This is a genomic window from Blattabacterium cuenoti BPAA (assembly GCF_000348805.1).
Lineage (GTDB): Bacteria > Bacteroidota > Bacteroidia > Flavobacteriales > Blattabacteriaceae > Blattabacterium > Blattabacterium cuenoti_B.
The window spans coordinates 576,716-632,490 of sequence record NC_020510.1 but is presented as its reverse complement, the minus strand read 5'-3'; the positions used below and the strand labels follow the sequence as shown (position 1 = coordinate 632,490).

53 protein-coding genes and 4 tRNA genes (1 of these 57 cut by a window edge) are annotated in these 55,775 nt (G+C 25.5%); 38 read left to right on the top strand and 19 right to left on the bottom strand.

The features are described 5' to 3' along the window. Nucleotides 1-192: 192 nt before the first annotated feature. From BPAA_RS03080 to BPAA_RS03015, 15 genes are all read left to right on the top strand, one after another. Nucleotides 193-1,443 (top strand): mechanosensitive ion channel family protein, encoded by a 1,251-nt coding sequence (locus tag BPAA_RS03080; protein WP_231840108.1) that lies wholly within the window; start codon nucleotides 193-195, stop codon nucleotides 1,441-1,443. Continuing rightward, nucleotides 1,437-2,174: a pyridoxine 5'-phosphate synthase gene (locus BPAA_RS03075; RefSeq protein WP_015430200.1), complete on the top strand. Its 738-nt coding sequence runs from the start codon at nucleotides 1,437-1,439 to the stop codon at nucleotides 2,172-2,174. The genes BPAA_RS03080 and BPAA_RS03075 overlap by 7 nt, the downstream gene beginning before the upstream one ends. Continuing rightward, nucleotides 2,171-2,941, top strand: coding sequence for an alpha/beta fold hydrolase (locus tag BPAA_RS03070; protein ID WP_015430199.1), 771 nt, complete (start codon nucleotides 2,171-2,173; stop codon nucleotides 2,939-2,941). Before BPAA_RS03075 ends, BPAA_RS03070 begins: the two co-directional genes overlap by 4 nt. 34 nt (nucleotides 2,942-2,975) lie before the next feature. Beyond that, entirely contained in the window at nucleotides 2,976-5,267 is a 2,292-nt protein-coding gene (locus BPAA_RS03065) for an aconitate hydratase (RefSeq protein ID WP_015430198.1), read from the top strand. A gap of 5 nt (nucleotides 5,268-5,272) precedes the next feature. After that, nucleotides 5,273-5,497 (top strand): membrane protein insertion efficiency factor YidD, encoded by a 225-nt coding sequence (yidD, locus tag BPAA_RS03060; protein ID WP_015430197.1) that lies wholly within the window; start codon nucleotides 5,273-5,275, stop codon nucleotides 5,495-5,497. Nucleotides 5,498-5,512: 15 nt separating this feature from the next. Next, nucleotides 5,513-6,394 (top strand): prolipoprotein diacylglyceryl transferase, encoded by an 882-nt coding sequence (lgt, locus tag BPAA_RS03055; RefSeq protein WP_015430196.1) that lies wholly within the window; start codon nucleotides 5,513-5,515, stop codon nucleotides 6,392-6,394. Then, nucleotides 6,391-6,906, top strand: a complete 516-nt coding sequence (locus BPAA_RS03050; RefSeq protein ID WP_015430195.1) for a DUF192 domain-containing protein — start codon at nucleotides 6,391-6,393, stop codon at nucleotides 6,904-6,906. Before lgt ends, BPAA_RS03050 begins: the two co-directional genes overlap by 4 nt. 60 nt (nucleotides 6,907-6,966) lie before the next feature. Beyond that, nucleotides 6,967-7,299 (top strand): HesB/IscA family protein, encoded by a 333-nt coding sequence (locus tag BPAA_RS03045; RefSeq protein ID WP_015430194.1) that lies wholly within the window; start codon nucleotides 6,967-6,969, stop codon nucleotides 7,297-7,299. Continuing rightward, entirely contained in the window at nucleotides 7,296-8,738 is a 1,443-nt protein-coding gene (gene sufB, locus BPAA_RS03040) for a Fe-S cluster assembly protein SufB (protein WP_015430193.1), read from the top strand. Before BPAA_RS03045 ends, sufB begins: the two co-directional genes overlap by 4 nt. Before the next feature lie 11 nt (nucleotides 8,739-8,749). After that, nucleotides 8,750-9,502, top strand: a complete 753-nt coding sequence (gene sufC, locus BPAA_RS03035; protein ID WP_015430192.1) for a Fe-S cluster assembly ATPase SufC — start codon at nucleotides 8,750-8,752, stop codon at nucleotides 9,500-9,502. A gap of 45 nt (nucleotides 9,503-9,547) precedes the next feature. Next, nucleotides 9,548-10,849, top strand: coding sequence for a Fe-S cluster assembly protein SufD (sufD, locus tag BPAA_RS03030; RefSeq protein WP_015430191.1), 1,302 nt, complete (start codon nucleotides 9,548-9,550; stop codon nucleotides 10,847-10,849). A 7-nt stretch (nucleotides 10,850-10,856) separates the two neighbouring features. Next, complete coding sequence (locus BPAA_RS03025) at nucleotides 10,857-12,092, top strand: aminotransferase class V-fold PLP-dependent enzyme (RefSeq protein WP_015430190.1); 1,236 nt, start codon at nucleotides 10,857-10,859, stop codon at nucleotides 12,090-12,092. Nucleotides 12,093-12,113: 21 nt separating this feature from the next. Beyond that, nucleotides 12,114-12,437 carry a 50S ribosomal protein L21 gene (rplU, locus tag BPAA_RS03020; RefSeq protein WP_015430189.1) on the top strand — a complete coding sequence of 108 codons (324 nt, stop codon included), beginning with the start codon at nucleotides 12,114-12,116 and terminating at the stop codon, nucleotides 12,435-12,437. Nucleotide 12,438: 1 nt separating this feature from the next. Next, nucleotides 12,439-12,702, top strand: a complete 264-nt coding sequence (gene rpmA, locus BPAA_RS03125) for a 50S ribosomal protein L27 (protein WP_015430188.1) — start codon at nucleotides 12,439-12,441, stop codon at nucleotides 12,700-12,702. Continuing rightward, nucleotides 12,693-12,767, top strand: a tRNA-Arg gene (locus BPAA_RS03015). The genes rpmA and BPAA_RS03015 overlap by 10 nt, the downstream gene beginning before the upstream one ends. 11 nt (nucleotides 12,768-12,778) lie before the next feature. Here BPAA_RS03015 and BPAA_RS03010 read toward each other — a convergent pair. Next, nucleotides 12,779-12,852: transfer RNA gene (locus BPAA_RS03010), tRNA-Ile, on the bottom strand. Nucleotides 12,853-12,987: 135 nt separating this feature from the next. Here BPAA_RS03010 and BPAA_RS03005 point away from each other — a divergent pair. Together BPAA_RS03005 and BPAA_RS03000 are read left to right on the top strand one after the other, a co-directional pair. Next, a complete protein-coding gene (locus BPAA_RS03005; protein WP_015430187.1) occupies nucleotides 12,988-13,296 on the top strand; it encodes a ribosome-binding factor A in 309 nt (102 codons plus the stop codon). Nucleotides 13,297-13,316: 20 nt separating this feature from the next. Then, nucleotides 13,317-14,522 (top strand): ABC transporter permease, encoded by a 1,206-nt coding sequence (locus tag BPAA_RS03000; RefSeq protein WP_015430186.1) that lies wholly within the window; start codon nucleotides 13,317-13,319, stop codon nucleotides 14,520-14,522. Here the strand turns inward: BPAA_RS03000 and BPAA_RS02995 are convergent. Both BPAA_RS02995 and BPAA_RS02990 read right to left on the bottom strand, forming a co-directional pair. After that, nucleotides 14,510-15,433 (bottom strand): ribonuclease Z, encoded by a 924-nt coding sequence (locus tag BPAA_RS02995; protein WP_015430185.1) that lies wholly within the window; start codon nucleotides 15,431-15,433, stop codon nucleotides 14,510-14,512. The genes BPAA_RS03000 and BPAA_RS02995 overlap by 13 nt on opposite strands. A gap of 73 nt (nucleotides 15,434-15,506) precedes the next feature. Continuing rightward, complete coding sequence (locus BPAA_RS02990; RefSeq protein ID WP_015430184.1) at nucleotides 15,507-16,316, bottom strand: CPBP family intramembrane glutamic endopeptidase; 810 nt, start codon at nucleotides 16,314-16,316, stop codon at nucleotides 15,507-15,509. Nucleotides 16,317-16,500: 184 nt separating this feature from the next. Between BPAA_RS02990 and BPAA_RS02985 the strand changes: the two genes are divergently transcribed. Beyond that, a complete protein-coding gene (locus BPAA_RS02985) occupies nucleotides 16,501-17,676 on the top strand; it encodes a M14 family zinc carboxypeptidase (RefSeq protein ID WP_015430183.1) in 1,176 nt (391 codons plus the stop codon). A gap of 6 nt (nucleotides 17,677-17,682) precedes the next feature. On the opposite strand, the gene rpmH is transcribed toward BPAA_RS02985, so the two are convergent. Further along, nucleotides 17,683-17,832, bottom strand: a complete 150-nt coding sequence (rpmH, locus tag BPAA_RS02980; RefSeq protein WP_015430182.1) for a 50S ribosomal protein L34 — start codon at nucleotides 17,830-17,832, stop codon at nucleotides 17,683-17,685. A gap of 546 nt (nucleotides 17,833-18,378) precedes the next feature. Here rpmH and BPAA_RS03155 point away from each other — a divergent pair. From BPAA_RS03155 to gap, 8 genes are all read left to right on the top strand, one after another. Beyond that, on the top strand, nucleotides 18,379-18,585 hold the full coding sequence (locus BPAA_RS03155; RefSeq protein ID WP_015430181.1) for a hypothetical protein: 207 nt from the start codon (nucleotides 18,379-18,381) through the stop codon (nucleotides 18,583-18,585). Nucleotides 18,586-18,771: 186 nt separating this feature from the next. Next, nucleotides 18,772-19,278 carry a 3-hydroxyacyl-ACP dehydratase FabZ gene (fabZ, locus tag BPAA_RS02970; protein ID WP_231840107.1) on the top strand — a complete coding sequence of 169 codons (507 nt, stop codon included), beginning with the start codon at nucleotides 18,772-18,774 and terminating at the stop codon, nucleotides 19,276-19,278. 20 nt (nucleotides 19,279-19,298) lie between these two features. Continuing rightward, nucleotides 19,299-19,868 carry an elongation factor P gene (locus BPAA_RS02965; protein ID WP_015430179.1) on the top strand — a complete coding sequence of 190 codons (570 nt, stop codon included), beginning with the start codon at nucleotides 19,299-19,301 and terminating at the stop codon, nucleotides 19,866-19,868. A gap of 38 nt (nucleotides 19,869-19,906) precedes the next feature. Continuing rightward, a complete protein-coding gene (gene sucD / locus BPAA_RS02960) occupies nucleotides 19,907-20,788 on the top strand; it encodes a succinate--CoA ligase subunit alpha (RefSeq protein ID WP_015430178.1) in 882 nt (293 codons plus the stop codon). Further along, nucleotides 20,785-21,363 (top strand): aminoacyl-tRNA hydrolase, encoded by a 579-nt coding sequence (gene pth, locus BPAA_RS02955; RefSeq protein WP_015430177.1) that lies wholly within the window; start codon nucleotides 20,785-20,787, stop codon nucleotides 21,361-21,363. Before sucD ends, pth begins: the two co-directional genes overlap by 4 nt. Before the next feature lie 64 nt (nucleotides 21,364-21,427). Then, nucleotides 21,428-21,500: transfer RNA gene (locus BPAA_RS02950), tRNA-Arg, on the top strand. Between the two features lie 30 nt (nucleotides 21,501-21,530). Beyond that, a complete protein-coding gene (gene lepA / locus BPAA_RS02945; RefSeq protein ID WP_041178729.1) occupies nucleotides 21,531-23,324 on the top strand; it encodes a translation elongation factor 4 in 1,794 nt (597 codons plus the stop codon). A 26-nt stretch (nucleotides 23,325-23,350) separates the two neighbouring features. Continuing rightward, nucleotides 23,351-24,367, top strand: coding sequence for a type I glyceraldehyde-3-phosphate dehydrogenase (gene gap / locus BPAA_RS02940; protein ID WP_015430175.1), 1,017 nt, complete (start codon nucleotides 23,351-23,353; stop codon nucleotides 24,365-24,367). 18 nt (nucleotides 24,368-24,385) lie between these two features. Here gap and BPAA_RS02935 read toward each other — a convergent pair whose 3' ends face one another. Next, nucleotides 24,386-24,772 (bottom strand): type I restriction enzyme HsdR N-terminal domain-containing protein, encoded by a 387-nt coding sequence (locus tag BPAA_RS02935; protein ID WP_432762340.1) that lies wholly within the window; start codon nucleotides 24,770-24,772, stop codon nucleotides 24,386-24,388. Between the two features lie 106 nt (nucleotides 24,773-24,878). On the opposite strand from BPAA_RS02935, the gene trxB reads away from it, so the two are divergent. Both trxB and BPAA_RS02925 read left to right on the top strand, forming a co-directional pair. Continuing rightward, complete coding sequence (trxB, locus tag BPAA_RS02930; protein WP_015430173.1) at nucleotides 24,879-25,829, top strand: thioredoxin-disulfide reductase; 951 nt, start codon at nucleotides 24,879-24,881, stop codon at nucleotides 25,827-25,829. A 5-nt stretch (nucleotides 25,830-25,834) separates the two neighbouring features. Beyond that, nucleotides 25,835-27,277 carry a glycine--tRNA ligase gene (locus tag BPAA_RS02925; RefSeq protein ID WP_015430172.1) on the top strand — a complete coding sequence of 481 codons (1,443 nt, stop codon included), beginning with the start codon at nucleotides 25,835-25,837 and terminating at the stop codon, nucleotides 27,275-27,277. 2 nt (nucleotides 27,278-27,279) lie between these two features. Here BPAA_RS02925 and pheT read toward each other — a convergent pair whose 3' ends face one another. The 3 genes from pheT to BPAA_RS02910 form a co-directional block, all read right to left on the bottom strand. Continuing rightward, on the bottom strand, nucleotides 27,280-29,349 hold the full coding sequence (gene pheT, locus BPAA_RS02920; protein ID WP_015430171.1) for a phenylalanine--tRNA ligase subunit beta: 2,070 nt from the start codon (nucleotides 29,347-29,349) through the stop codon (nucleotides 27,280-27,282). Continuing rightward, nucleotides 29,346-30,500 carry a DNA polymerase III subunit beta gene (locus tag BPAA_RS02915; RefSeq protein WP_015430170.1) on the bottom strand — a complete coding sequence of 385 codons (1,155 nt, stop codon included), beginning with the start codon at nucleotides 30,498-30,500 and terminating at the stop codon, nucleotides 29,346-29,348. Before BPAA_RS02915 ends, pheT begins: the two co-directional genes overlap by 4 nt. A gap of 50 nt (nucleotides 30,501-30,550) precedes the next feature. Next, nucleotides 30,551-30,624: transfer RNA gene (locus tag BPAA_RS02910), tRNA-Met, on the bottom strand. Nucleotides 30,625-30,699: 75 nt separating this feature from the next. Between BPAA_RS02910 and pdxH the strand changes: the two genes are divergently transcribed. Then, entirely contained in the window at nucleotides 30,700-31,359 is a 660-nt protein-coding gene (pdxH, locus tag BPAA_RS02905; protein WP_015430169.1) for a pyridoxamine 5'-phosphate oxidase, read from the top strand. A gap of 73 nt (nucleotides 31,360-31,432) precedes the next feature. Here pdxH and BPAA_RS02900 read toward each other — a convergent pair whose 3' ends face one another. After that, nucleotides 31,433-31,699, bottom strand: a complete 267-nt coding sequence (locus BPAA_RS02900; protein WP_015430168.1) for an HU family DNA-binding protein — start codon at nucleotides 31,697-31,699, stop codon at nucleotides 31,433-31,435. An 82-nt stretch (nucleotides 31,700-31,781) separates the two neighbouring features. Continuing rightward, on the bottom strand, nucleotides 31,782-32,741 hold the full coding sequence (gene fmt, locus BPAA_RS02895) for a methionyl-tRNA formyltransferase (RefSeq protein ID WP_015430167.1): 960 nt from the start codon (nucleotides 32,739-32,741) through the stop codon (nucleotides 31,782-31,784). Between the two features lie 127 nt (nucleotides 32,742-32,868). Here fmt and BPAA_RS02890 point away from each other — a divergent pair, with 127 nt between their 5' ends. From BPAA_RS02890 to BPAA_RS02880, 3 genes are all read left to right on the top strand, one after another. Next, nucleotides 32,869-33,102, top strand: a complete 234-nt coding sequence (locus tag BPAA_RS02890; RefSeq protein ID WP_015430166.1) for a DUF2795 domain-containing protein — start codon at nucleotides 32,869-32,871, stop codon at nucleotides 33,100-33,102. 52 nt (nucleotides 33,103-33,154) lie between these two features. Beyond that, entirely contained in the window at nucleotides 33,155-36,451 is a 3,297-nt protein-coding gene (secA, locus tag BPAA_RS02885) for a preprotein translocase subunit SecA (protein WP_015430165.1), read from the top strand. A gap of 168 nt (nucleotides 36,452-36,619) precedes the next feature. Further along, the gene (locus BPAA_RS02880) at nucleotides 36,620-37,048 is read left to right on the top strand and encodes a SanA/YdcF family protein (protein WP_023469971.1); all 429 of its coding nucleotides are present in this window, start codon (nucleotides 36,620-36,622) and stop codon (nucleotides 37,046-37,048) included. 2 nt (nucleotides 37,049-37,050) lie between these two features. Here the strand turns inward: BPAA_RS02880 and menD are convergent, their stop codons facing one another. Genes menD through prfB form a run of 6 tightly spaced genes read right to left on the bottom strand, consistent with a single transcriptional unit; the run spans nucleotide 37,051 to nucleotide 43,575 of the window. Further along, nucleotides 37,051-38,739 carry a 2-succinyl-5-enolpyruvyl-6-hydroxy-3-cyclohexene-1-carboxylic-acid synthase gene (gene menD / locus BPAA_RS02875; RefSeq protein WP_015430163.1) on the bottom strand — a complete coding sequence of 563 codons (1,689 nt, stop codon included), beginning with the start codon at nucleotides 38,737-38,739 and terminating at the stop codon, nucleotides 37,051-37,053. A gap of 16 nt (nucleotides 38,740-38,755) precedes the next feature. Continuing rightward, nucleotides 38,756-39,490, bottom strand: a complete 735-nt coding sequence (fabG, locus tag BPAA_RS02870; RefSeq protein WP_015430162.1) for a 3-oxoacyl-[acyl-carrier-protein] reductase — start codon at nucleotides 39,488-39,490, stop codon at nucleotides 38,756-38,758. Further along, entirely contained in the window at nucleotides 39,474-40,184 is a 711-nt protein-coding gene (gene cmk, locus BPAA_RS02865; protein ID WP_015430161.1) for a (d)CMP kinase, read from the bottom strand. The genes fabG and cmk overlap by 17 nt, the downstream gene beginning before the upstream one ends. A 6-nt stretch (nucleotides 40,185-40,190) precedes the next feature. Then, the gene (speB, locus tag BPAA_RS02860; RefSeq protein WP_015430160.1) at nucleotides 40,191-41,069 is read right to left on the bottom strand and encodes an agmatinase; all 879 of its coding nucleotides are present in this window, start codon (nucleotides 41,067-41,069) and stop codon (nucleotides 40,191-40,193) included. Beyond that, on the bottom strand, nucleotides 41,066-42,457 hold the full coding sequence (locus tag BPAA_RS02855) for a type III PLP-dependent enzyme domain-containing protein (RefSeq protein ID WP_015430159.1): 1,392 nt from the start codon (nucleotides 42,455-42,457) through the stop codon (nucleotides 41,066-41,068). Before BPAA_RS02855 ends, speB begins: the two co-directional genes overlap by 4 nt. A 32-nt stretch (nucleotides 42,458-42,489) precedes the next feature. Next, nucleotides 42,490-43,575 (bottom strand): peptide chain release factor 2, encoded by a 1,086-nt coding sequence (prfB, locus tag BPAA_RS02850; protein WP_015430158.1) that lies wholly within the window; start codon nucleotides 43,573-43,575, stop codon nucleotides 42,490-42,492. 87 nt (nucleotides 43,576-43,662) lie between these two features. Between prfB and clpB the strand changes: the two genes are divergently transcribed. Both clpB and era read left to right on the top strand, forming a co-directional pair. Further along, nucleotides 43,663-46,290: an ATP-dependent chaperone ClpB gene (clpB, locus tag BPAA_RS02845; protein WP_015430157.1), complete on the top strand. Its 2,628-nt coding sequence runs from the start codon at nucleotides 43,663-43,665 to the stop codon at nucleotides 46,288-46,290. Nucleotides 46,291-46,311: 21 nt separating this feature from the next. After that, complete coding sequence (gene era, locus BPAA_RS02840; RefSeq protein ID WP_051048863.1) at nucleotides 46,312-47,199, top strand: GTPase Era; 888 nt, start codon at nucleotides 46,312-46,314, stop codon at nucleotides 47,197-47,199. Between the two features lie 2 nt (nucleotides 47,200-47,201). Here era and tyrS read toward each other — a convergent pair whose 3' ends face one another. Continuing rightward, nucleotides 47,202-48,476 (bottom strand): tyrosine--tRNA ligase, encoded by a 1,275-nt coding sequence (gene tyrS, locus BPAA_RS02835; protein WP_015430155.1) that lies wholly within the window; start codon nucleotides 48,474-48,476, stop codon nucleotides 47,202-47,204. 418 nt (nucleotides 48,477-48,894) lie between these two features. Continuing rightward, nucleotides 48,895-50,448, bottom strand: a complete 1,554-nt coding sequence (locus tag BPAA_RS02825) for a hypothetical protein (protein WP_015430153.1) — start codon at nucleotides 50,446-50,448, stop codon at nucleotides 48,895-48,897. Between the two features lie 139 nt (nucleotides 50,449-50,587). Between BPAA_RS02825 and BPAA_RS02820 the strand changes: the two genes are divergently transcribed. The 4 genes from BPAA_RS02820 to leuB are packed head-to-tail and all read left to right on the top strand — an operon-like array spanning nucleotide 50,588 to nucleotide 54,844. Next, nucleotides 50,588-51,808: a 2-isopropylmalate synthase gene (locus tag BPAA_RS02820; protein ID WP_015430152.1), complete on the top strand. Its 1,221-nt coding sequence runs from the start codon at nucleotides 50,588-50,590 to the stop codon at nucleotides 51,806-51,808. Then, nucleotides 51,783-53,216 (top strand): 3-isopropylmalate dehydratase large subunit, encoded by a 1,434-nt coding sequence (leuC, locus tag BPAA_RS02815; RefSeq protein ID WP_015430151.1) that lies wholly within the window; start codon nucleotides 51,783-51,785, stop codon nucleotides 53,214-53,216. Before BPAA_RS02820 ends, leuC begins: the two co-directional genes overlap by 26 nt. Beyond that, on the top strand, nucleotides 53,191-53,784 hold the full coding sequence (leuD, locus tag BPAA_RS02810; RefSeq protein WP_015430150.1) for a 3-isopropylmalate dehydratase small subunit: 594 nt from the start codon (nucleotides 53,191-53,193) through the stop codon (nucleotides 53,782-53,784). The genes leuC and leuD overlap by 26 nt, the downstream gene beginning before the upstream one ends. A gap of 1 nt (nucleotide 53,785) precedes the next feature. Continuing rightward, complete coding sequence (leuB, locus tag BPAA_RS02805) at nucleotides 53,786-54,844, top strand: 3-isopropylmalate dehydrogenase (RefSeq protein ID WP_015430149.1); 1,059 nt, start codon at nucleotides 53,786-53,788, stop codon at nucleotides 54,842-54,844. Here the strand turns inward: leuB and BPAA_RS02800 are convergent. Further along, nucleotides 54,838-55,775 carry the end of a PD-(D/E)XK nuclease family protein gene (locus BPAA_RS02800; RefSeq protein WP_015430148.1) on the bottom strand. 1,720 nt of this gene lie beyond the right edge of the window, so 938 of the gene's 2,658 nt are visible here — the last part of the coding sequence; its start codon lies off the right edge, out of view — the gene reads right to left on this strand; its stop codon occupies nucleotides 54,838-54,840. The genes leuB and BPAA_RS02800 overlap by 7 nt on opposite strands.

Sequence of the window (55,775 nt, the reverse complement as noted above, 5' to 3'; positions counted from 1 at the left end):
AAATTTAAAATTTTAAAAAATTGAGTCAAAATTTTATCTTTCTTCTCAATATCTATTATATTATTTAATCTACAAAACATAAATAATTTATTGAAAATAAATCAAAATACAGTTAATTATTCAATTTTTTATATAGTTAATAAGGAATTTTGTCTTATGTGTTATCAAATTTTTATCGAAAAAATAGGAATAATGATTTTTAAAATTCAAGGGATCTATGATATTGTAAATTTAGATTTAAAAAAATGGGGGGCTATAACTCTTATTATAATCGGTAAAATTTTATTTTTTACTATTATTCTAATAATTTTGGAATTTATTTTTAATAGAGGGGTTCGTTTTTTAGTTAGAAGAATAGTAAATTCTACTCATTTTGTTTGGGACAACATTTTATATGAAAATAAAGTTTTTGATAGTTTATCTCATTTTTTTCCACTATCTATTGGTTTAATATTAATTAAACCATTTTTTAATGACTATCATACGATTATCATTTATTTAGAAAAAATATTTGATATATTATTCGTTCTAATTGTTTTACAGTTTTTAATTCGAGTAGTGAATTCTATTATGAGAATAGCTACAAGTGAAAATAATCATCAAACCATAGCAGTTCGTTCTTTTTCACAATTACTGAAAATTATATCCATAATATTTTGTATTTTGATTATTATTGCTATTCTTACAAAGAATGATCTGATTACTGTTTTGACTAGTTTAGGAGCTATAACGGCTTTTGTGATATTGGTATTTAGAGATACTATACTTGGATTTGTTTCAGGAGTACAAATGGCTTCTACAAAAATGATAAAAGTGGGAGACTGGATTCGAATTCCTAAATACAATATAGAAGGAACGGTGATTGAAATTAATTTAACTTCCGCAAAAATAGAAAATTTTGATAAAACTATTACTAGTGTCCCTACTTATGATTTAATTTCCACAGCTGTTACTAATTTTGAATTTATGCGTCAAAAAAATATACGTAGAATTAAAAGATCTATTTTATTCAATATTCAATCTTTTTATTTTTGTAATTCATGTAAATTAAAAAAATTTCAACATATTTATTTAATAAAAAGTTATATACAAAAAAAACAAGAAAAGATAGATCTTTTCAATAAAGAAAGAAATATTGATGTAAGTATCAATAATATTAATGGAAGAAGATTAACAAATATTGGTATTTTTCGTCAATATGCATTGGAATATTTATCACAACATCCAAAAATATCACAATCAGAAACTTTGATGGTTAGACATTTAGAACCTACTCCTTATGGGTTACCCGTAGAATTATATTGTTTCACGAATACTTCTGAATCTATTAAATATGAACAGATACAAGCTAGCGTTTTCGATCATTTATTAACAGCGGCTAAAGAATTTGATTTAGAAGTAACAACACAAGTTCCCAAAAAAGAATTTCTAAAACAATGGTAAGATTAAGTGTTAATTTAAACAAGATAGCTATATTAAGAAATGCAAGAGGAGGGAATATCCCCAATGTTGTTCAAGTTGCAATAGATGTTCAGAAATTTGGATGCCATGGGATTACTATACATCCACGTCCTGATGAAAGACATATTACATATAAGGATGTATATGACATAAGTTCTGTAATTTCAACAGAATTGAACGTAGAAGGAAATCCTACTGAAAAATTTATGAAACTAGTATTAGATGTGAAACCAACACAAGTTACTTTAGTTCCTGATTCTGAGTACGCAATAACGTCAAATTCTGGGTGGAATACTTTTTTATATCAGGATTTTTTGACTGGTAAAATTAAAACACTAAAAGATTATGGAATTCGGACTTCTATTTTTTTAGATCCGAAACCAGAACTGGTTTCATATGCCTCTAAAACGGGAGCGGATAGGGTAGAATTATATACTGGACCTTTTTCCATAGGATATGCGAATAAAAAATGGAATTGCATTGATCCATATGTTAATACAGCGAAAATGGTTGTGTTTCATCATATGTCAATTAATGCTGGACATGATTTAAATTTAGATAATATTTCTTTTTTAATTGAAAAAATACCAAATTTATCAGAGGTGTCAATTGGACATGCTTTAATTATCGAATCTATATATATGGGACTAGAAAATACAATACAGAGTTATTTGAAAAGACTTTGTAAAGTAAAAAAAAATATAAAAAAATGATACTGCATTCTAGAATTTACGGTTCTGGTTCTCCCATTTTAGTTTTTCATGGATTGTTTGGAAATGGAGATAATTGGATTTCTTTTGCTAGGAAATTTGAAAACAATTATCAAATTCATCTATTGGATATGAGAAATCATGGAAAAAGTTTCATTTCCGAAAAAATGAATTACGATATTATATCAAAAGATATATTAGAATATGTCTATTATTATGGATTAAATCATCCTATATTATTGGGACATTCTATGGGAGGAAGGGCCGTAATGAAGTTCTCTATAAAGTATCCTACGATTCCAAAAAAAATTATAATTGTGGATATTAGTCCTAAGGCTTACATAGATTCCAATCAAAAAAAATTAATTCACATTTTAAAAAAAGTGGATTTCAATATTATTCACACTAGAAAAGATCTTGATCTATTTTTAAAAAAATGGATTTCTGATCTAAAGATCAGGTCATTTTTTTCTAAATGTACTCAAAAACAAAAAAATGGAAAACTATGTTTCCATTTTTCTTTATTGAATATTGAAAAAAATTATGATTTTTTAATTCGTCAAGAAATAAAAAATGGTTTATATTATGGTTCTACACTATTTTTGCGAGGAGAGTATTCTAATTATATTCTTGATAAAGATCATAATAATATACGGAAGCTATTTCCAAAATCTAAAATTTGGACTGTGAGAAAATCTGATCATTGGATACATATAGACAACCCCATAGATTTTTACGAAAAAATCAATGTTTTTTTAAACGAAACATAATTTATGTATATTCTTTTCAAAATAGAAAAATTTTATGGTCTTCGATCTTGATAGAATTCGAAATTTTTATACAAATTTTTCGTATAAAATTGGAAAAATTAGGAAAGTGATAGATCACCCTATGACTTATTCGGAAAAAATTCTATATTCTCACTTAGTTGATGAAATAAAAAAGCTAGAACCTTTTTTTAAAGATAATAAGAATTTAAGAAATAAATATTACATGGATTTATTACCTGATCGTATTGTAATGCAAGATGCAACAGCGCAAATGACTTTGCTTCAATTTATGCAAACTAAAAAATGCAAAACGTGTATTCCGACATCTATTCATTGTGATCATCTCATATCGGCTCAATATGGTTCAGATTTAGATTTAAGAAATGCTATAGAAAAAAATGAAGAAATCTATAATTTCTTGAGATCTGCATCTCATAAATATAAAATAGATTTTTGGAAACCTGGATCAGGAATTATTCATCAGATTATTCTAGAAAATTATGCATTTCCTGGAGGTTTGATTATAGGAACAGATTCTCATACTCCTAATGCTGGAGGATTAGGGATGCTAGCAATAGGAGTTGGAGGAGCTGATGCAGCTGAAGTGATGTCTGGATCGTATTTAGAATTAAAATTACCTCAAATACTTGGAGTAAATTTAATCGGAAAGATTAATGGGTGGACTTCTCCTAAAGATGTGATCTTAAAATTGTCTGGAATGATTGGAGTTTCAGGAGCTAAAAATCATATTATTGAATATTTTGGAGAAGGAATTGATAGTATTTCTTGTGTTGGAAAAGCAACAATCTGTAATATGGGAGCAGAAATAGGTGCGACCTCATCTTTATTTCCTTATGATGATAATAAAATGAAAGATTTCTTGAATAAAAATGGGAGAAATCAGGTCTCTCTAATGATAGAAAACATCAAAGATTTTTTAAAAGCAGATTCAGAAGTTTATCAAAAACCATGTAATTACTATGATAAAGTAGTAAAAATAGATTTAAATATTTTAGAGCCCCATATCAATGGTCCTTTTACTCCAGATAAAGCGACTCCTATTTCTAAAATGAAAGAGGAAGCTTCTAAAAATAACTGGAAAACAAAAATTGAGGTAGGATTAGTTGGTTCATGCACAAATTCTTCTTATGAAGATTTTTCAAAGGCAATATCCATTATTCAACAGGCCAAAAAGAAAAAATTGAAAATTCATTCAGAATATATGGTATCACCAGGATCCAATAAAATTTATTCTCTCATGAAAGAGAAAGGTTTTTTATCTATTTTTAAAGAAATCGGAGCTAAAATTTTTTCTAATGCTTGTGGCCCTTGTATTGGACAATGGGTAAGAAAGGGAAATAAAAAAAACGTAAAAAATACAATTATTCATTCTTTTAATAGAAATTTTTCATCTCGTAATGATGGAAACCCAAAAACACATGCTTTTATAGCTTCTCCAGAAATTGTCACTGCCTTAGCTTTTTCTGGAGATTTGACTTTTGATCCTAGAAAAGATATGTTAAAAAATGAAATGAATGAGTATGTAAAATTTGAAGAACCTAAATCAATGGAAACTCCTACAAGGAATTTTAATTTGGAAGAATTAGGGTATGAAAGTTTTTCAAAAGAAGAAAATATAAAAAAAAGATCTGTAATTATAAATAAAAATTCTAAAAGATTACAAGTTTTATCCCCATTTTTACCATGGAATGGGAATGATTTTCTCAATGTCAGGCTTTTAATCAAAATTAAAGGAAAATGTACTACAGATCATATTTCAATGGCGGGGCCCTGGTTAAAATACAGAGGTCATCTTGAGATGATTTCTAAAAATTTATTAATGGGAGCTGTAAATGCTTTTAATCAAGAAAAAAATAAAATCAAAAATATTATAACGGGTAATTATGGAACCGTTTATGAAATTTCTAAATTTTATCAGTCAAAAAATATCCTAACCTTGATTGTGGGAGAGGAAAATTATGGAGAAGGATCTTCAAGAGAACATGCAGCGATGGAACCTCGTTTTTTAGGAGTTCGTATAGTTCTTGTTAAATCTTTTTCTAGAATACACGAAACTAATTTGAAAAAACAAGGAATTTTAGCTTTAACTTTTTTAAATTCTGATGATTATTACAAAATTCAAGAAGGAGACATATTTCATTTTTACATCAAAAAAATATGTCCTAATAAAAATATAGAAATAGAATTAATTCATAAAAGTGGATATAAAGAAAAAATCATAGCTCATCATTCTTATAATGAAAAGCAAATTCAATGGTTTAAAGCTGGTTCTTCCTTAAATTTTATTAAAAACCAACAAACGTAAATGAAATGAAAATTATAAAAATTTTATTCATAAAAATTGTAAAATTATATCAAATAGGGATATCTCCATGGATAGGGAATAATTGTAGATATATTCCAACTTGTTCAAACTACATGATTTTGTCATTAAAAAAATGGAATCTGTTTAAAGCTATTTTCATAAGTATAATAAGGATCATTAAATGTAATCCTTGGGGCCCATCTGATTTTGATCCTAAAAAATTCATTTAATGACGCCCATCAAACATGAAAACATTAGAATATATTAATTGGGATCCTATTCAAAAATTTCCTTTGTGGAAAGGTTTTTTTATTCATATTTATAGTCTAATGTTTGTGATTTCTTTTTCATTAGGATGGTATATCATGAAATATATTTATCAAAACGATAATATACATAAAAAATATTTGGAACCTTTATTTATTTGTACTTTTTTTGGAACTCTTATAGGAGCAAGATTAGGTCAGGTTTTATTTTATGATTTTTCGTATTTTTCAGATCATTGGATTGAAGCCTTTTTACCTATAAGAGAAAATAATCAAACCTTTTTGTTAGGATTTATAAAAGGATATGAATTCGTTGGTTATAGAGGTTTATCTAGTCATGGAGCTACCATAGGTATTATTTTATCTAATCTATTTTATTGTACAACAATTTTGAAAAAAAAATCTTTTATTTGGTTATGTGATAGATTGTGTATTCCCGTATCACTATCTGCTGTTTTTATTAGAATAGGAAATTTTTTTAATTCTGAAATAGTAGGAAAACCATGTAGTGAAACATTGCCTTGGGCAGTAAAATTTATGAAAATGGATACGGAATATGGAGGAATAGTTCCTAGACATCCTGCTCAAATTTATGAATCAATTGGGTATCTTTCAATTTTCTTATTACTTTGGTATTTCTACAAAATAAAAATAAAAAATTATGATGGATTTTTATCCGGATTGTTTTTTATTTTGCTTTGGTCTATACGTTTTTTACTCGAATTTTTGAAAGAACCTCAAGGAGGAGAATTTATTAGTTTTTTATTTATGAATACCGGACAATGGCTTAGTATTCCTTTTATTATATTTGGATTATTTCTTATTAATTTTTCAAAAATTAATAAGTATTTTTTTTCATGATGAAAAAAATCAATATTCTTTTTCCTTTAATCATTATTATGTTTATGTGTCTTTTGATAAATTCTTCTGAAAGAATTTATGAGAATTCTGATATGTTTTTGGATATCGGAAGTCTACTAGAAATAGAATTTCTTAAAGATGGAGAACTGTATTTAAAAAATAAGAATAATGTCATAAAAAAAATAGATATAGAATTAGCAGATCTAGATACAGAAAAAAAAAATGGATTGAAATATAGGTCCTTTCTAAAAGAAGATAGAGGAATGTTGTTTCTTTTGAAAAATCAAGAAGAGTATAAGAAGATAGACATGAAAGATATGCGAATTCCTTTAGATATTGTATATATTAATCAATTTGATACTGTCATTTTTGTGAATAAATACGTAAATCCTATGAAAAATATAGAAAATCTAAGTCTCTCTTCAACTATAAAATATATTTTAGAAATTAATGCTGGTATGTCAAACAAATGGGGGATAAAAGAAGGAATAACAAAAATTGCTTGGATTTAATTTAATCATGCAAAACAATTATATTTATCCTGTGTAATTAATTAAAATTATATAAGTATTATGGTTTTTATATCAGAAGAAGCGAAAAATAAATTGATTTCTATTATGAAAAAAGAAGGACTTTCTCATCATGTTTCATTTATTAGATTTGGAATTAAAACTGGAGGGTGTTCAGGTATGTCTTATGAACTTACTTTTGATCAAAAAAAACAAAAAGGAGATAGGCTTTTTCAACACAAAGAAATGAAAATATTGATAGATCAAAATAGTATTCCTTATTTAGAAGGAATAACATTAGAATATTCGGATGGACTAGACGGAAAAGGATTTTATTTTAATAATCCTAAAGCAAAACATACTTGTAGTTGCGGAAAAAGTTTTTCATCATCATGAAAAAAAATAATAAGATTCTGGAAAATTTTTCTGAATCCGAATACAAATATGGATTTTATACTCCAATAGAATCCGATAAAATCCCAGTGGGATTAAATGAAGAAGTCATTCGTAAAATAACAGAAAAAAAAAAGGAACCCACATGGATGTTGGACTGGAGGTTAGAATCTTATCATATATGGAAAAAAATGAATCCCCCAATATGGGCGAATATAAAATACCGAGTTCCAGATTTTCAACAAATAAGTTATTATTCTGCTCCAAAAAAAAAAGTAGACTTCAATCATGTTGAAAAAATAGATCCAGAATTAATAGATACGTTTAATAAATTAGGGGTTCCTATAGAAGAGCAAAAAAAGCTTTCAAGCGTAGCAACAGATATAGTATTAGACTCCGTTTCTTTAACGACTACATTTCAGAAAAAATTAAAAGATAAAGGTATTATATTTTGTTCTATCAACGATGCTTTGAAAAAATATCCAAATATTATAAAACAATATTTAGGTTCAGTTGTTTCAAAAAAAGATAATTTTTATGCCGCTTTAAATTCAGCTGTATTTTCAGATGGTTCTTTTTGTTATATCCCAAAAGGAGTTCGTTGTCCTATGGAATTATCTACATATTTTCGTATTAACGAAAATAAAACTGGTCAATTTGAAAGAACCTTAATTATTGCAGATAAAGATTCCTATGTGAGTTATTTAGAAGGATGTACGGCCCCACAAAGAAAAGAGAATCAATTACATGCAGCTGTAGTAGAAATTATAGCCTTGGAAAATGCTGAAATTAAATATTCTACCGTTCAAAATTGGTTTCCTGGAAATAAAAAAGGGGAAGGAGGAGTTTTTAATTTTGTTACGAAACGTGGTTTATGTGAAAAAGGAGCAAAAATATCTTGGATACAAGTGGAGACAGGCTCTTCAATTACCTGGAAATATCCATCTTGTATTCTAAAAGGAGATTTTTCCATAGGACAATTTTATTCCTTAGCTTTAACTAAAGATTTTCAACAAGCAGATACAGGAACTAAAATGATTCACATAGGAAAACATACCAAAAGTGTCATTATATCAAAAGGAATATCCGCAGGAAAAGCTCAAAATAATTATAGAGGATTAGTGAAAATCACTTCTCAAGCGATTCATTCTCGTAATTTTTCTCAATGTGATTCTCTATTAATTGGAAACCAATGTGGAGCTCATACGTTTCCATATATTCATGTATATAATTCGAACTCTCAAGTAGAACATGAAGCGACAACTTCAAAAATTGGAGAGAACCAAATTTTTTACTGTAATCAAAGAGGAATCAATACAGAAAAAGCAATTTCTTTAATTGTTCATGGTTTTAGTAATGAGGTTTTGAAAAAACTTCCCATGGAATTTGCAGTAGAAGCCAAAAAACTTTTGGAAATTTCTTTGGAAGGATCTGTTGGATAACAATCAAAATTATGTTAAATATAGAAAATTTACATGCTTCTATAGAAAACAAAAAAGTTCTTAGAGGAATTAACTTAAAAATCAATGCAGGAGAAAGTCATGTTATTATGGGACCTAATGGTTCTGGAAAAAGTACTCTTGCTTCTATAATAGCAGGAAAGAAAGAATATAAAATCAATGAAGGAAACATTTATTTTTTGAATCAAAATTTAAAAAATTTTTCACCAGAAGAAAGGGCCCATTTAGGAATCTTCCTATCTTTTCAACATCCAATAGAAATACCAGGAGTATCCATTTTTAATTTTATTAAAACAGCGGTTGATTCTATTCGTGAAGCACGAAATATAAAAAAAATATCTTCTAAAGATCTTTTATCAAAAATAAAAGAAAAGTCTTCTTTATTAAATATTGAAAAAAGTTTTTTTTATCGTTCTTTAAATGAAGGTTTTTCTGGAGGAGAAAAAAAACGTAATGAAATATTTCAAATGATGATGTTAGATCCTTTATTATCTGTTTTAGATGAAGTTGATTCAGGTTTAGATATAGATGCATTGCGTGTAGTTGCTCAAGGTATTAACGATTTTAGAAATAAAAACAATTCTATTTTAATTATTACTCATTACAAAAGGTTATTAGACTACATTTTTTCAGACTATATTATACATATTCTATATAATGGAAAAATTATACAGTCAGGAGATCAAAAATTAGCTGAAAAATTAGAAAAAGAAGGATATGATTGGATAGTGAAAAATAAAGTATAAAAGAATTAATTGTTTTGTTTAACTTTATTGATAATTAATTAAATAATGCAGTTAAAAGAAAAAATAGCTTTATTAATTAATCAATTTTATTCTGAAGAAAAAAAAGACTCTTATATGTCTTTTTTAAAACGAAAACATTTTGATTTTTTCCATAAAAAAGGGTTTCCTTCTTCTACAAATGAGGAATGGAAAAATACAAATATTGACTCAATTATTAATCAGGATTATAATGTTGTTTCTGAAAATGTAAAAATAGAAAATATAGAACATCAAAAAATAAAAAAATTAACTTTTCTAAAAAAAGAAAAATCTTTAATTTTGATTTTTATAGATGGAAAATATCATCCTCATCTTTCTTATACACAACATGTAAAAAATATTTTTTTGTCAAATATCTTATCGCTCAAAGAAAATGAAATTAAAGATTATTATGGAAAACTATCATATCAATATGATGCATTTTATACTTTAAATACTCTCTTGTTAAAAGATGGAGCATATGTTTATATTCCTAATAATGTTATTTTAGAATCTCCCATAGAAATATTGCATATTTCTACAGGAATGGAATCCAATATTCTGTTGAATAACAGAAATTTGATTGTAGTGGGAAAACATTCCTATGTTAGAATTATAGAACATTACAAATGTTTAAGAAAACACTTCGTTCTTATAAATTCTGTAAGCGAAATTTATGCCATGAATCATAGTACAATTGACTACTACAAAGTGCAAGATGATTTAGTAGAAACTACTGTAATAGATAATACATCTTTTCAACAAAAGAAAAATAGCAAATGTACTATTTATACTTTTTCTTTTCAAGGAAATTTTATAAGAAATAATTTAAAATTTTATTCCATCGGAGAAAAAACATATTCCTATTTGTATGGAATCTCTCTATTATCAGGAAGACAGTTTGTAGATCATCATACTTTGATAGATCATTTATGTTCAAATGCTTATAGTTTTCAATTATATAAAAATATTTTATGTGAAAAATCTAAAGGAATTTTTAATGGAAAAATCATTATTAATGAATTAATAAAAGAAATAAATGCTTTCCAAAAAAATCATAATATTCTTCTTTCTAATGAAGCGTGTATATATGCCAAACCTCAATTAGAAATTTATTCTGAGTCTGTAAAGTGTTCGCATGGTTGTACCGTAGGTAACATACAAGAATCTGAGTTATTTTATCTTCAATCAAGAGGAATTTCTGAAAAAAAAGCTAAAATGTTATTATTATTCTCTTTTCTAGAGGATATGTTGATTTCTATTCATATTTTTGAATTGAAAAAATTGATACATAAAAAAATGAAGAAAAAATTAGATAAACATTTATAAAAAATATATGTTTTCAGAAACAGAAATACAAAAAATAAGAAATCAATTTCCTATTTTAAAAGAAAAAATATATTCGAATCCTTTAATTTATATGGATAATGCGGCAACAACCCAAAAACCCTTGAATGTAATTCAAGCCTCCCAAGATTATTACTCTACTATGAATTCTAATGTTCATAGAGGGTTGCATTATCTTAGTCATAAAGCAACTCTATATGTTGAGAATGTTAGAAAAAAAATTCAAAAATTTATTCACGCCAAACATTCATCGGAAATTATATTTACAAAAGGAACTACAGAATCTATTAACTTGGTTGCTTCTAGTATAGATACTTTTATAAAAGAAGGAGATGAAATTATTATTTCTTGTATTGAACATCACTCAAATATTGTTCCATGGCAGGTTCTTTGTAAAAAGAAAGGTGCTATTTTAAAAATAATATCCATTTATGAAAATGGTTTTTTAAAATTAACAGATTTTGAATTTTTAATTTCAGAAAAAACAAAAATAGTATCTATTAGTCATATATCTAATGTTTTAGGAATAATTAATCCTGTTCAAGATATTATTAAAAAAGCTCATGAATATGGAGCTTTAGTTTTGATTGATGGAGCTCAAGTTCCTTCTAATTTAGACTTAGATGTACAAAATTTAAATGTTGATTTTTATGTTTTTTCTGCTCATAAAATGTATGGACCTACTGGAATTGGTATATTATATGGAAAAAAGAAAATATTAGAAAAATTATATCCTTATCAATTTGGAGGAGAAATGATTAAAAATGTGAGTTTTGATAAAACAACTTACTCAGATTTACCGTTTAAATTTGAGGCAGGAACTCCGAATATAGAAGGAATTATTGTGTGGGGATATGCCATAGATTTTGTAAAAAAAATAGGAATATCAAAGATTCAAGATTACAAGAAGAAACTTTTGATGTATGCTGTAAAACGTTTAAGTTCAATAGATGGGATCCAATTGTATGGAGATGATAGGGATTTTTCTAAAAAATCTGGTATTATTTCCTTTAATTTATATGAGTTACATTGTTTTGATGTTGGTAGCATTTTAGATCGTTTGGGGATTGCGGTTAGAACAGGACATTTATGTGCACAACCTCTTATGAATTTTTTTAAAGTTTCAGGTATGATTCGTATCAGTTTTTCTGTATATAATACTTTTAAAGAAATAGATTATTTGATTGAAAGTCTTTTAAAAACAAAAAAAATATTATTAAAGTAAGGTATTAAAATTATTTGATTTATGACATATGCTATTGCTAATATAAAAGATAAACAATTTAAACTTGTTGAAAATAAGTATATTTATGTTCCTTATATTTCTGAAAATGTAGGAAAAAAAATATTATTAAATCAAATTTTTTTGTTTTATAAAGAAGGAAAACTTTTTTTAGGAAATCCTTTTTTAGAAGAAATTAGCGTTAAAATAGAAATTTTAAAACATGTAAAAGGGAACAAAATTTTTATTTTTAAGAAAAAAAGAAGAAAAGGATATAAAGTTAAAAATGGATTTAGACCTTTATTTTCAAAAATAAAAATAATTTCTTTTTTAGAAAAAAAACAATAATATGGCTCATAAAAAAGGTTCTGGAAGTTCTAGAAATGGAAGAGATTCAATAGGAAGAAGATTGGGAATTAAAATATATGGAAACCAATACGTGAATTCTGGTAATATCATAGTTCGTCAACGAGGAACAAAATATCATCCTGGAAGAAATGTAGGAATAGGAAGAGATTATACTTTATATGCTCTAAAAAATGGTTATGTTTCCTTTAAAAAAGGAAAAAAAAATAAATCAATTGTTTCTATTATAGATACTAAGACTGGGTAGTTCAAATAGGATAGAACAACAGTTTCCTAAACTGTAAGTTGTGGGTTCGAATCCCTCCCCGGTTACAAAAATAAAATGGTCCCAGCTGGATTTGAACCAGCGACTCCCTGATTATGAGTCAGGTGCTCTAACCTACTGAGCTATGGGACCGGAAAAAAATGGAAACTTTGCAAGTTTACAACATTATTTTCCCTATTACAAATTTTTTGTTAATTTTTTTTCATGTACTACTTTTATTTGATTTGTAAAAAAATAAAATCGGTTTTTAATTCAACTGACTAAATTATGAAAGAAATAAGCTTGATTAGAAACAAAAAATTATATTCAATATTTTTTGTAGAAATAGCAGAAATTCTTAATAAGGAAATTTTTTATAGTCAAAAAAAAAATAAATTTTTAGTGACTTTGATTAAAATATATATTACTCCTGACATGAATTTAATAAAAGTATATATTAGCATTTATCCTTTTTTGGATAAAAATATATTAAAATCTATCCGTTTTAAATCTAGATTTTATAGAAAAATTCTTTCTTATAGACTTAGGTATCGTGTGAAAAAAATTCCAAAATTGGATTTTTTTTCAGCTGTATAATAATAAAATTTAATAGTTTTTTGAATCCTTCTTTTTATATATCTATACGTTATTTTTTTTATAAAAAAAAAACGAATCTTGTTAATATTATTGTTTTTTTATCCATTTTATCTATTGGAGTCTCTACATTTTCTTTATCTACTATTTTATTTGTTTTTTCTGGATTAGAAAATTTAAATAAAAAATTTTATCAAATTCATTATCCTGATATTACGATTTCCTACTCCAATGAAAAAGATTTTTTTATTGATGATAATGTAATAAAAATAATAAAATCTATACGAGGAATTATAGCGGTTTCTAAGACTATGGAAAAAAAAGTTTTTTTTCACTATAATAACCATGAATATTTCATTCCTTTAAAAGGAGTGGATATAGAATATGAAAAAGTAATGAAAAAATTTAAAAAAATAAATTTAAAAAACAATAGATTTGATTCTTTAAATATATATGTAGGATGGTATTCTTTGGGTTCATATTTTCCAATGTTATCTCATGTAATAAATATGAATATGCCTTTACAAATGTTCATTATTGATCCCAATCAAAATAAAACAAACACTTTGGGTTCATTTTTTATGAAAAAAAAAGTTTCTGTAAGAGGATTTTTTCATTTTAGTCCTAAAATGGATAGAAAATATTTGTTTTGTGATTTGTATGATCTTCAAAACACTATGAAAAAAAAAGTTTTTCATACATTAGAAATAAAAATTCATGAAAATGTGAATATGTATAAGATGAAACATCTTTTGGTAAAAAAATTGGGTTCAAAATTTAATATAATAACACGTGTAGAAAAAGAAGGAGTTTTCTATAAAGTTTTGAATACAGAGAAAATATTTATATATTTTTTATTCATATTAATGACTTTGATTACTGGATTTAATTTATTTAGTGCTATTTTTATTTTACAATTAGATAAAATTAAAGAACTTTTTGTATTATGGAGTATGGGTTTTTCTTTGTACAGAATTAAGATGATATTTTTCTATATGGGATTAATGATTACTACTTTTGGTTGTTTAATTGGTTTCTTTTTTTCTTATATTTTATCTTTTATACAAGAAAAATATAAAATATTTAAAATAGCAAAAAAAATACCTTTTCCTGTTAAAATTACACTAAAAGATTCTTGTATGGTTATATGTATGATTTTAATAATAGGATCTATTATCTCTTTTTTTTCTTTAAGAAGAATTAGGAATATGATTTTTTATTCTAAATAATATGTTTTGAGAGGTTCAGATGCTTCTACATTCAAGAATATTTTTTTTGCTTCTTTTTCAAATTCTTTAAGATTAGGAAATCTGTTTGAATAGTGCCCTAACAATAATTTTTTTACTTGAGCTTTTTTAGCTATATATGCAGCCTGATTGGCTGTAGAATGTCCTGTGTTTATTGCTCTATTTTCTTCTTTTTTTAGAAAGGTAGATTCGTGATATAATAAATCTACATATTTTATATGTTCAATGATAGGCAAGTAAAAGGAAGTATCTGAACAAAAAGCGTAAGATAATATTTTGGGTGGATCAAATGTTAATTTCCAATTAGGAATGATTATTCCATCATGAGTTTTAAAATCTTTTCCTAATTTTAAATTTTGATAATCTACTATTTTAATATCAGGTATTTTTTGAATTTCTTCCATGTTTAATTTTCTTTTATTATTAGGTTTTTCTCTAAAAAGAAACCCATTTGTATAAATCCTATGTTTCAATGGAATGGAAAAAACTTCTATTTTTTCATTTTTCATGATTCTTTCCAATTTTTTAGATGATAATTCTATATAATCGATGCAATATTTAAGTTTAGTATAAGACCATTTAAAATGAACATCTATGATTTCTTTTAATCCTTTTGGAGCATAAATACTTATTGATTTTTCTCTACCTAATAAATGAAAGGTAGATAACAATCCAATCAATCCAAAAAAATGATCTCCATGCAAATGAGATATGAATATGTGCATGATTTTATTAAATTTTATTTTTGCTTTTTTTAATTGAACTTGTGTACCCTCACCACAATCAATAAGAAAGGAAAAACCTTTCATTTCTAATATTTGAGCTGTAGGATGAAACTTATTTGTAGGTATGGAAGAATGACATCCCAAAATAGTTAATGAAGGTTTTTTCATTATGAAAAGTTGTTTTAAGAAATTTTATGATTTATTGTTGTATATAGTCAGTATTTTTTTTAAAAATTGAATTTTATTTTTGGATCTTTTCCTTCTTTTTTTTTAAAAGAAAAATACTTCCACTAATTATTATAATAAAAGCTATTATTAAGATGAATCCTATATTCATATTTACCTCTTTTTTTGATAAAAAAGGATCCTCATTTTTTATAAAGAAAAACATGGTGAATATAGCGAAAGCATTATTAAAAACATGTAATAATATACAGTCTATAATAGAAGAAGTTATAAAATAAATGAAACCGATAAAACTTCCAATAATCATTCCTCCTACTAATTGCCATGGATTCATATGAGTTAATCCGAATAAAAATGAAGAAAATAAAATAGCTTTAATAGGATGTATTTTATTTTTTAACATTCCATTTAAAATGATTCCTCTAAAAAGAACTTCCTCACATATAGGTGCTAATAATATTGTAGTAGAAAAAAAAGGAATTGGATTTTTAACTTCTTCTTGTAGAAATTCTTCAATTTCTTTATACATATTTCCTAGTATTGGGCCTTCTCTTGGAACTAATGAAGAAATATATTCATTGATAATGATCATACAAAACATCATGCAAAAAATAACAAAATAAATATACCATGGAGAGAATTTTGTGGATAAATCTATGGTTAAATTTTTTTTTTGGGCTTGAAGAGATATGAAAAAAAATAAAAAAATAAAAGGAAGAGTATATGATATTGAAAATATCATGCTTTCAGGTAAATTAATAAAAATCAATAATTTTCTAAGAACTATATTGAAAAAATTTAAAACAAGAAATCCCACTATTAATAAAATTGATTCGATATAATTTATTTTAAAATAATTTTTCATAATAAATATTAAAAATTCGTTTTATTTTTTTATATGATTCATTCTGTTATTTTTTTTACAGTATTTTTCATTTCAGATGTATGAATTTTTTTTAATTTTATATTTTTGAAAGATAACAACAATTTTTTTATTCATCATATATAAATAGTAGAATTTTTTTAAAAAAAATAAAATTAAAGTTTTTATGTTGCTTTTCGATATTCTATCTATATCTCAGAGTTATGAATCTTTTTTTAAAGATAGTAGGATTGGAGATTCAAAAATTTTCAAATATTCTGACTTATTAAAAATTATGAATAAATATAAAGATATATGCTCTATTATTCCTATAGGATTGTCCATAGAAAAAAGAATCATTTTCAAAATAAAATGGGGGATAGGAAAAAAGAAAATATTGATATGGTCTCAAATGCATGGAAATGAAACAACTGGCACTAAATCTATGTTTGACCTTTTTCATTTTTTTTTAATAAAAAAAAATTGTGATTTAGTTCAATTTTTAAAAAAAAATTTAACTATTTTATTTATTCCTATGCTAAATCCTGACGGGGCTGAAATTTTTCAAAGAAGAAACGCCATAAATATAGACTTAAATAGAGATGCTATTCGTTTACAATCTCCAGAAATGCAAATTTTATTTCAGGAAATAGAAAAAAATAATCCTAATATTTTATTTAATTTACATGATCAAAGAAGCATTTATAATGTTGGACATAAAAGTTTTAACCCCGCTATTTTGTCTTTTTTATCTCCTTCTATATCCATAGAAAAAAATATCTATTCTATAAGTAGAAAAAAATCTATGGGAATTATAAATTTTATTGCAAATGAAATTTATAAAATTTTACCTGATATTGGATCAATAGGAAGATTTTCTGATGAATTGTACCCTACAGCAACTGGAGATCGATTACAAAAATTAGGTTATCCTTGTGTTCTAATTGAATCAGGAAATTATCCTAAAGACTTTCAAAAAAAAATCATTAGAAAATATAGTGTATTATCTATTCTTTCGGCTTTTTATTTTATTTCTTTTTCTACAGGAGTAGATCTTGAAAAAGATTATAAATCTTATTTTAATATTCCAGAAAACAAAAACATTTTATTAGATAAAATATATAGAAAGGTTCAAATACAGAAAAATAAAAATGAATTTTTTGTAGACATAGGATTAATAAATTTTGAAAAATTGGATTTAATGAAAAAAAATATTTCTATTTTTACTAAAATAGTAGATATAGGAGACTTATCCTATTTTTTTGCCTATGAAGAATTTATTGTCAAAGGCAAGAAATTTTATGGAAAAAAAGGGGAAAGTTTTCCTAAAATTGGGGATATAGAAAATTTTAAAATTTTGTAATTAATTTTATTTCTTGAAATTGGAGACAGCGAGTCTTTTTCTTCCTTTTTTTCTTCTTCTAGATATAATGATTCTACCTGTTTTTGTCTTCATTCGTTTCATGAATCCATGAACATTAACTTTTTTTCTATTCGAAGGCTGATAAGTTCTTTTCATATTTTACAAAATATTTGTTTTTTGAATATTATAAAAATATTTCTCGTCTTTTTTTTTTCCTATTTTTTTCTTCTTTAGATTCAGGAATCTTTTTTGATAGGAAAAAAAAAGTAAGATCAAAATTCCAATAGTAAAACCTGTGAAAAATAAAATTATACGTTTTGAAAAACTCATGATATAATAATAAAAAACATATTCTGAAATAGAAATTACATAAAGTTTTTATTTTTATAGTATTTTTTTATGATTTCTAATTTAAAAGAAATTTTGTTCTAATATTAATTAGATATGCTTGAAAAGCAAAAGCCTAACGAAAAAAAATTCCTTTTATAAGGATTTGATTTTCTCTCTTAACAAGAGAGTTCCTATCTATTACTTTATCCCTAGTTCCAATTAGAACAGATTGATTGGATAGAAGATATAATAAAAAAGAAAAACTTTGTATAAAAGCATATTATTCCTTTTTTTAAAAAAGGAAAGCATATTTTAGCTGTTCTATCATCTAATAGGTATGGATTTATATAATAATTCGTAAAATTAGATAATATGGAAATTTCTATTTTATTATTTATGGATGATTCTTCTAAATTTTTTGTAAGACTAAGCGATTCAAAGAATAGGTTAGAAGATATAGAAATGATAGAACATAGCGAAAAAAGAAAATATTCTTATGCAGAAATATGCTATTTTGAAACATATAAATTCGTTTTACAAAAAAATTTAAAATTCAAAAATTTTTTGTATTCTTTGTGAAAAAAAGAAATTTTTAAAGATTCCATGTTTTCTTTTTGGTATAAAAATATTTTGTTGGGAAACAATCAAGTTTTGAATGAAATTTAGAAACATTTTCTTTTAGATGGGGTTCTAATTTGAATGGAATCTCAATTCATTTTTTATAATCCAGATAATTATATTATTATGCAATTTTTAAAGGAGTTAATGAATAAAATTCAAACATTTAAAAAAAATGATATTCCTGAATTTGATTTAAAAAAGAAACCTATTTTGGACATAAAAAGCATTATGAAAATTTTGCCTCATAAACCTCCATTTCTATTAGTAGATAAAATTATAGATTTAACAGAAAATAGTATTGTAGGAGTTAAAAATGTAACCATGAATGAATTTTTTTTCATAGGACATTTTCCAAGAGAACCAATTATGCCGGGGGTATTACAAATAGAAGCTCTAGCACAAGTTGGAGGAATTCTTGTATTAAACAAACTAAGTCATCCTGAATTATATTCTACCTATTTTTTAAAGATAGACAAAGTAAAATTTAAACAAAAAATAGTTCCTGGAGATATAATTATTTTTCAAGTTGATTTATTGGAATCTATGAAAAGAGGAATTGTTCACATGAAAGGAAAAGGTTATGTGAATAACAAACTTGTAGTAGAAGCAGAAGTTGTAGCAAAAATAGTAAAAAATTACGAAAAATTCTGAAATTTTTAATTTAAAATCAAATGAAAATCAGAAAAGGTTTATATATACAATGGAACAAAGAAATATTCAAAATTATTGATTTTCTTCATGTAAAACCAGGAAAGGGATATGCCTTTGTTAGGACAAAATTGAAAAATATACTAACAGGTCATGTTTTAGAAAATAAATTCTCATCAAAATGTAAATTAAAAAAGGTTAAGATAGAATTTTATTCATATAGATATTTATATAAAGAAAAAGATATATTTCATTTCATGAATGATAGTACTTATGATCAAATACAAATAGAGGAAAGATTAATAAAAAACATAAATATAGAATTTTTAAAAGAAGGAATGAAAATACCTATTTTTTTTCATGTAAAAAGTGAAAAAGAAAAAATTTTTTTATTTTTAAAAATGCCTTCCACAGTTATTTTAAAAGTGGTTCAGACAGAATCTGTAAAAAAAGGCGACACGATTAATAATACCAATAAAATTGTTGTTTTAGAAACAGGAACAAGACTATCGGTTCCTTCTTTTATCAAAATAGGAGAGTTATTGAAAATAAATACAAAAAATAGATCTTATATAGAAAGAATGAGAAAATAAAATTCAAATTATTTGGTATTAAAATTAATTTAAGAATTATGAGTATTTTAATAGATAGAAACATTAAAGTCCTTGTACAAGGATTAACTGGAAAAGAAGGTTTATTTCATACTGAACAAATGATAAATTATGGTACTCCTATAGCAGGAGGGGTAACACCAGGAAAAGGGGGAAAAATATATTTAGGTATTCCTATTTTTAATACAATTGAAGAAGCAGTGAATCAGACAGGAGGAAATGTTAGCATAATTTTTGTTCCTTCTTCTTTTGCTTCTGATGCTATTTTAGAATCTATTTACATGAATATACAAATTATTGTCTGTATCACAGAAGGAATACCTGTATCAGATATGATTCGAATAAAGCATTTTTTAAAAGGAAGAAAATCTCGTTTAATAGGCCCAAATTGTCCTGGAATTATTACTCCAGAAGAGGCTAAAGTAGGAATAATGCCTAATTCAGTTTTTAAAAAAAAAGGAAATATAGGGATAATTTCTAGATCAGGAACTTTAACTTATGAAGCAGCAGATCAAATTGTGAAATTGGGTTATGGAATTTCCACTGCTATTGGTATAGGAGGAGATTCTATTATTGGAATGAATATAAAGGAAATTATGAAACTATTTTTATCCGATTCAGAAACAGAATGTATTGTTATGATTGGAGAAATAGGGGGACAATTAGAAATTGAAGCGGCTAAATGGATAAAAAAATTAAAAAATAAAAAACCAGTGATAGGTTTTATAGCTGGACAAACAGCCCCAAAAGGAAGAACAATGGGACATGCTGGAGCAATTATAGAAAAAAAAATAGAAACAGCACAGGAAAAAATAAAAATAATGGAAAAAAGTGGAATACATATTGTAAAATCTCCGGCTAATATAGGAAAAACTGTATATGAAATTCTTCATTCAAGATGAATTATTTATCTCCTATAGAAAAATTTTTGATAATTGGATTAGGAAATCCAGGATATTTATACAGAAAAACTAGACATAATTTAGGATTTATGATTTTGGACCAAATATCAAAAAAATATCGTTTTTCTTTTTCTAAAAAAAAACTAGGTTTTATTTCTGAATTTATCTATAATGATAAATTACTTTTTTTTTTAAAACCTTCTACTTATATGAATCGTAGTGGAGAAGCTGTTAAGTATTGGATGATAAAAGAAAAAATTATATTAAAAAATATTTTGATAATATCTGATGATATTTATTTAAACTTTGGTAGTTTTCGTTTAAGAGAAAAAGGAGGGAGTGGAGGACATAATGGATTAAAAAATATAGAAATAGAAATAGGAACAACTCATTATGCACGTCTTCGTTTTGGAATTAAGAAAAATCATTTTGATCAAAAAATAGATTCTTATGTATTAGAAAACTGGAAAGATGAAGAAATAGATGATTTATTTTCAAAATTAGATATAGGCATAAAGATAATATTTTCATTTGTAACAAACGGACTTCAAAAAACGATGAATCTGTTCAACTGACTGTGTCATACTTTAAAATATTTATTATATATTATTATTAGTAAGCATTATATTATAATAATATAACCTTGTAGTTTAATAGGATAGAATATAGGATTCCGATTCCTATGGTATGGGTTCGATTCCCTTCAAGGTTATTTTATGATTTTTAAATTCAATCAATCATGATTCATGATATTCGAAATTTTTGTATTATCGCACATATAGATCACGGAAAAAGTACGTTAGCTGATCGTTTGTTAGAATTTACAAAAACGGTTTCAGAAAAAAAACGGAGTCAGTTATTGGATGACATGGATCTAGAAAGAGAACGTGGAATAACTATCAAGAGTCATGCTGTTCAGATGGAATATAAATATAACAATAAAATATACATTCTAAATTTAATAGATACACCTGGACATGTTGATTTTTCATATGAAGTATCGCGTTCAATTTCTGCTTGTGAAGGAGCTATACTTGTTGTTGATTGTACGAAAAGTGTGCAAGCACAAACAATATCCCATCTTTCTTTGGCATTAAAGAATCACCTAATCATTATTCCAGTTTTAAACAAAATCGATTTGTATGACTCTATTTCTGAAGATGTAATGAAAGAAATTATGGAATTAGTGGGATGTAAAATGGAAGATATTATTCCTATTAGTGCAAAAAATGGATTAGGAATTAATCATGTTTTAAATAAAATAGTAACACGTATTCCTTATCCAAAAGGAGATCCAAAAGCTCCTTTACAAGCGATTATTTTTGATTCTTTATACAATCCATTTAGAGGAATTGAAATATTATTTAGGATAAAAAATGGTTGTATACGAAAAGGACAAAAATTACGATTTATGTCTACAGGAAAAATTTATTCTGCCTATGAGATAGGAACTTTGAAATTAAAACATATTTCAAAAAATAAAATTAATACAGGAGATGTTGGATATGTTGTCTCTGGTATAAAAAATGCGAGTGAAGTAAAAGTAGGAGATACCATAACAGATGCTCAAAAACCAGCTACAAAAGCAATACAAAAATTTAAAGAATTTAAACCTATGGTTTTCGCTAGTATTTATCCTGTTGATTCTGATAAATATGAAGATTTACGTTCTTCTATAGAAAAATTGCAATTAAATGATGCTGCACTTTCTTTTAGTCCTGAGTCTTCTCCAGCATTAGGATTTGGGTTTCATTGTGGATTTTTAGGTTTTCTTCATATGGAAATTGTGAAAGATCGTTTAGAACGTGAATATGATATTTCTGTAATACTTACTATTCCTAATGTTTCTTATAGAGTTTATGTGAACAATAATCAAAAGTTTTTAATGATTAATAATCCTTCAGATTTTCCAGAAACGGAAAAATTGAAAAGGATAGAAGAACCATATGTTTTAGTTTCTATTTTCACTAAAGATATCTATATAGGAAATGTAATGTCATTATGTATTGAAAAACGAGGAATTATGATTGGAAATCATAATTATATGACTTCAAAAAGAATCAAAATTATGTTTGAAATGCCTTTATCGGAAATTGTATTCGATTTTTATGATAAATTAAAAAGTATTTCTAATGGATATGCTTCTTTTGATTATAATTTTATTGGTTATAAAAATTCGGATTTAAAAAAAATTACTGTATGGATTAATCATGAAAAAATAGAACCTTTATCTCTTTTAGTTCATAAAACGAAAGCTTTGTTTTTATCAAGAAAAATATGTCAGGAATTATCTGTATTAATTCCAAAACATCAATTTAGTATTCCTATTCAAGTTTCTGTATCTGGAAGAATTATAGCAAGAGAAACCATCAAATCTTTCAGAAAAAATGTCACGGATAAATGTTATGGAGGGGATATTTCTAGAAAAAGAAAGCTTTTGGAAAAACAAAAAAAAGGAAAGAAAAAAATGCGTCAAATAGGAAAAGTTGAAATTCCATCATCTGCTTTTATGAATTTTTTGAAAGTTAAAAATTAATTTACAACAAAAAAAATTTTTTTAATATGTCTATCAAAATAGGAATTAATGGAATTGGAAGAATAGGAAAGTTAGTTTTATTATCTGCTTTAAATAGAAATAATATTCAAGTAGTATCTATAAATGATTTAGTATCTATAGAATATTTGGCTTATATATTAAAATATGATTCTGTTCATGGTTCTTTTAAAGGAAATATTCGTATTGAAGATACAGATTATCTTATATTGAACGAAAAACGGATTAAGGTTACTAATGAAAAAGATCCTAAAAAACTCAATTGGGAAAATTTGAATGTAGAATATGTTGTGGAATCTACTGGCCTTTTTTTAACAAAAGATTTAGCTAATGCTCATTTAGAATCAGGTGCTAAAAAAGTGATTTTATCAGCTCCACCTAAAGATGATATTCCTATGTTTGTTATGGGAGTTAATCATGAAAATATGAGAAAAGATCAAAATATTGTATCTAATGCTTCTTGTACTACAAATTGTCTTTCTCCAATTGTTAAAGTTTTAAATGATAATTTTGGAATATCTGAAGGATTGATGACAACTATACATGCTTCTACTGCAACTCAAAAAGTTGTTGATTCTGTTTCCGATAGAGATTGGAGAGGAGGTAGATCTTCGTTGTCTAATATAATACCATCATCAACAGGTGCGGCTAATGCCGTGGGAAAAATTATTCCAAGTTTGAACGGAAAATTAACAGGAATGGCTTTCAGAGTCCCTATTTCAGATGTTTCTGTTTTGGATTTTACGGTTAATTTAAAAACTAGTACAAATTTTGATAAAATTAAATTTTGCATGAAACAGGCTTCTCAAACTACATTAAAAAATATATTAGGATATACAGAAGATGCTGTTGTTTCATCGGATTTTATAGGAGATGAAAGGATTTCTATTTTTGACGCAAATTCTAGTATTATGTTAAATTCTAATTTTTTAAAAATAGTTTCTTGGTATGATAATGAAGTTGGTTATTCCACAAAATTATTAGATCTTATTGATTATATGCATTCTTTGTTATATAAAATTTGATGTATGATGTTAGTGTATTTATGGAATCTGTTTTAAAAATGAAAAATTTTTTTTGTATTTATCAACTTGAAAAATAAAGTTTTTTATTCCATTACTGATCATTAAAAATGGAGCTTTGATAGTTTTATTATATATGGAAATTTGATCAAAAGTTTTTTGTGTAATAGGAATTTTTGGGTTTTTACATTCTATAAGAATATGTGGTTTTCTTTGAAATTGAACAAGAATATCTATCCTTTTATTTAATTTATTTATTTTAAAAGGATATTCTACCCATATGTTGGAGTTCTTATAATTTTTTATTTGTTTTAATAAAAAAATTATATATTGACGTATTACTTCTTCTTGAGTAAAGAGATAAAATTTTTTTCTGATTACGCAAAATATATGAATTCTATTTTTCATTTTTTTCAAAAATAAATGTTTTTCTACGAAAAAATTTAAATCATGCATAACTTGTTATTAAATGATTAAATGACAAAAATTAAAAATATTTTTATAAAATTATTTTATGTTATTTAAAAAAAAAATACATAATTGTGTAATTATTGGATCTGGACCTGCTGGTTATTCTGCGGCTATATATGCGGCCAGGGCTGATATGGCCCCTATTCTTTTTACGGGATTTCAACCAGGAGGACAATTGACCACAACAACTAGTGTGGATAATTATCTGGGATTCCCAGATGGAGTTAGTGGAAACGATCTGATGATAAGGTGTAAAAAGCAAGCAGAACGGTTTAATACAAAAATAATTAATCAATCTGTGAATCATGTGATTTTATCCAATAAAAAAGGAGGAATTCATCGTATTTTTTTTTCTACAGAAAAATGTATAGAAAGTAGAGGACTAATTGTAGCTACAGGTTCTCGTTCTAAGTTTTTAGGAATTTATAAAGAAAAACAATTTATAGGATTAGGAATTTCTTTTTGTGCTACTTGCGATGGTTTTTTTCATAAAGAAAAAAATGTAGCAGTAATAGGAGGTGGAGATACCGCTTTAGAAGAAGCAATTTTTTTATCAAAAATTTGTAAAATAGTATATTTGATAGTTAGAAGAAATAATTTTAAAGCATCCAAAATTTTGCAAAATCGTATTTCAAAAAATAATAATATCAATATATTATTTTGTTCTAATGTAACAGAAATTATTGGAGATAATTTTTTGGAAGGTATTAAAATTTTTAATCATAAAACTAAAACTAATAGAATTGTTTTAATTAGTGGGTTATTTATTGCAATTGGTCATGTTCCTAATACAGAGATTTTTAAAAATGAATTAGATTTGGATGAAAAAGGATATATTATTGTACAAAAAGGAAAAACCATCACCAGTAAACCTGGAGTATTTGCTGCAGGAGATGTGCAAGATTCTGATTATCGTCAAGCTATTACATCTGCTGGAACTGGATGTATGGCGGCATTAGATTTGGAAAAGTATTTATATCTATGTGTAGAATAAATAATATGAAAAAATGTAGTTATTTTTTTGATTTTTTAATTTCTCACGCAAAAGTTTATGGGTTTATTTTTCCTTCTAGCGAAATTTATGGGGGATTAAATGCAATTTATGATTATGGACCACATGGAGTGGAGTTAAAAAATAACATTAAAGAATTTTGGTGGAAATCTATGACTCGACTTCATGAAAATATAGTAGGAGTGGATTCTTCTATTCTTATGCATTCTGATGTTTGGCATGCATCCGGTCATATTGATAAATTTCATGAATTGTTAATTGATCATAAAGATTCTAAAAAAAGATATCGTCCTGAAATTTTAATTCAAGAATATGTAAAAAAAAATTTTTTAAATGATCCTAAAAAAAAAGAAGAAATATTATCTCGTTTATCTCAATCTTTAGAAAAAAAGGATTTAGGAGATATAAAAGTTTTAATTGATGAATTGTGCATTTGTGATCCCGTTTTTAAAACAAAAAATTGGACAGAAATTCGAAATTTCAATATGATGTTCAAAATTAGAAATGAAAAAGATTTATATCTTCGTCCTGAAACAGCTCAAGGTGTATTTTCAAATTTTCATAATATTGTAAAATCTAGTAGAATGAAAATTCCATTTGGAATTGCTCAAATAGGAAAATCATTTAGAAATGAAATTATTGCAAGAAGATTTTTATTTAGAATGCGGGAATTTGAACAAATGGAAATGCAATTTTTTATTCTTCCAGAAGAAGAAATAAAATGGTATGAGTATTGGAAAAAGACCCGATTAAAATGGCATTTAGAATTAAATTTAGGAGATAAAACATATTATCAGTTATGTGATCATGATCATTTATCTCATTATGCAAGTGCGGGATCAGATATAAAATTTCATTTTCCTTTTGGATTTCAAGAAATAGAAGGAATTCATTCTCGTAGAGATTTTGATTTAAAGAATCATGAATTTTTTTCGAAAAAAAAAATTCGAATTTTTGAATGGAAAAAAAATTATATTCCTTATGTTATAGAAACATCTTTAGGATTAGATCGTCTTTTTTTAGCTATATTTTCTTCTTCCTTAAAAAAGGAAAAATTAAAAAATGGAAAAATACGTATAGTATTAAAACTTCCCTATTTTTTATCCCCAATTAAAGCCGCCATATTTCCATTGGTTAGAAAAGATGGATTACAAGAAATCGCGAGAAGAATATTTCATGATATGAAAATTCGTCATAGATTAGTTTACGATGAAAAAGAATCCATTGGAAAATTATATAGAAGACAAGATGCTATAGGAACTCCATTTTGTTTTACTGTAGATTACGATACGATCAAAACAAATACAGTAACCATGAGAAACAGAGATAGCATGGAACAAAAAAGAATTCATATAAAAGAAATATCAAAAATTATCAAAGAAGAAACTGGATTCGAGAAAATTTTAAAAAAATTGTCTTATTTTATATAATTTTATTTTTCTCTTATCTTAGCTTTTAATTCTTTTTTTAAAAAAAGTTCAATTTTTTTCATTGAATTATTAATAATTTTATCAGTCAGTGTTTCTTTTTGACTTTCAAAAAAGAAACTTACTGTGTAAGATTTTTTTGATATAGGTAAATTTTTACCCTCATATAAATCATATATTTTAATTTTTTTAATAAGATGATTTTCTTTTTTCTTGATTAATTGATTGATTTTTTCGAATGAAATAGTTTTGTCTACTAATAAAGATAAATCTCTCCTTGAAGTAGGATATCTTGAAAATGGAATATAAATTATTTTTTTTTCCTGAATAATAGATACTAAATATTTCCAATCAATTTCTGCATAAAATATTTCATTTTTTTTTAAAATATGATTTTTAAACTTTCCTAGTTCAACTAATTTTTTATGATTGTATAATATGGAAATTCCATTTTCTAATAATGGATGTTTGGAAAGTATTTGAGTATAATTCAATATCCCACTTTTTTGAAAAATTTGTTCAATAACTCCTTTTAAATAAAAAAAAGGATAATTTTTAGATTCTATTTTTTCTTTTTGATAAATTGCTATTCCGAGATAGGTTTTTTCTAAAAATTTATTGTTTATTTTATAATATATGTTTCCTAATTCAAAAAATTTTATATCGGATTTTATTCTATTGTTTTTAAGATTATATTCAATGCAATCTATCATGCTGAATAACAGACTAGAACGCATCAATTGATAATTGTGATTCACAGGATTAAGAATCTTAATTTCTTGTATTTTCAAAAAAGAATTTAGTAAAGAAGAATATTTTTCTTCATTTTTTCTCATAGTAGAAGAAATAATTTCTTGAAAACCAAAACAAATTAATTGTTCAAAAAGTATTTTTTGAATTTCATGTTCTGTTTTCAAAAAAAATTTAGGAAATGTAGAAATTTTTATTTGATTATATGTTGGAATCTTATGAATTCCATAAATTCGGAATATTTCTTCAATTACATCTATTTCTCTTTGAACATCTGTTCTGTAGGAAGGAATACGAATCAATAAATATTGATCATTTTCAGAATAAATCATCATTTCCAACAATGATAAAATTTCTTTAATTTTTTTTTTCGATATTTTTTTTCCTATAATATTGATAATTTTTTTATAACGAAGTTTGATTTTTGAAATAGATATAGGATTAGGATAACAATCTATGATGTCAGAACACATTATCTTATTTTTTATGATGTTCTTGATAAGAAAAACGGTTCTTTGTAAAGCATAAACAGTCTGATTGGGATCTGTCTCTCTTTCAAAAAAATGTTGTGTTTCTATTTTTAGAGAATGTTTTTTTCTAAGATTCCGGATCATGATGGAATTAAAACAGGCACTTCCAATAAATATATTTTTGGTTTTAACATGTATATTTGATGTAATATGATTGATCATACCAGCGATAGATAATGGTTTAACAGAGTCATAAATAACTAAATCTTCTTCATCAAGTTTTCTTGTAATTTTATCTGAAGATTGAAATTTTGTATTTTTTTCCGCATTTTTTATTATAATTTTTTTATCCTCTATTTGATCCATGTCAAAAATATGGATGGGTTGTCCTAATTCATACATAACAAAATGGATTATATCTATTATATTATTTATAGATTTTACGCCTATAGATTTTAATCTAGAAATTAACCAATATGGAGATGGTTCTATTTTTATTTTCGAAATACATATTCCGGAATACCTTATACATGTATCATGTATTTTTACAAGAATTGAAAGATGAGATTCATTATTGCAATGATCCCCTTCATTTATTACTACTACTGGTTTCACCAAATGAACTTTATATCCACGAAATTTTAATACGGCATACAAATCACGTGCGATTCCGTAATGACTCATAGCATATGTACGATTAGGTGTTATTTCCACATCTAAAACAAAATCTTGGTTTTCATTATGAACAAACCCTTTTACTGTGAATCCAATATCAGTTAATATATTGGAGATTTTTTTATCGTCCATATTAAGAGGAAATACATATTTTTTAATCCAATTCAATGATATTTTCATACTTTTATTATAGACATAATCAATATCAAAATAGATTCTTCTTTTTTTTTCTTATATAAAGGCCTTAAAACCCCCATTTTATTATGATATAATTCAAAATAAACAAAATCTTCATTTAAAGAAGATAAAATTTCAATTAAAAATTTAGAATTAAAACCTATTTTCATATTTTTTAGATTTTTAGAAAAAACTTGACACTGTATTTCTGAAGTAGAATTATGATCATCTATCGTATTTTGATCATAAATTTTTAATTTATTATGATTAAAATGAAAATCAATAAAATTATTTCTATTTTTAGAAAAAATAGAAACTCTTTTAATCGTATTTAACAATAAAAATTTATTAATAATCAAAGAGATATGACATTGGTTATTATTATGAGGAATTACAGAACGATAATCTGGATAGTTTTCATTCATTAGTTGACATGAAAAAATATGATCTCTAAAATAAAAAATTATATTTTTTTTTTCATAATATTCAATAATAATATTATTTCTTTTTTCATTTTTTAAAATTTCCCTAACTATATTAAGATATTTTCTAGATATAGTAAATTGGATCCTTTGATCTGTTTTAAAATTCTTTATGGTATATTTGATCAGTTTATAAGTATCCGTAGCCACAAAATTTGCTTCATGGGTAAAAAATTGAAAAAATACTCCATTTAATATAGGATTCAATTCCTTATCTCTAGTAGTAAAAAATAAAGTTTTGTTTAAAATTCTTAAAAATAGTTTGGAAAACAAAGATATTCTACGAACAAAAGAAGACTTACATAGTGTAAGAATATTTTTATTATGATTTGAATAATCATAATAAGTAGGAATTTTATAAACTCCCTGTTTAGAATAAATATTAAGTGTATTTTTTTCCTTTTTTAAGGAAAGTTCTTCATTTGAAAATGTGCTTAAAACATTGATCATAAATTTGATAGAGAGAGTTACTTTTTCTTTGGTATATTTCTGAACATTGATTTTTATATATGTATAAATTAGATTTTTTGAATCTAATCCCCATATAATTTTTAATTGATTTTTTTTCGAAATTTCAAAACTAATTGAATTCGATAAATTATTAATATTTATAATTTTATATAAAGTATGTAATTTTCTTAATAGAAAGTAACTCAAAACAGAAAAATACATGTTCTGTAGTGTTGTTTGAAAAACAATTCATTCTTTGTTGGTTGTAATAGTAGCGTGAGGGGGATTTGAACCCCCGACCTCTGGGTTATGAATCCAACGCTCTAACCAGCTGAGCTATCACGCCATTATGTAACAAAAGGTTATATAAAACAATTAATAAAGTTAGTATATTTTTGTTTATTAATAATATTATAATATTATGACTGTTGACTTGAGTAATTTCAGAAAAAATTATGAAAGAAATTCATTATTAGAATCTAATGTCCCAAAAAAACCTTTTCAGTTGTTTGATGATTGGTTTCAACAGGAAAAATCCTTTCATCAAGAAAGGAAAGATAATGAAGAAATTAATGCTATGTCTATTTCTACCATCGGAGAAGATGGAGGGCCAGAAACTAGAATTGTTTTATTAAAAGAATATTCGGAATACGGATTTATTTTTTATACAAATTATTATAGTTTGAAAGGAAAAGCAATTCAAAACAGACCAAAAGTATGTATTTCTTTTTATTGGAAAAATATGGAAAGACAAATCATTATTAAAGGAATAACATCTAAAATTCCAAGGAAAAAATCAGATGAATATTTTCATAATAGACCTAGAGAAAATCAAATTGGAAGTTGGGCTTCTAGACAAAGTATGATTCTTTCATCTAAAGAATATTTATTAAAACAATATAATAAATGGAAAAACTTTTTTGATAAAAAAACGATAAAACGTCCTTTTGATTGGGGGGGGTATATTGTAAAACCATATAAAATGGAATTTTGGCAAGGACAACCTAACAGACTCCATGATAGATTGGTTTATTTTTTAGAAAAAGAAGGAAGATGGATTTTGTATAGATTCTATCCCTAAATGAAAAACAACGAAAAAGATAAAGTTTGGAAACAACAAACTTTATCTTTTTTTATTAGAATGAAATTAGAAATCACAATTTTGTTAATTCTGCTCCTATTTTAAATTTAGCTACTTTTTTTCCTGGAATATGTATTTTTTTTCCTGTTCTAGGATTGACTCCATTTCTAGGATGTCTTTCTACTACAGAAAAGGTACCGAATCCGACAAGAGTAACCTTATTTCCTTTTTTTAAAGATTCGATTACTGTTTCAATAAATGCATCTGTAACGTTTTTAGCTTTTATTTTTGTTATTCCAGTTTTTTCAGCTATTGAATTAACCAATTCTGTTTTGTTCATGAATGATAAATTTAATTTTATTTGACTATAAAATAATCTTACTAACTAAAATAAAAGCAAATATAGATAAATAACTAAAATTTTATCGAACAAAAAGGTTTTTTCTGATTTTCAATCCATTAATTAAATTTTTAACATGCATTCTTTTTTTTCCTTCTATTTGTCCTTCCATAATAGATATAAAACCTTCTTTAACGGAAATTTTCATTTCATGCGATGAAATCAGTATCCAACCAATTGGAAAAGTATGTGTTTTTCGTATTTTTTTAACAAGAAACATTTTAAATCTCACAAATCTTGTGTTATTAAAAAACAACAATGTCCATGCTGTAGGATAAGGACTTAATCCTCTTATTTTATTATAAATTGATTCTATATTAAGATTTTTCCATTGTATTCTACAATCTTTAGTGGATATTTTAGGAGCATATTTTAATAAAGAAGAATCAATATTATTTTGAGAAATAGGTTTGATTTTATTTTTTAGAATATTTTCTAAGGTTTGAATAACCATAGAAGCACTAATTTTTGTTAATTTTTTTTCCAATTCTCCTGCAGTTTCTTCTTTTTTGATTTGAATTTCTTTTTGCAAAAGAATTTTTCCAGAATCTATTTTTTTTTCTATGAAAAAAGTAGTCAATCCCGTTTTATTTTCTCCATTAATAATGACCCAATTAATCGGAGCCGCTCCTCTATATTGAGGTAAAAGAGATGCATGTAAATTAAAAGCCCCCATTTTAGGTAAATTCCATACTTCTTTGGGGAGGACTCGAAAAGAAACAACAATTTGTATATCTGCATTCCATATTTTTATATTTTTTAAAAAAGAAGAATTTAAAAGATTTACAGGTTGTAAAAAAGGAATATTATTTTCTAATGCGTATATTTTTACAGGAGTAAATGCTTTTTCATTTTTAAAAAATGGGTTATCAGGGCTTGTGATTATTCCTACAATGTTGTACTGTTTAGTATATAATTTTTTTAATGTATAAAGAGAAAAATGAGTTGAACCTATAAATACAATTCTTGGAAACTTTTTCATATAATTTATTTGTAATTTAAATTCACTAATTTTATCTTGTGATTTTTATGAAAAAGTTCATTGATTTTTGAAAATCAAATATATAAAATAAAATATTATTTTTTGATCTTTTAATAATTAAAATATTATGTATTGGACTTTAGAATTAGCTTCTCATTTAGAAGATGCCCCTTGGCCTGCAACAAAGGAAGAATTGATTGATTTTGCTATTCGAACTGGAGCTCCTTTAGAGGTAGTTGAAAATCTTCAACAATTAGAAAATGGAGATGGAGAAGTTTTTGACTCTATAGAAGATATATGGGCGGATTATCCACGTGATGACGAAGATTTTTATTGGAATAGAGATGAATATGAACTTTAAATATCTTATTTTTTTGTTATGAAATCATATATATAATATATTTTTTAGTTGAATGAGTTTTATCAGAAAAGTTTTAAATAAATTATTAGTAAATAAAAATGATAGAGACCTAAAAGGGATTAGAAAATTTTTGGTTGAAATCAAAAAAGAAGAAAAAAAAATATTTTTATTATCTGATGATGAATTAAGAAATAAAACTCAAGATTTTAAAAATTTAATCCAAAAATCTACAAGAAAGTTTTATGAAAAAGAAAAAAGATTACTGAGTAAAATACAAGAAAAATTTTGTTCTATTAATGTTTTAGAAAAAATCTATTCAAATATAGAAAATATTAAAGAAGAATGTTACAAAATTGAGCAAAAAGTATTAATAAATATTTTACCTCCTGCTTACGCTATCATTAAAGAAACAGCTAAGCGTTTAAAAGAAAAAAAACAACTAATTGTGACATCTACTTCTTTTGATGAAGAATTGTCAAAAACAAAGTCTTATGTTCATCTGAACGGAAATCAAGCAATTTGGAAAAATGAATGGAATGCATATGGAAAAAGCATAATTTGGGATATGGTTCATTATGATGTTCAGCTTATGGGAGGTGTGGTTTTACACCAGGGAAAAATTGCTGAAATGGCTACGGGGGAAGGAAAAACTTTTGTAGCAACTTTATCTGCTTATTTAAATGCTTTATCTGGAAGAGGAGTGCATATCGTTACAGTAAATAATTATTTATCTAGAAGAGATACAAGTTGGATGGCTCCTTTAATGGAATTTCATGGATTAAAAGTTGATTGTATTGATAACTACTCATCTTCTGATGTATATATGCGTAAAAAAGCTTATCAAGCAGATATTACTTATGGAACAAACAATGAATTTGGGTTTGATTATTTACGCGATAATATGGCTTGTTCTAAAGAAGAGTTAGTTCAGAGAGAATTGAATTATGCTATTATAGATGAAATTGATTCTGTCTTGATAGATGAAGCACGTACTCCTTTGATTATATCTGGGCCTGTTGATCCTAAAAAAGATAATAAAGAAGAATTTGAATTATTTAGAGAAAAAGTAAAAACTTTAGTCAATCAACAAAATGTTATAGTCAAAAATTTTTTACATGAAGCAAAGAATTTAATCAAGAATGGAGAGAAAAAATTAGGTGGATTTAAATTATTTCAAGCATATCGTGGTTTACCTAAAAAAAAATCTTTAATAAAATTTTTGAGTGAAGATAATGTTCGTTTGATTCTACAAAAAACGGAAAGTCAGTATTTGCAAGATTATGGAAGAGAAATCTATAAAGTGGATAAAGATCTTTATTTTGTCATTGATGAAAAAAATAATACGGTAGAATTAACAGATAAAGGAATTGAATTCCTATCAAAAAATGTGAAAGATATAGGCTTTTTTGTTTTACCAGATGTGAATCTGGAATTGACTGAAGTAGAAAAACAAAATTTTTCAAAAGAAAAAGAAACAAAAAAAAAGGAGGAACTTTTGAAAAATTTTTCTCTCAAATCACAAAGAATTCATACTATAAATCAATTACTTAAAGCTTTTACTTTATTTGAAAAAGATGTGGACTATGTTGTTTTAGGGGGAAAAGTAAAAATAGTAGATGAACAAACTGGTCGTATAATGGAAGGAAGACGTTATTCTGATGGCTTACATCAAGCTATAGAAGCAAAAGAAAATGTTCAAATAGAATCTTCCAGTCAGACTCTTGCTACAATAACTTTACAAAATTATTTTAGAATGTATCGGAAAATATCTGGAATGACAGGTACAGCAGAGACAGAATCTGGAGAATTTTGGCATATTTATAAATTAGATGTAGTAGTCATTCCGACACATAAGAAAATACAAAGAAAAGATTTTCAAGATTTTGTTTTTAAAACTCAACGAGAAAAGTATAATGCTGTTATAGAAAAAATTATTTTTTTATCTAAAAATGAAAAGCGGCCCGTTCTCGTTGGAACGACTTCTGTTGAAATTTCAGAATTTTTAAGTAGAGCTTTAAATTTTATGAAAATTCCACATAATGTTTTAAATGCAAAATTACATGAAAAAGAGGCGGAAATCATAGCAAAAGCAGGATTTCCTAGTTCTGTTACTATAGCAACTAATATGGCCGGTCGTGGTACTGATATTAAACTATCAAAAGAAGTTATTAAAAATGGAGGATTATCCGTTTTAGGGACGGAAAGACATGATTCTAGAAGAGTTGATAATCAATTAAGGGGAAGATCTGGTCGTCAAGGAGATCCAGGTAGTTCTCAGTTTTATGTGTCTTTAGAAGACAATTTAATTCGTTTATTTATTGATTCGGAAAGACTTTCTAAACTAATGGATCGATTTGGACATAAAGAAGGAGACATCATACAACATCCTTTGTTAACCAGATCTATTGAAAAAGCACAAAAAAAAATAGAGGAGAACAACTTCAGTATACGAAAACGTTTATTAGACTATGATGATGTTATTAATCAACAAAGAGAGTTCATATACAAAAAACGAAAAAATGCATTATGTGGAAATGAATTAAGTTTAGATATTTCTAATATGGTCTATATTTTATTAGATATCATGATGAATATCAATCAGTCTATCAATGATTTCAAAAATTTTGAGTATGAATTTATTCAAACTTTTGGTATTAAATTTCCCATACAAGAAGATGAATTCTTATCTTATAAAGAACGTGATTGTGTAAACAAACTTCATGATATAATTATTAATTGTTATGAAAAAAAGAAGAAAAAAATGATTGATCATGATATAAAACCTATTATATCTAATTCTAATATGGTAAATCAAAATCATGAATTTTATCAAATTCGGGTTGTTTTAACAGATGGATATCAAAATATAGTTTCCGTATCAAATTTGAAAGAATTCCATGATACAAAAGGAAAATCTTTATTATCCATATTTGAAAAAAAGACTATATTATGTTTTATGGATGAAAAATGGAAAGAACACCTACGTGAAATGGATGGGTTGCGATATTCTGTACAAAATGCTGTTTTTGAACAAAAAGATCCTCTTATTGTTTATAAACAAAATGCTTTTAATTTGTTTCAAGAAAGGGTTTATGATATAAATAAAAGAATTATTTCTTTTTTACTTAAATCCACTATTCTAATAGGAGATATTTTGTGCTTTCCAAAAAATAAAAATCATTTTACAAACAATTTTGTTATGAAAGAAAAAAATGGAAAAAAATTAGGAAGAAACAATAGAATTAATATTCGTCATTTAATTACGGGAGAAACTAAAAATATTAAATTCAAACATATAGATTCTTTTTTAGAAAAAGGCGAATGGGTCATAGAAGATGATACTTTTTAGATTTTGTTAATGTGTTAATTAGAAATAAAACGTATATTTTCCCTTATTATTTCATTTATTGTATTCTGTTATCTTGGAATAAGTTTTTGGTCAATAAGAAAAAGTTATGATTCTATTAATTATATTCCATATAATACATTTGGTGTAGTTTTAGGAACTTCTAAATATTTGCATGGAGGAGGAATTAACGCTTATTTTAAGTATAGAATAGATGCAGCTTATTTTCTTTTTCATCATAAAAAAATACGTTATATCATTGTAAGTGGAGATAACAGAGAGAAAAATTATAATGAACCAAAAATGATGAAAAAGGAATTAATTAAAAAAGGAATTCCTTCTCATTTTATATATGAAGATTTTTATGGAATTAGCACTTTGCATTCTATTGTAAGAGTTCATAAAATTTTTCATCAAAAAAAATTTACGATTATATCTCAAAAATTTCATAATGAAAGAGCTATTTTTATTGGAAATTGTTTGGGCCTAGATGTGATTGGATTTAATGCTAAAAGCCTGACTTTTGATAGAAAAATACAACTTAGAGAAATTTTTGCAAGAATTAAAGCCTTATGGGATGTTTTTTGTTTTTTTTATTAAAATCAGGATAAATAAGATAAATATTTTTTCAAAATTTGATCATTATTAGATTTTTTAGTATTTATTTCCAATAAACAAGGTTGATTTGTTTTTTTCCAAAAACATGATAAACTATTTTTTAAAGTATCCGTATCGGATGCTTCTTCGTATTTCCAATGATACATTTCGCATATTTTTTTTGCAGAAAAAATATGTTTTGTTTCAAAAAAATGAAATATCCTTTCAGGAAGATTTTTTTCTGAAATGAATCTAAAAATATTTCCCCCTCCATTATTAATAAGTATAATACGAAAATTTTTTGGAATATAATTATTCCATAAAGCATTACTATCATAAAAAAAACTTATGTCTCCAACAATTAATGTTACAGTTTTTTTTCTTATTGTAGCAGAACCTATAGCAGTTGAAACACATCCATCTATTCCTGAAGTCCCACGATTACAATAGGATTTAATAGAATATTTTTTTTCATCAAAAAGTTGATAATATCTTATAATCATACTATTTCCTAATTGTAAAATAGTATGATTGGGTATGGCTTTGAATACGGAGAATAAAACGTTTAAATCTGAAAAACTTTTTTCTTTTTTGAAAAAAAATTTATGTTTTTTTATTTTTTCTTTTTTCAATTTTTCCCATTTTTTCCTGTAATTTGAAGAAGGAATAAATATATTATTAAAATTATGAAAAATTTTTAAAAAAAATTCTGGATTGATAGGCCAATAAGTTGTTAGTTTATAATAGGTATCCGGATAATTCTCATAATGCTCTCCTATATGCCAATGATATATTGGAGGATATTTTCTTAAAAGAAATTTTATTCTTTTGGATATAATATTGATACCAATAGTTAATAAAATATGAGGTTTAAAATTCATCCATTCTCTAGGATTCATATTAAAAATAAGTTGATCTATACTTGAAAAAAAATTTTGTCCATAGACATGAGACGTTGTTTCTGTAAAAATGACAATGGAAGGATCCAAGCTTAATTTTCTTAAAATTTTTTCCGTATTTTTTCCTGTATAATATAATCCTAACAGGATCATTTTCTTTTCATATTTTTTCCATATATACTGTTCTTTTTTATAATCATATGTTTCAACATAATTTTTAACAGGTATGGTTTTTATAATCTTAGGTTTTACTTGTAAATGATTTGTAGTATCATAAAGGGGCTCTGAAAATGGAATATTAATATGAATAGGTTTACTTTTAGAAATACATTTGTTGATTGATTCATTCATCAATAGATCATTATACCATATTCCTGATTCAGATTCATCTTCTGTTAATTGAACAGAAGTTTCTACATGTTCTTGAAAAATATTTTCCTGATGAATGGATTGTCCTTCAAATATATCTATAATTTCTTTTGGTCTATCTGCAGTCACTAAAATAAGTGGGATACTTTGATAAAAAGACTCTGTAATGGCAGGATAATAATTAACAACTGCAGAACCAGAAGTACAACTAATGACTACAGGTTTTCTTATTTGTTGAGCTATTCCTAAAGCAAAAAAACCTGCACATCTTTCATCTACAATACTATAAGTTTTAAAATCTTTATGTTGAGTAAAATGTATAATAATTGGAGCATTTCTAGATCCTGGAGAAATGATGATATTAAATATAGATTTTGCTTTTAAAATAATTCCTAAACTTTGTACAATTTTTTTACTTGAATACATTAATTATTATGATTATTTAAATTAATCCTCCATTTACATTTAACACAGTACCGGTAATATAATTTGATAGATCCGAAGCAAGAAACAAAGTAGAGTTCGCTACCTCTTGAGGGGTTCCTGCTCTTTTTAATGGAATGTTTCTTATCCAATTCTCTTTGATTTTAGATTGAAAATGAGAATTCATTTTTGTTACTATATATCCAGGTGCTATGGCATTACAACGAATATTTTTTTTTCCTAATTCTCTGGCTATTGATTTTGTGAATCCAATAATTCCTGCTTTAGATGCTGCATAATTAGATTGGCCAATGTTCCCCGTTAATCCTATAACGGAACTCATATTAATAATGCTTCCTTTCTTTTGTTTCATCATAGGATGAATAGCATGTTTCGTTAAATTAAATACAGAATATAGATTAGTTTTAATAACATCATCCCAATCTTTTTTGGATATTTTAAGCAAAAAATTATCTTTTATAATTCCTGCATTGTTCACTAATATATCTAACCTCCCATATTTTTTTATTACTTTTTTCACTAAATTTTCTGATGAATTGAAATCTGAAATATCTATTTTATATGCTTCAACTACATCTTGAAATTCAAATTCTATTTTTTTTGCTTCCTTTATGGAGGAACAAAATGTAAAAATAACATGAGCTCCATGTTGTACAAAAGTTTTGACTATAGATAGACCTATATCTCCTGAACCTCCTGTAACTACAGCTATTTTTTCATTTAATAGTTTCATATGTATGATCGGTTATTTTTTTTATTAATTGAAAGATGAGATTTAATTGTTTTTCTATACTTAAAAAAGTGTTATCTATTTCTATAGAATCTATAGATTTTTTGAGTGGAGAAATATTTCGTGAAGTATCCATTATATCTCTATGAATTAGATTTTTTTTCACTTCTTCATAAGAGACTTTTTTTCCTCTATTTTTTAAATCTTGATATCTTCTGTAAGAACGAATTTCTATAGATCCTTTCATAAATATTTTTAATTCTGATTTAGGAAATACATAATTTCCTACGTCTCTTCCATCTACAACGATTCCTTTTTCTTCTCCAAGATGTCTTTGTATAAGAGTTAACTTTTCTCTAATTTCTGGAAATTGAGAGATGAAACTGACTTTAGATTCAACTTGTTCTGACCTAATCTTAGATTGAATATTTTCCTCATTTAAAAAAATATCTGTTCTATTATATTTTTGATTCCATTTAAATTTTAAATTTATTTCTTTCAAAAGAGGAATAAAATTTCGTATATTCCACGAATCACTATCAAAAATCTTTTTTCGAATAGCAAATAAAGCTACGCTTCTATACATTGCCCCACTATCTATATATTTATATTTTAGTTTTTTAGAAATAGCTTTTGCTAAAGTACTTTTTCCGGATGAAGAATATCCATCTATAGCTATAATAATTTTTTGATTCATATTCTTTTATGAATGAATTGACATTTCTGTATACTTATATGATAATAATTTATAATAAAGTTTGGCTGCTAAAAAATCTGTAGAAGATTCTTTTTGATTAGGTAAAAGTTCCACTATATCAAATCCTATTACATTTTTATTTTTAAAAACTTTTTTAAAAAATTTTAAAGCTGTATACCAAAATAAACCTCCTGGCTCTGGAGTCCCTGTAGAAGGAGCAATGCTAGGATCAAAAACATCTATATCTATACTAATGAATACGTTTTTAGACAATTTATGAACAGCATCATGCATCCATGAATCATTTTTATAAATCTCGTGCATATAAAATACGTTTCCTTTTTGAAGATATTTTTTCTCTACTATATCCATGCTACGAATTCCTATTTGTATTAAAGGATGTTTTTGAGAGGCTTCATGCATAGAACAAGCATGATTATAAGGACTTCCTTTGTATATAGGACGCAAATCTGTATGTGCGTCCATATGAAGAATACTTAAATTCGTGTATTTTTCTCCAAAAGCTCGAATACTACCTATTGATATTGAATGATCTCCTCCTATAAGGGTAATGAATTTTTCTTTAGAAAGATATTTTTTTGTAGTATTATATACTTTTTCAATCATTTTTTTTATAGAAATTGAAGAATTAATAATAGAAGGAACAAGGAAAATTCCTTTTTTATATACTTCTGAATTGGTTTCAATATCATATAATTCCATGTGTTCTGCTGCAGATAAAAAAGCTTTAGGCCCTTTTTTAGATCCCTTTTTCCATGTTTGAGTATAATCATATGGAACTGGAATAAGTACCGTTTCAGATTTATCAAGTGTTGTATACTTTTTAGAAATACCTGCAAAAGTTTTTTTTTGATTTGATTTCAATAACCCAATATTTTTAAAATTTCTTCTGGACTTTGTGATAGACGAAATATTTTATATACAAAATTTTTTTCTTTGTCATGATCTATCAATACATGAATTGGTTGAGGGATTAAACAATGATGTACTCCACCATATCCACTAATTGTATCTTGATAAGCTCCAGTATTGAAAAATCCAATATAAAGCGGAATTTTTTGATGAAAACAAGGAAGATATATTGCATTCATATGTTGTTCTGAATTATAATAATCATCACTATCACATGTTAATCCTCCTAAAAAAACTCTTTCATAACAATCATTCCAACGATTAATTGCCATCATAATAAATCTACGACTGATTGCCCAAGTATCAGGAAGTGTAGTCATGAAAGAACTATCTATCATATTCCATTTTTCTCTATCATTCTGACGTTTTTGATTAAGAATTTTATATAAAATTCCTCCACTTTCTCCTACTGTATAAGCTCCAAATTCTGTATAAATATGGGGGTCCGAAATATTTTCTTTTTGACAAAATTTTTTTATTTGATAAACAATTTCGTTGGTCATGTATTCATAATCATACTTAAAAGACATGGATGTTTTGATGGGAAACCCTCCTCCTATATTTAAAATTTCTAATTCTGGTGCAATTTTTTTCAATCTAGCATAAATATGCAAACACTTGAAAAGTTCATTCCAATAATAAGCAGTATCTTTGATTCCTGTATTTATAAAAAAGTGTAACATTTTTAATTTTACTTGAGGATTATTTTTTATTTTGTTTAAGTAAAAAACAATAATATCTTTATATCCAATTCCTAACCTAGAAGTATAAAATTCAAATTTTGGTTCTTCTTCAGAAGCAATACGTATTCCTAATTTAAAAGGAGAATGAATGACTAAACTTAGTTTTTCTAATTCATCGGAATTGTCTAATATTGGTATGGTATTACAGAATCCGTTATTAATAAGTTCTGATATATTTTCAATATAATTTTTTGTTTTAAATCCATTGCATATAATTTCAATATTTTTAGTAGTTTTCCCTTTTCGATAAAGGCTTTTCACAATTTCTATATCATAAGCATATGAAGTTTCAATACTAATATTGTTTTTTAAAGCTTCTTCTAAGACAAAGGAAAAATGAGAGCTTTTTGTACAATAACAATAAGTATATTTATTGTTATATTGATTGGAATCAATAGCTTTTTCAAACCATGTTTTAGCTTTTCGTATATTTTGAGATATTTTTGGTAAATATGTAAATTTTAATGGAGTTCCATATTTTTTAATAAGATCCATTAATGGAATTCCGTGAAATTCTAAAAGATTATTTTTTATAGAAAATTCCTCAGTGGGAAAATCAAAAGTTTGATCTATAAGATCAACATAACGGATTTTCATTGAAATTGAATATAAATAATTAACTTGTATTTCTATATTTTCATTTTATATAAAAAATTTTTTAAAAAAATGTCTATTTCTCCGTCCATTACAGATTGTATTTTCGTAGTTTCATAACCTGTTCTTAAATCTTTTACTAATTTGTAAGGATGCATAATATAATTTCGAATTTGAGATCCCCATTCTATTTTCTTTTTTTTGGATTCTATTATTTCTTTTTTTTCATTTTTTTTAATGATTTCCATTTCATATAATCTGGATTTTAATATTTGAAAAGCTTTTTGTCGGTTTTGTATTTGAGATCTGGATTCTGTATTTACTATAGTAATTCCTGTAGGATTATGACGTAATCTTACTCCTGTTTCTACTTTATTTACATTTTGACCTCCTGCTCCACTAGAACGAAAAGTTTCCCATTGTATATCTGATATTTTAATATCTATATCAATATTTTCGTTGATCATGGGATAAACATATACAGAAGAAAAAGAAGTATGACGTTTTGAATTACTATCAAATGGAGAGATTCTGATTAATCTATGTACTCCATTTTCTCCTTTCAAATATCCAAAAGCATAAATACCATTGATTTCTAAAGTAACAGATTTCATTCCAGTAACATCTCCAGAAACATAATGAATTTTTTTCACCAAAAAATTTTTTTTTTCTGCCCACATGGAATACATTCTCATTAACATGAAAGTCCAATCACAGCTTTCAGTTCCTCCAGCTCCAGAAGAGATTTGTAATATTGCATTAAAAGAATCTTCTTTTTTTGAAAAAATATTTTTGAATTCTATATTTGAGAGTAATTTTTTTGTTTTATATAATTGAATTTCAAATTCTTTTTCTAAATTTTGTTCTTTGGAAATAGAAAATATTATTTCTAATTCTTCAAAAGCATTTTTTAATTCTGTAAAATCTCTTATACATGTTTTCATTTCATGCATTTCTTTTATAAAATTTCTAGATTTTTTATTATAATCTTTCCAAAAATTAGGATTGGATATTTTTTCTTGTTCTTCATTTATATGTTTCTTAATCTGATCTATTTTTAGAATATCATAAATTCTATGAATTCTTTCTGAAATAGATTGAATTTCTTCTTTTTTTATCATGGTGCGAAAATAAATATTTTGAAATAATTTATTTTAATAACGAATCTGATTACAAATTGTTTTATATTATAAAAATTTCATTTTTATATGGATTATAATAAGTTTACGATCAAATCACAGGAGGTAATACAAAAAGCACAACATATTGCGTTAAAAAATAGTCAACAATCTATAGAAAATGCACACATTTTAAAATCAATGTTAGAAATTGAAGAAAATATAATTCCTTTTCTTTTAAAAAAATTAAAACTTGATTCTCAATCAATAATTATCGGATTAGATCGTATAATTTCTTCTTATCCAAAAATCCTTAGCAGTGGCCCTTTGGCTTTACATTTCAGTTCACATGTAACAAAAATGTTGAGTATTGCAGAAAATTATGCTCATACATTAACAGATAAATTTATCTCTATAGAACATATTTTTTATGGAATTTTTATGAGTTTTGATTTTACTTCGCAATTATTGAAAGATCAAGGAATCACGGAGAAAAAAATAAAAGAAATTATTGAAGATATAAGAAAAAAAAACGGAAAAGTCATTTCTCCTACAGCAGAAAATATTTATAATGCTTTGGATAAATATGCCAAAAATCTTAATGAATGGGCTTATAAAGGAAAATTAGATCCTGTTATTGGACGTGATGAAGAAATCCGTAGGGTTCTACAAATATTATCTAGAAGAACAAAAAACAATCCCATTTTGATAGGAGAAGCAGGAGTAGGAAAAACAGCTATTGCTGAAGGTTTAGCTCATCGTATTATTAGTGGAGATATTCCAGATAATTTAAAAAATAAACAAGTATTTTCTTTAGATATGGCTTCTATCATTGCAGGAGCTAAATATAAGGGAGAGTTTGAAGAAAGACTGAAAGCCGTCGTAAAAGAAGTAACATCTTCAGATGGAGAAATTATTTTATTTATTGATGAAATTCATACTTTAGTTGGTGCAGGAGGAGGTGAAGGGGCTATGGATGCCGCTAATATTTTAAAACCAGCATTAGCTAGAGGAGAACTTAGAGCTATAGGAGCTACAACTTTAAATGAATATCAAAAATATTTCAGAATAGATAAAGCTTTAGAAAGAAGATTTCAACAAGTATACGTAAATGAACCTTCTATTTCTGATGCAATATCTATATTACGTGGAATTAAAGAAAAATATGAAAGTCATCATAAAGTCAGAATCAAAGATGAATCTATAATAGCTGCAGTAGAATTGTCTAAACGTTATATTAATGAACGTTTTTTACCAGATAAAGCCATTGATCTTGTAGATGAAGCGGCATCCAAATTAAGAATGGAAATAAATTCAAAACCAGAAGAATTGGATGTATTACATAGAAAAATTATGCATATGGAAATACAAATAGAAGCTTTAAAAAGAGAAAATGATGAAAAACAATTAATTCCTTTAAAAACAGAATTATATAAATTAAATAAAGAAAAAATGCAATTGCAAGCTCAGTGGCAAAATGAAAAGGATTTAGTTGAAGGGATCCAAAAAGCTAAAGATAAAATAGAAAGTTATAAATTTGAAGCAGAACAAGCAGAAAGATCAGGGGATTATGGAAGAGTAGCAGAATTAAGATATGGAAAAATCAAAGAAAAAGAAAAAGAAGTCAAAGCGCTAGAAAATGAATTAAAGAAACAAGAATATAAAGGAAAAAAAATGATACAAGAAGAAGTTTATAGAGAAAATATAGCTCAAGTAGTATCTAAATGGACTGGAATTCCAGTGACTAAAATGTTGCAAAGCGAAAGAAAAAAATTATTATTTTTGGAAAAAGAATTACATAGAAGAGTGATAGGACAAAATGAAGCTATTCAATCTATGGCAGATGCTATACGACGTTCTAGAGCTGGATTACAAGATGAAAAAAAACCTATAGGATCTTTTCTTTTTATGGGTAGTACAGGAGTAGGAAAAACGGAATTAGCTAAAACTTTAGCAGAATATTTGTTTGATGATGAAAATAATATGATTCGTATAGATATGAGTGAATATCAAGAGCGTCATTCTGTTAGTAGATTCATAGGAGCTCCTCCTGGATATGTTGGTTATGATGAAAGTGGACAACTAACAGAAGCTATACGTAGACGTCCTTATAGTGTTATTTTGTTAGATGAAATTGAGAAAGCTCATTCAGATGTTTTTAACATTCTTTTGCAAATTTTGGATGATGGAAGATTAACTGATAATAAAGGAAGAACGGTAAATTTTACAAATACTATTATTATTATGACTTCCAATATAGGAGCAGATATAATTCAGGAAAATTTGGGACAAGAAATTTCTTATAATAGAATGGAAGCGACAAAGAAAGCTTTAATAGATTTATTAAAAAATATTGTAAGACCTGAATTTATTAATCGGATAGATGAAATCATCTTGTTTAAACCTCTTTCTAGAAAAGAAATAAGAGATATTGTTAAACTACAAATGAAAAAATTAGGAGAATTGCTACATAATAAAAAAAATATTTCGATAGAATCGACTAATGAAGCCATAGAATATTTATCGGAAAAAGGATACGATCCTCATTTTGGAGCTAGACCTTTAAAAAGAGTGATTCAACATGATATTTTAAATAATCTTTCCAAAGAAATCATAAAAGGAAAAATAAAAAAAAATCATAAAATTTTAATAGATTTTTTCAAGGAACAAGGAATCGTTTTTCGACAATCAGAAAAAGTTGAAAATATTAATATTTAAATCATACTAATATAAGTGATTATTCATAAATCGGGTTTTGTTAATATTATAGGATCTCCTAATGTAGGAAAATCTACCTTAATGAATTCCCTTGTAGGAAAAAAACTTTCTATCATTACAAAAAAACCACAAACTACCCGTCATAGAATATTAGGTATTATCAATAAATCTGATTTTCAGATTATATTTTCGGACACTCCGGGTGTCATTGATCCTATTTATCCCATGCAAAAAATTATGATGCAATATGTAGAAAAATCATTAGAAGATGCCGATATTATTTTGCTCACTACAGAAATAGGAAAATTGGAAGACGTTACAATATTCAATCACATTATTAAAAAAAAAAATAAGAATATTCCCATTATTATATTGATTAATAAAATAGATAAAATTGGAACAGAATGCGGAAAAAATATATTATATTATACCATTAACCATTGGCATAAATCAGTTCCTGATTCAGAAATATTACCAATATCTGCATTAAAAAGTATGAATCAAGATCTATTAATGAATAAGATAATATCTTTATTGTCTGTACATCCACCTTATTACCCCAAAGATTATTTAAGTAATAGATCTGAACGTTTTTTTGTTAATGAAATTATTAGAGAAAAAATATTTTTTTTATATAAAAAAGAAATTCCTTATTCCGTAGAAATTCATACAACACTTTTTAAAAATAAAAATACTTTTATATATATATTCTCATATATATATGTAGAACGACATTCTCAAAAAGGAATATTAATAGGAGAAAAAGGAAAAGCTATTAAAAAATTGAAATTTTTTTCTATAAAAAGTATAGAATTTTTTTTTCAAAAAAAGGTCCAATTAAAATTGAATGTAGAAGTGTGTAAAAATTGGCGGTATGATTACAAAAAATTAAAAAATTTTGGATATTAAAGTTATTCAACTTTTAAAATAAAAAATTCTTTTTTTCCAAATTGAAACAAAATATATTTTCCTCCTATTATGTTTTCTTTTTTGATCAAAAAATTTTCTTTTACAAGAATTTGATTTAAGTGAATTGAATTTGCTTTTAAAGCACGATTTGCTTCACTTTTAGAAGAAAAAAATCCACTTTTTTTTAGAAGATCTAATAAAAAAATTCCTTTTTCAAATTCCTTACAAGATATAAACATATGTGGAATATGATTATATATAGAGATGAAAGTTTTCTCATCCAAAAATTGAAAAGGTTCATTTTTTTTTTCAAATAATATATTTGTGATTTCTATTATTTTTTTAGAAATTTTATTTCCATGAACCCATTCAGTGATTTCATTAGCTAGTTTTCTTTGCAAGAATCTTTTATTTGGATGTTTTTTATGTTTTAAAATTAAATTTTCAATCTTTTCTTTAGATAAAAAAGTATATATTTTGATATATTTTTCAATTTCAAAATCAGATAGATTCATCCAAAACTGATAAAATTTGTATGGAGATGTTTTTTTTTCATCTAACCATATATTTTCTCCTTTTTCGCTTTTTCCAAATTTAATTCCATTAGGTTGAATGATTAAAGGAAAAGTAATTCCATATGCTTTTTTTCCTGTTTTTTTTCGAATTAATTCTATCCCTGTCGTAATATTTCCCCATTGATCAGATCCCCCAACTTGCAATTGGCAATTTTTAATTTGGTTTAAATACAAAAAATCATATCCTTGTATAAGAGAATAAGAAAATTCAGTAAAAGATATTCCGTTTTTCTTATTCTGAATTCTTTTTTTTACAGAATCTTTAGATATCATGTGATTTACAGTAAAATATTTTCCTATTTCACGAATAAAATCTATAAAATAAATATTTCGAATCCAATCAAAATTATTTAATAATTCTATTTTTTCTGAATAAAATTTTAAAAGTTTTAATATTTGGTTTTTTATAGATTCTGTATTTTTTTCCAAATTTTTTTTACTTAAAAAGATTCTTTGATCTTCCTTTTCAGAAGGATCTCCTATAAAACCAGTCGCTCCACCAATTAATACTAAAGATTTGTGTCCCTTTCTTTGAAAATGAATTAACATAATAATAGGTAAAAGACTCCCCAAGTGCAAAGAATCAGATGTAGGATCAAAACCTATATACATGGTAGTAGGTTTTTTTAATTGATTTTCTATACCAGGAACTTTGTTTTTAATTAAACCTCTCCATGAGAGTTCATCAATAATATTTTGCATAGAAAAATAATAGTAATTTTAAATTATTTAATTATGATAAAAAAAATTGCAATATACAATTTATTGATTTTTTGTTTTAGTTTAGCTCACATTATTTCCAGTACGATTTTTTTTAAAACAGATCTTCCTTTTGTATTAAAAATATATGTTTTTTTGTTTCCTGTAAACAGTTTGTTTTCTATTTTTTCTTTATTTACAAGAAAAAAATCTAAAAACACTCCATATATTTATATATTATGTAGCACAATGAAATTATTTTTTAGTATTTTTGTTTTTTTTTATTCAATCATTGATTGTTATGGGGTGTCTAATTTCTCTTTATTATTGAAATCCTTTATTCATTTTATTTTTTCATATTTTATGATTCTTTTTTTTAGAGTCATATTTTTACTGAATTAAATAATTTTTTTGATTTCAATTATTTTTGATTGTTCTTTATAAATCTTTCCTTGATAATTAATTCTACAGATTTGTTTTCTATTTTTGAATTTAGCCAAGAAATAATATCTAAATACAGAAAAGTTCTTTTTTCATAAGGGTGTTCATAATATTTAACTAATTGATCTCTTAATTTTTTAAAATGATTTTTAATTTGATGTGGGTATACATTTCCCAAATTTTGAAAAAAATGAATAATTTTTTTTTGCACAACATACCAATCATCCATTTGAATAAAAAATTTATATGTAGATCGAATTTTTCGATCCATATTTTCATCTAATCCACTTTCGTAACACGCAATTAAATATAAAAGTCTGGAAAAACATTGTAAATCTTGTCGTAAGTTTTTTTTTTTATTTTCCATAATTTTTGATAAATATAGAATGGTATTCTTATTATCTCCACTACCAAAATATAAACAAGCAATTTTATAATAAAGAATCATAATATAATGAGAATCCAAACGATTAGATATTTTGTTAAGTTCTATAAATAATAATGGAATTACTTTTTTAACTCCTTCCGAAAACCTTCCTTCCATATAATGTTTGTTGATACGGTTAGTATATGTATACATAAAGATTAATATCTTAGTATTTCCATTTATCAGTATCTCTCCATTCTGGACTTCTTTTTCAAATTGTTGAAACACATGAATAAATTTTGAATAATGATTCAAATAAAATAAAGTATCTAACAAGTAATGGTATCCTTTTAAATAACTTACAGGAGCTATTTTTTTCGCGTTTTTATGATTTTGAAACAATTCAACCCATTTAGAAGATGATCTATAGCACATGATGAAATCTTGTCGGATGTAATGATACCACACTTGAGCTTGATATAAAAATAGTTTTTCGTAAAAACTAAGTTTATTAATATCGAATTTTGGTAGATTTGTACGAAAATATGTTTCTATAAATATTTTATCTTTTTCGTTTCTGACATATCCTACTTTTAAATATAAACCATATAATTCTAAAGATAGACTAGATAATGCATTATTGCATTGAATTCTTTCAATTAATTCTTTTGATTCTTCAGATAATTCTACATATCTAGAATAAAGACTTCTAGTTATATGTTGAGATTCTATCATTTTTTCAAATTCTACTAATTCTAAAAGAATAGTATTAGATTCATAAGATTTAGCAATTATTTTTGCTTTCTTTAATAATTTTAGACTTTGTATATATAAGCCTTTATTGTACAAAATTTTAGAAAAATCTAAATACTCACGGATTTTTATATCATGGTTTTCTACAGGATTTTGTAGTTTTTTCAGACTAATCAATATTTGTTTATATAAATGGGCTTTTATATTAGATAATTGTTCTTTTTTGATAGGGGCTTTTTTGAATATTTTTTTTTCGTTATAAACATTCATTTTTCTCATAATTTCGAATAGTTTCATGAACTTAGTGCATTTGTTTCTTTTTATTCGATTTGCATAAAGTATAAAATTTCTTTTTTCAGATTTTGATAAAGTTCGAATTAATAAAAAAAGATGATCTGATTTATAATTAGACATTGTAATTTTATAATGATATATTCTTTGAATAATAGAAAGATATAAAATAATTTTATTAATTAGATATTGTAAGTATTATAATAATTTATTTCTATTTTCTTTTTGAAAAAAATAGTTTTGATGAAAATTATCCAATGATATGGAAAAAAATAGAATACATATTTTTGATACGACTTTGCGAGATGGAGAACAAGTTCCAGGATGCAAATTAAATACTATAGAAAAAGTAAAAATTGCTAAAAAATTAGAATTTTTGGGAGTAGATGTAATCGAAGCTGGATTTCCTATTTCAAGTCCAGGAGATTATCAATCTGTTCAAGAAATTTGTAAATCTGTTTCAAATACAGTAGTTTGTGCCCTATCTAGAGCCGTAGAAAAAGATATAGAAATAGCGGGAATTGCATTAAAATATGCAAAACTTCCTAGAATTCACACTGGAATAGGAACTTCACATTATCATATTCGTTATAAATTTAATAGCACTCCGGAAAAAATTATAGAAAGAGCTATACATGCTGTTAAATATGCAAAAAAATATGTAGAAGATGTAGAATTTTATGCTGAAGATGCAGGACGTACAGAAAATGAATTTTTAGCAAAAATTTGTGAAAATGTGATCAAATATGGAGCAACAGTGATTAATATTCCTGATACTACAGGATATTGTTTACCAGAAGAATATGGGTATAAAATACGTTTTTTAAAGGAAAATGTAAAAGGAATTCATAAAATTATATTATCAACTCATTGTCATAATGATTTAGGATTGGCTACAGCTAATTCATTAGCTGGTCTTATGAATGGAGCAGAACAAGTAGAGTGTACTATTAATGGAATTGGAGAAAGAGCAGGAAATACTTCTCTAGAAGAAATTGTTATGATTATTAAACAAAATAATCATTTAAATTTATTTACTCATATTAATACAAAATTGATTTCTTCTATGAGTCATTTGGTATCAAAATGTACGGGAATGAAAGTACAAGCTAATAAAGCTATAGTAGGAATGAACGCTTTTTCTCATTCTTCTGGAATCCATCAAGATGGAATCATTAAAAAAAGAGAAACTTATGAAAGTATAAATCCAGAAGACGTTGGAATAGATCAATCTTCAATAATTCTTACAGCTAGAAGTGGAAGAGCCGCTTTAGCTTATCGGTATAAAAAATTGGGGCATTTTTTGAAAAAAAATTCTTTAGATTTGGTTTATTCTATTTTCTTAAAATATGCAGATGAAAAGAAAGAAATTACTGATATGGAATTGAAAACAATATTAGAAAAAGCGAATTTGAATCACAAAAAAAATAATAAAGTGTTGAATAATCATCATACAAATGATAGAAGAATCAATGTCCTATAACAATGTTAAAAAATCATTATTTGATAAAGTATGGGATTCTCATATTATTAAAAAATTAGAAAATGAAATATATGTTCTTTATATAGATATACATTATATACATGAAGTGACGAGTCCTCAAGCTTTTTTAGAGTTAAAAAAAAGAAAATTATTTATTTTTAGACCAAATCAAATCATAGCAACGGCAGATCATAATGTTCCTACAATTAATCAGCATTTACCAATTTCAGATTTTTCATCTAGAAAACAAATTAACTTATTAACAGATAATTGTAATCAATTTGGAATTACATTATATGGATTAGGAGATAAAAATAATGGAATAGTTCATGTAATTGGTCCTGAATTAGGTCATACTTTACCTGGTATGACTGTAGTTTGTGGAGACAGTCACACTTCTACTCATGGAGCTTTTGGATGCATTGCTTTTGGAATTGGAACCAGTCAAATTACTATGGTTATGGCTAGTCAATGTTTATTGTTATCTAAGCCTAAACAAATGAAAATCCAATTGAATGGAAATTTAAGAAAAGGAGTGACACCAAAAGATGTGATTTTATATATCATATCAAAATTAGGAGTGGATGCTGGAGTCGGATATTTTATAGAATATACGGGGGCCGCTATTAAAAAAATGAGTATGGAAGGAAGAATGACTATTTGTAATATGAGCATTGAAATGGGAGCAAAAGGTGGACTAATCGCTCCAGATCAAATTACTTTTGATTATGTCAAAAAATGTAAAAAGTTCCAAACGTTAAAAGAAATAAAAAAGAAAAAAATTATGGAGTATTGGAAATCTTTAAAGTCCGATGACAATACAATATTTGATCAGGAACATGTATTGAATGCTGAAGATATTGAACCAATGATAACATATGGGACAAATCCTGGAATGGCGATCAAAATATCTGAAAAAATTCCAAAATTAAATATAGACAGTAAGTCTTTGTCTTATATGGATTTTTCATTAGGTGAATCTTTGATAGGAAAAACGATAAATTACATTTTTATAGGAAGTTGTACTAATTCTAGAATAGAAGATTTAAGATTAGTGGCTTCTATAATAAAAGGGAAAAAAAAAGCAACTCATGTACGAGTGATGATTGTTCCTGGATCAAATCAAGTAATCAGACAAGCTAAAAAAGAAGGATTAGATAAGATTTTTAAAGACTCTGGATTTGACTTTCGTCAGCCAGGATGTTCTGCTTGTTTAGGAATGAATGAAGATAAGATTCCTTCAGGAGAATATTGTATTTCCACATCTAATAGAAATTTTGAAGGAAGACAAGGGCCAGGGTCTCGTACTTTACTTACTAGTCCTTTGACTGCAGCTATTATAGCTATTGAAGGTAAAATTGTAGATATTAATAAATATATTCATGAAAAAATTTACGATGTTAATTAGTCAGGCTGTTCCATTATCTATAGAAGATGTTGATACGGATCAAATTATACCTGCTCGTTTCTTGAAAGAGATTAGACGTGAAGAATGTGTAAAAAATATTTTTATGGATTGGCGTTATCAAGAAGATGGGTCCTTAAATAAAAATTTTATATTAAATGATTCTAATTTTCATGGAAAAATTCTTTTATCAGGAAGAAATTTTGGATGTGGTTCCAGTAGGGAACATGCTGTATGGGGGCTTTTTGATTATGGATTTAGGGTGATAATATCTAGTTTTTTTGCTGATATTTTTAAAGAAAATGCATTAAATAATGGATTATTAACGATAGAAGTATCAAAATCTTTCTTAAAAGAATTATTTCATGCAGTTGAAAATAATCCAAAAACTAAAATAAAAGTTGATTTAATTAATCAAAAAGTAACAATGTTAAAAACAGGAAAATTTGAAAAATTTTATATTCATCCGTATAAAAAAAATTGTTTTATAAATGGTTATGATGATATAGATTTTTTGATTTCTATTAAAAATGATGTAAAAAATTTTGAAAAAAATAGAATATTTTTTTAATATGATAAAAAATATTTCTGTAATAAAAGGAGATGGAATAGGTCCTGAAGTGATAAAACAAACCATAAAAGTTTTAAATTCTATAGCCATAAAATATGGTCACGATTTTCATTATAAAAATGCTTTAGCTGGATCTAAAGCTATAGAAAAATTTGGAAATCCTATGCCAGAAGAAACTATAAATAATTGTTTAAAATCAGATGCTGTTTTATTTGGTTGTATAGGAGATCCAAAATATGATCAGAATCCAATAGGAATGAGACCTGAAGATGGATTGTTGAAACTCAGAAAAAAAATGAATTTATATTGCAATATTCGTCCTATATTCGTCTTTCCTAAATTAGATATATCTCCTATAAAAAAGGAATTATTAAATGAAATTGATTTTGTTATATATCGTGAATTAACGGGAGGAATTTATTTTGGAAAAAAAGGTCGTTGTAAAAATGGAGAAAAAGCTTATGATTATTGTATTTATTCTAAAGCAGAAATTGAGAAAATTGGGGAAAAAGCTTTTAAAGCGGCTCTTCTTCGTAAAAAAAAAGTAACATTAGTGGATAAAGCTAATGTATTAGAAACTTCTAGATTGTGGAGAGAAGTGATTCAAAAAATATCGTTAGATTATCCAGATATTGATCTAGATTTTTTATATATAGACAATGCATCTATGCAAATTATTATGAATCCTAAAAGATTTGATATCATTTTAACGGACAATATGTTTGGAGATATTCTTTCGGACGAATCAAGCGTTTTAACAGGGTCTTTAGGATTACTTCCTTCGGCTTCTATAGGGAATTATAAATCCATGTTTGAACCTATTCATGGATCTTATCCTCAAGCGAAAGGAAAAAATATTGCAAATCCTTTAGGATGTATTCTTTCAGGTTCTATGATGTTAGAATATTTTGGAATGTATAAAGAAAAAAATCTTTTAGATGAAGCGGTGAAAAATTCTATTGAAAAAAAAATCTGTACCCCAGATATTATTAATTCAGAATTATCTTCTACTACTGAAGAAGTAGGAAATTATATAAAAAATTATATTATAAATCAATAAATTTTTTCTATAATTGGAATACTAGGATCGAGTATATCAGAAATTCTTTTAATCAGAAATGGAAGAACGTTTATTTTATAATTTTCATATGTGATGTTTGTTTTTAGAATACGAAAAATATTTATGGGAATTTGTAATATATCTCCATTCATTTCGGGAGAAATAATTCCTATAATAGGAGATTCTTTTTTACTTCCTTTCAATATGGAAGATTGAAACCATAAGTAAACATAAACCAGCAATTGCATGGTATTTACATAATTTGTATCATAAAAAATATTTTCAATATTTTTTAAAGAAACATTAATTTCTTTAATTTTTGAAAATCCTATCTTGTAATCAAGAATACGAGTTTTTCCATCATACTCATCTATACGATCTATAATACCATGTAATTTTATTTTTTTTGATCCGATATTTAATATCGAAGACACTTTTCTTTCTATTTCCTTTATAAAAATTTTATGTCCGCGTCTAACAAATTTTTCATCCCATGAAATGAATTTTTTTACATAATTTTTTATAATACAATAAAAAAACATGTTATTTCCTTCAATGATTTTTTCTTTTTCTAAAAGAACTTTTTTTACAATAGATTCACAATCTTTTTTCATTTCATGGATACAATCAATTGTCATAAAATTTTCTTTTATAGGCTCATACAAAATTTTTAATATTTTATGGATAATTTTTCCTATTTTTTTTTTGTAAGATATTTTTTCTGGATCTCTTAACTTAAGGATTTTCTTATAATAGAATAGAAGAGGATTATAATTATATAAATGAATAGAAGAAGGGGATAATCCTTTATTGACTAATTCATGCAAACACCGAATTATAGATTTGGTTTTATCAATTACAATAGGAAGTCTTTTCGAATTTAGAGGAAAAAATGGTTTTTTTATTTTTTCGGTTGAAATTTTAGAATTTA

Bases quoted from the DNA above. Each gene is read 5' to 3' on its own strand.
- BPAA_RS03080 (WP_231840108.1), top strand. From the start codon at position 193: ATGATTTTTAAAATTCAAGGGATCTATGATATTGTAAATTTAGATTTA.
- BPAA_RS03075 (WP_015430200.1), top strand. From the start codon at position 1,437: ATGGTAAGATTAAGTGTTAATTTAAACAAGATAGCTATATTAAGAAAT.
- BPAA_RS03070 (WP_015430199.1), top strand. From the start codon at position 2,171: ATGATACTGCATTCTAGAATTTACGGTTCTGGTTCTCCCATTTTAGTT.
- BPAA_RS03065 (WP_015430198.1), top strand. From the start codon at position 2,976: ATGGTCTTCGATCTTGATAGAATTCGAAATTTTTATACAAATTTTTCG.
- yidD (WP_015430197.1), top strand. From the start codon at position 5,273: ATGAAAATTATAAAAATTTTATTCATAAAAATTGTAAAATTATATCAA.
- lgt (WP_015430196.1), top strand. From the start codon at position 5,513: ATGAAAACATTAGAATATATTAATTGGGATCCTATTCAAAAATTTCCT.
- BPAA_RS03050 (WP_015430195.1), top strand. From the start codon at position 6,391: ATGATGAAAAAAATCAATATTCTTTTTCCTTTAATCATTATTATGTTT.
- BPAA_RS03045 (WP_015430194.1), top strand. From the start codon at position 6,967: ATGGTTTTTATATCAGAAGAAGCGAAAAATAAATTGATTTCTATTATG.
- sufB (WP_015430193.1), top strand. From the start codon at position 7,296: ATGAAAAAAAATAATAAGATTCTGGAAAATTTTTCTGAATCCGAATAC.
- sufC (WP_015430192.1), top strand. From the start codon at position 8,750: ATGTTAAATATAGAAAATTTACATGCTTCTATAGAAAACAAAAAAGTT.
- sufD (WP_015430191.1), top strand. From the start codon at position 9,548: ATGCAGTTAAAAGAAAAAATAGCTTTATTAATTAATCAATTTTATTCT.
- BPAA_RS03025 (WP_015430190.1), top strand. From the start codon at position 10,857: ATGTTTTCAGAAACAGAAATACAAAAAATAAGAAATCAATTTCCTATT.
- rplU (WP_015430189.1), top strand. From the start codon at position 12,114: ATGACATATGCTATTGCTAATATAAAAGATAAACAATTTAAACTTGTT.
- rpmA (WP_015430188.1), top strand. From the start codon at position 12,439: ATGGCTCATAAAAAAGGTTCTGGAAGTTCTAGAAATGGAAGAGATTCA.
- BPAA_RS03005 (WP_015430187.1), top strand. From the start codon at position 12,988: ATGAAAGAAATAAGCTTGATTAGAAACAAAAAATTATATTCAATATTT.
- BPAA_RS02995 (WP_015430185.1), bottom strand. From the start codon at position 15,433: ATGAAAAAACCTTCATTAACTATTTTGGGATGTCATTCTTCCATACCT.
- BPAA_RS02990 (WP_015430184.1), bottom strand. From the start codon at position 16,316: ATGAAAAATTATTTTAAAATAAATTATATCGAATCAATTTTATTAATA.
- BPAA_RS02985 (WP_015430183.1), top strand. From the start codon at position 16,501: ATGTTGCTTTTCGATATTCTATCTATATCTCAGAGTTATGAATCTTTT.
- rpmH (WP_015430182.1), bottom strand. From the start codon at position 17,832: ATGAAAAGAACTTATCAGCCTTCGAATAGAAAAAAAGTTAATGTTCAT.
- BPAA_RS03155 (WP_015430181.1), top strand. From the start codon at position 18,379: ATGGAAATTTCTATTTTATTATTTATGGATGATTCTTCTAAATTTTTT.
- fabZ (WP_231840107.1), top strand. From the start codon at position 18,772: ATGAATAAAATTCAAACATTTAAAAAAAATGATATTCCTGAATTTGAT.
- BPAA_RS02965 (WP_015430179.1), top strand. From the start codon at position 19,299: ATGAAAATCAGAAAAGGTTTATATATACAATGGAACAAAGAAATATTC.
- sucD (WP_015430178.1), top strand. From the start codon at position 19,907: ATGAGTATTTTAATAGATAGAAACATTAAAGTCCTTGTACAAGGATTA.
- pth (WP_015430177.1), top strand. From the start codon at position 20,785: ATGAATTATTTATCTCCTATAGAAAAATTTTTGATAATTGGATTAGGA.
- gap (WP_015430175.1), top strand. From the start codon at position 23,351: ATGTCTATCAAAATAGGAATTAATGGAATTGGAAGAATAGGAAAGTTA.
- BPAA_RS02935 (WP_432762340.1), bottom strand. From the start codon at position 24,772: ATGAAAAATAGAATTCATATATTTTGCGTAATCAGAAAAAAATTTTAT.
- trxB (WP_015430173.1), top strand. From the start codon at position 24,879: ATGTTATTTAAAAAAAAAATACATAATTGTGTAATTATTGGATCTGGA.
- BPAA_RS02925 (WP_015430172.1), top strand. From the start codon at position 25,835: ATGAAAAAATGTAGTTATTTTTTTGATTTTTTAATTTCTCACGCAAAA.
- pheT (WP_015430171.1), bottom strand. From the start codon at position 29,349: ATGAAAATATCATTGAATTGGATTAAAAAATATGTATTTCCTCTTAAT.
- BPAA_RS02915 (WP_015430170.1), bottom strand. From the start codon at position 30,500: ATGTATTTTTCTGTTTTGAGTTACTTTCTATTAAGAAAATTACATACT.
- pdxH (WP_015430169.1), top strand. From the start codon at position 30,700: ATGACTGTTGACTTGAGTAATTTCAGAAAAAATTATGAAAGAAATTCA.
- BPAA_RS02900 (WP_015430168.1), bottom strand. From the start codon at position 31,699: ATGAACAAAACAGAATTGGTTAATTCAATAGCTGAAAAAACTGGAATA.
- fmt (WP_015430167.1), bottom strand. From the start codon at position 32,741: ATGAAAAAGTTTCCAAGAATTGTATTTATAGGTTCAACTCATTTTTCT.
- BPAA_RS02890 (WP_015430166.1), top strand. From the start codon at position 32,869: ATGTATTGGACTTTAGAATTAGCTTCTCATTTAGAAGATGCCCCTTGG.
- secA (WP_015430165.1), top strand. From the start codon at position 33,155: ATGAGTTTTATCAGAAAAGTTTTAAATAAATTATTAGTAAATAAAAAT.
- menD (WP_015430163.1), bottom strand. From the start codon at position 38,739: ATGTATTCAAGTAAAAAAATTGTACAAAGTTTAGGAATTATTTTAAAA.
- fabG (WP_015430162.1), bottom strand. From the start codon at position 39,490: ATGAAACTATTAAATGAAAAAATAGCTGTAGTTACAGGAGGTTCAGGA.
- cmk (WP_015430161.1), bottom strand. From the start codon at position 40,184: ATGAATCAAAAAATTATTATAGCTATAGATGGATATTCTTCATCCGGA.
- BPAA_RS02855 (WP_015430159.1), bottom strand. From the start codon at position 42,457: ATGAAAATCCGTTATGTTGATCTTATAGATCAAACTTTTGATTTTCCC.
- prfB (WP_015430158.1), bottom strand. From the start codon at position 43,575: ATGATAAAAAAAGAAGAAATTCAATCTATTTCAGAAAGAATTCATAGA.
- clpB (WP_015430157.1), top strand. From the start codon at position 43,663: ATGGATTATAATAAGTTTACGATCAAATCACAGGAGGTAATACAAAAA.
- tyrS (WP_015430155.1), bottom strand. From the start codon at position 48,476: ATGCAAAATATTATTGATGAACTCTCATGGAGAGGTTTAATTAAAAAC.
- BPAA_RS02825 (WP_015430153.1), bottom strand. From the start codon at position 50,448: ATGTCTAATTATAAATCAGATCATCTTTTTTTATTAATTCGAACTTTA.
- BPAA_RS02820 (WP_015430152.1), top strand. From the start codon at position 50,588: ATGGAAAAAAATAGAATACATATTTTTGATACGACTTTGCGAGATGGA.
- leuC (WP_015430151.1), top strand. From the start codon at position 51,783: ATGATAGAAGAATCAATGTCCTATAACAATGTTAAAAAATCATTATTT.
- leuD (WP_015430150.1), top strand. From the start codon at position 53,191: ATGAAAAAATTTACGATGTTAATTAGTCAGGCTGTTCCATTATCTATA.
- leuB (WP_015430149.1), top strand. From the start codon at position 53,786: ATGATAAAAAATATTTCTGTAATAAAAGGAGATGGAATAGGTCCTGAA.